This window comes from Aquipseudomonas alcaligenes NBRC 14159, from assembly GCF_000467105.1.
GTDB classification, from domain to species: Bacteria; Pseudomonadota; Gammaproteobacteria; order Pseudomonadales; family Pseudomonadaceae; genus Aquipseudomonas; species Aquipseudomonas alcaligenes.
Genome location: NZ_BATI01000018.1, coordinates 1 through 55,434, shown reverse-complemented (window position 1 = coordinate 55,434; position 55,434 = coordinate 1). Strand labels below are relative to the sequence as shown.

Sequence of the window (55,434 nt, the reverse complement as noted above, 5' to 3'; positions counted from 1 at the left end):
CAGCCGGCCCATCACCCGCGGGTCCGCCCGCATGGAGGCAAGCATGCGTCATCTCGTCAGAGCCTTATCCCTGCTGTCGCTGTTGTGTTTCGCCCACCTGGCCCAGGCGGCCGACGCCAAGGCCATCGTCGACGGCTACATGGCCGCCTGGAATGCCCATGACGCCGACCAGGCTGCCACCTTCCTGGCCGAGGACGCGGTGTATTTCGACGCCACGGTCGGTACGCCGCAGAACGGCAAGGCCGCCGCGCGCGACAACGTGATCAAGGTCTTCGTCGGCGCCGTACCGGACCTGAAGTGGGAGATGACCAGCGCGCCCATCGTCAGCGCCGACGGCATCGCCTTCCAGTGGAAGTTCAGCGGCACCAACAGCGGCGACTGGAGTGCCGAGACCAAGGCCACCGGCAAGCCGCTGTCGTTCGAGGGGGTCAGCTTCATCCGCATCAAGGACGGCAAGATCGCCTACCAGGGCGACTATTACGATGCCCTCGGCTTCAACAAGCAGCTGGGTTGGTAGGCGGAGCGTGAACCAGCGCATGGATTTGCAGCTAAGCCGGCAAATGCACGCGCAAACAGAGTAGGCCGTCACATCCGGCGGCAGGGCGATCTTTCAGGATCGCCCGAATCCCGCCATCCCGGCGGCCGGAACAGCCGCCATGCCACTGCCCTCGCCCATCTGCCGCCCTCCGCGCCGAGCCCTGCTCGGCGCACTGGGGCTATGGGTGGGGCTGATCGGCACCCCGAGCAATGCCGGCAACCCCCAGCCGGCAGCGCTGGCCGAGGCGATCAGCGCCAATCGCCTGGACGCCTGGGAGCAGGTGCTGGCGACGCCCGGCAGCGCCGACGATGCCGCACTGCTGGAACGGGTCAACCGCTTCGTCAACCGCAGCGTGCTGCACGGCGAAGACCGCGATATCTGGGGCGAGGCCGATTACTGGGCCACTCCGCGCGAAACCCTCGGCCGCGGCCGTGGCGACTGCGAGGACATCGCCATCGCCAAGTACTTCGGCCTGCTGCGCCTGGGCGTGGCCAGCGACAAGCTGCGCCTGACCTTCGTCAAATCCCTGGAACTGAAACGAGCACACATGGTGCTGGCCTACTACGCCGACGAGCGCGCCGAACCGCTGATCCTCGACAACCTGCAGACGCAGATCCTGCCCGCCCACCAGCGCCGCGACCTGCTGCCGGTCTATGCCTTCAACAACCACGGCATCTTCCTCGGCAGCGCCCCGCAGCGCCCGTCGACACAGTCGCCGCAGCTGCTGTCACGCTGGCAGGACGTCAGCGCGCGGGCACTGGCCGAAGGCTCGACCGCCCCAGCGCCGCAGAGCTGATTCTCCCCTCGCCCACCGCTGGGAGGAGGTAACTGAAACAGGCCATCTCCCGTAAACGGGAGAGGGAGAACAACCCGCTCAGCGCGGCGCCAGGTGCGCCACCATCAGCTGCACGCTCTCGCGCCCCTGGTACTCGTTGACGTCCAGCTTGTAGGCCAGCTCGACCCAGCGCACGTTGGGGTTGGGCCAGATATCGCGGTCGACGTTGAAGGCGATGCCATCCAGGGTCAGGCTGCCGCATTCGGTCTTCAGCACCAGCTTGAGGTGCTTCTCGCCCACCACTCGCTGGGTGACGATCTGGAACACGCCGTGGAACAGCGGCTCGGGGAAATGCTGGCCCCAGGGCCCGGCATGGCGCAGGGCCTTGGCCAGCTCCAGATGGAACTCCTCGGCCCCCAGCTGGCCATCGGACAGCAGGCGGCCGGTCAGGTCGTCCTCGCTCAGCTGGCGGCGTACTTCGGCATCGAAGGCCGCGGCAAAGGCGCCGAAGTGTTCCTGCGGCAGGGACAGGCCGGCGGCCATGGCATGCCCGCCGAACTTGCTGATCAGCCCCGGATGGCGCGCCGCCACGGCGTCCAGCGCATCGCGGATGTGCAGGCCCGGCACCGAGCGCGCCGAGCCCTTGAGCAGGCCGTCGCCGGCGTCGGCGAAGGCGATGGCCGGGCGGTGGTAGCGCTCCTTCAGGCGCGAGGCGAGGATGCCGATCACGCCCTGGTGCCAGTCCGGCTCGAACAGGCACAGGCCGAACGGCATATCGGCCAGCGGCAGATCCTTGAGCTGGGCCAGCGCCTCGCGCTGCATGCCCTGCTCGATGGCCTTGCGATCCTTGTTCAGCTCGTCGAGCTGCTGCGCCATGTCGCGGGCCAGGGCCTCGTCCTCGCACAGCAGGCACTCGATCCCCAGGCTCATGTCATCCAGGCGCCCGGCCGCGTTGAGGCGCGGCCCGAGAATAAAGCCGAGGTCGGTGGAGGTGATCCGCGCGTGCTGGCGCCCCGCCACCTCCAGCACCGCCCGCAGCCCCGGCCGCGCCCGCCCGGCGCGGATGCGCGCCAGCCCTTGGTGCACCAGGATGCGGTTGTTGGCATCCAGCGGCACCACGTCGGCCACGCTGCCCAGGGCCACCAGGTCGAGCAGCTCGCCTAGGTTCGGTTCAGAGATACCCGCTTTGGCGAACCAGCCCAGCTCGCGCAGCCGCGCACGCAGGGCCAGCAGCACGTAGAACATCACCCCGACCCCGGCCAGTGCCTTGCTGGGGAACGCGCAGCCCGGCTGGTTGGGATTGACGATGGCGTCGGCCGCCGGCAGCTCCGGGCCCGGCAGGTGGTGGTCGGTGACCAGCACCTTGAGCCCGGCCGCCTTGGCCGCGGCCACGCCGTCGACGCTAGAGATGCCGTTGTCGACGGTGACCAGCAGCTCGGGCTGGCGCTGCAGGGCCACGGCGACGATTTCCGGGGTCAGGCCGTAGCCATACTCGAAGCGATTGGGCACCAGATAATCGACATGCGCCGCGCCGAGCATGCGCAGGCCGAGCACGCCGACCGAGCTGGCAGTGGCGCCGTCGGCATCGAAGTCGCCGACGATGAGGATGCGCTGGCGCTGCTGCAGGGCCTGCACCAGCAGGTCCACCGCGGCGTCGATACCCTTCAGTTGCTGATACGGAATCAGCCGCGCCAGGCCCTTGTCCAGCTCGGCGGCGGACTGCACGCCACGCGCCGCGTACAGACGGGTCAGCAGGGGCGGCAAGTCGCCCAGGTCGGGCAGTTGGGCGGGAAGTGGGCGGGGTTCGATGCGCATGGGTAGTCCGGTTGTGTTTCTGGGCGGGCCGGAGTGGCACGTCTTGCTCCCTCTCCCTCCGGGAGAGGGCTGGGGTGAGGGAGATTCCGAGCAGTTGGCAAGACCCTCACCCCTGGCCCCTCTCCCAAGGGGAGAGGGGGAACGATCAGCGTTCGCCAGCCAGCCACTCCAGCGGAATCTCGTGCTGGCCGCGCTCGTCGGTCACATAGAGGTGGCCATCGCTGATCATCACGCTCCAGCTCACCGAGCGCGGCAGATCGCGCGCCAGGTTTTCCAGGGCTTCCTGGTTCACCCCCACCACGTTGATGTTCTTCAGGCTGCGCACGCTGTCGAGCACCTTGTTCTGCCAGACGCGCAGGTTGCCGTAGGCCACCAGGCTGAACTTCTCGGTGCGCCGCGAGCACCAGGTAATGCGTTCGGCGTCCGGCTGGCCGACTTCGATCCAGTGCAGCACGCGATCGTCCAGGCTCTTTTCCCACAGCGCCGGCTCGTCGACATCGGACAGGCCACGGCCGAAGGCCAGCTGCTCGTGGTACCACAGGGCGTAGGCGATCAGGCGCACGCACAGGCGTTCCTCGGTCTCCGATGGATGCTTGGCCACGGTGAAGCGCAGGTTCTCGTAGACGTTGCGATCGATGTCGGTGAGGTTGAGTTCGACTTTGTAGGGCGTGGCTTGCAGAGCCATGGGGCAGTACCGGCTGGGAACGAAGGGCGGCAAGTCTAGCGCGAAACCCCTGGCAGGTGCGGACCGTACGACCGGACCAGGTTGGCAAATAGCGTCCGGCGCGGTTGCCAGGCACAGGCAGGCCCCTTATAAGACCGCGCATCGAAAGCCCTCATGGTCGAGCGGCTTGCCTGGAGAAGGAAATTCCATGGAAATGTTCATCGCACTTCTGGTCATCGCCATCATCGTCGGCGTGGTCATCTTCATCAGCGCTCGCGACCCCGGCGACCTGCACCTGAACATCCAGGGCAGTCCGGCGCGCATCACCCTGGACGAAGCCAAGCAGGTCAACCGCGTCACCTACCTGCAACTGATCAGCCCGGAGCTGGCCCGCGCACTGGCCGGCAAGCTGCAGGGCGATGCCTGGCAGCTCGTCCAGAGCGGCCTGTGCGTCAGCTGGCTGAATGAAGGCCGGCAGGACGCTGCCCTGCAGCTGCTCGGCAAGCTCGACCCGCATCACCGCGGCGTCGCCCTGAGCAACCTGCTCAGGCACCTGATCGAGGCAGGCGAGGAGCGCCAGGCCCTGGAGCTGCTGACGCAGTCCGGCGACGAACTGCCCGCGCAGCCGTTGCTCAGGGTAGCGCTGCTGCGCGCCGAGGGCCGCCTGGACGAGGCGCGCACCGAGCTGAGCGAACTGGACACGTACAAGGGCAACGCCGACGTTCTCCACCTGACCCAGCTGGCCCGCCAGCAACGCGAACTGGAGCAGCGCGACGCCGCGCTGCACAGCCTCGACCTGGCCTGGCAGCTGATGCAGGGCAGCGCCGCGGTCGACGAGTACCTGGGGCTGGACGCGCTGCTCGCGGAACTGGCCGCACTTGGCGAGTTCAGCCGGCTGCAGGCGATTGCCGAACAACTGCCGGTGGCACAGCGCCCGGCGGCCATCGCCGAACTGATCCGGGCCGGCCTGTTCGAGCAGGCCCGCGCCCTGCTCCAGGGCCTGGCGCAGTATCAGAGCGAGTCCCTGCAGGGGCAGATGTTCGGCGCCATGCTGGCCCGCGACCAGCTGATCCAGGCCGAGGAGCTGCTGGGCCAGGTGACGAACGCCCAGCACACCACCCTGCTGGTCCGGCTGGCGCAGTGGCATATCGTCCGCGGTAGCTTCGAAACGGCCGCAGCCGGACTGCAGGCACGCGCACGCAGCCCGCAGGAACGCATCGACCTGTATCTGTCGCTGTGGAAACTGCAGGTCGGTGAACGCCCCGAGCTGGCCGCCAGGCTGCTGGACCAGGCCGAGGGCTGGGTAGCGCAGCTCACCGAGGACGAGCAGGACGACCTGCGCTTCTTCGTGCTCGATGCGCGCCTGTCGACCCAGAGCCTGCTGCCCGAGCGGCAGCGCACCAGCTATGAGATTCGTCGTGGGCTGGAGGAAATGGAGCGCTTGCTGCAGGGCATGGACAGCTACAGCCGCATCGCCAATCTCGGTCTGCTGGCGCGCCTGCTGCACCAGCTCGGCCGCGCCGAAGATGCCCTGGCCAAGCTGGCGCAGGCCCGTGAACTGCTGAGCCGTAGCGGCCCGCAGGACGACCTGGAGGACCTCGACAAGGCCCTGCTGCTGGAGGACATCGCCACCACCTATCTGCAACTGCAGCGCCTGGACCTGGCCCTCGCCGCCCGCGCCGAGATCCCCGAGAGCGAGATATTCGACGAGCGCGACTGGATCGCCGCCCTCATCGAGCACGACCATCTGCAGCAGGCCATCGAGGCGCTGGACCTGCGCACCCTGTTCGCCGTCGCCGCGCCACTCGCCAGCCTGACCGGCAAGCTCGCCGAACTGGCCGAGCAGGGGCAGGCGCTACGCGGCCAGTTGCTGGCCAAGCTGAGCAGCGACGCGTTCTGGGAGCCTGCCGCCAGCGCCGCCTGATCTCAGCGGGCGAAGCGCGCCCAGAGTTCGTCGAACTCGCGCGCGTAGCTGCTCACCAGCTGTGGATGGTCGATCACCAGCAGGTTCTCCTCGTTGCTGGTGCTGGCGCTGCGGGTCCAGTTGAAACTGCCATTGAGCAGCAGGCGACCGTCGAACAGGGCGAACTTGTGGTGCATGTGATAGGGGCTGTCGTCGATGCGCAGCGGCACGCCCTGGGCGATCAGGTGCTGGATGTCGCTGCCCTCGTCGTGCTGTTTCTCGTTGTCGCTGATCACCCGCACCGTCACGCCACGGCGGTGGCAGGCGACGATCTCCTCGCTCAGGCGGTCGTCGGAGATGGTGTAGACGCAAATATCCACCGTCTCGCGAGCCTGGCGGCACAGCTCGCGGATCTTGCGCAGGCAGTCCTCGCCGGGGCTGAAGTGGGCGCTGGCCACGGCCGGGCGCGGCGGCGCGCTGGCGGCATCGAGGGTCTTGATCACCTGCTCCAGCCATTTCAGTGCCGGCAGGGCATTGGCCGCATCGCTCAGGGTCAGGTCGCGCACCAGATCGAAGGCGCGGTTACGCAGGTAGCGCACCTGGTCCGGGCCCAGGTCGCTGCCCAGCTGGCGCAGCTCGTCGCGCTCCTCGTTGCTCAGCTTGAGGTCGACCAGGCTGTCGCGCAGCTGCTGGTCCAGGCGGGTGAAATCCATTCAGTTTCTCCTTGAGGTGCGGGTCAGCGCGGCATACAGCACGCCGCACAGGGCGCCCGCCAGATGGTATTCGAACGAGATGCCCTGGCGCGGCAGCAGGCCGAACCACCAGCCGCCGTAGTAGAACAGCACCAGCACGGCGATCAGCAGGCTGCCCAGGCTGCGCTCGAACCAGGCACGGCCGAGCAGCAGGCCCCAAAGACCGAACACCCAGCCACTGGCGCCCAGGTGCATGCCCGGACGGGCCAGCAACCAAACCAGCAGGCCGCTGCCGAGGATGATGAAGGCGCTGGCAGCGACGAAGCGCCGCGGCGGGCCGAGCAGCGCCAGCCAGCCGAGCAACAGCAGGCCCGGCAGGTTGTTCAGCAGATGCCACCAGCCGGCATGCAGCCAGGGCGCGAAGAGAATGCCGGGCAGGCTACCGAGGTGACGCGGCAGCACGCCCCAGGCGTTGAGGGCATCGCCGCTCAGGCTGTTGATCAGCTGCACCAGCAGCATCAGCCCGGCGATGCCGGCCAGCAGCTGCAGGCGCGGCGCCAGCCAGGCGGTCACGCCTGCTCCGGCCCCGGCTCGGCGGGCGCCTGCGGCGCGCCGAGGAACTGGCCCAGCTCACGCATGCGCTGGGCCATCTCGCCCATGCGGTTGTGGGTGCGCAGGTCGATCTCGATCTTCTTGTCCATCGCGTTCATCAGCGGCAGGAAGCTGTTCTGCAGGGTCTCGGCCAGCCGTTCCAGCAGCACCTGCACGCCCGGCTGCGGCGGTGCCTGCACGGCCACCTCGACCTGCGGCTGCAGGCTGCCGAGGCGCTGCAGACCGGCCAGCAGCTCGTCCCAGGGAATTTCCTGCTGCTTCTGCGGCTCACCGCCCAGAGCACGGATGCCCTCGACCAGGTCGTTGAGCTGGGCCACCACGCGGGAGCCGACATCGCTGTCGCTACCGCCCATGGCCTTGTTGCGCAGGAAGTCGCGCTTGATCTGCGCCCAGCGCTCGCTCTGCTCCGCGGTCATATTGCCGCGCAGCTCGGCCAGCTTGAGCAGGTTCTCCTCGGCGCCGGTGGTGAGCAGCTGCGACTCGCCCTGGTAATGGTCGGCGATCAGCTGCAGCAGCTCGGCGTCGTTCATCACCGCGCTGATCTTCTCGGTCATCTTGTTCATGTTGCGGTAGCTGCCCTGCAACTTGAACGGCGGCTCAGTGCGGTACTGGTCGGCCTGGGCGGCGCTGGCGATGTACTGCTGGTTGACCCGCAGCACCACGTCGCGCACCTGCATCAGGCGCTGCAGGGTGCTGACGATCTCGTTGATCTCGGCACCGCTGTAGCCGTGGCTCAGTTCGTTGGCGGAGAACGGCTTGCCCTCGGCCTTGGCGACGAAGCGGTAGACGTCGGCCATGTCGCGGGTGGCCAGCGGCGCCAGCACCGGGTTGGAGGTCAGGCCGTTCTCGATGTACGAGAGGGCGAAGGCCTCCTGCATGCCGCCCAGGGTGTCGCCGAGGTTGTAGATGTCGGCGCGGTTGGCCAGCATGTCCGGAATCTTGAAGACCTCGCCGGACTCGGTGTACGGGTTGCCGGACATGATCACGCAGAACTTCTTGCCGCGCATGTCGTAGGTCTTGGTCCGGCCCTTCCACACGCCCTCGATGCGCCGGGTGCCGTCGCACAGCGAGATGAACTTCTGCAGGAATTCCGGGTGGGTGTGCTGGATGTCGTCGACATACAGCATCACGTTGTTACCCATCTCCAGCGCCAGGTTGAGCTTCTCCAGCTCCTGGCGCGAGGTGGCGTCCGGCGCCTGGGCCGGGTCGATGGAGCGCACCTCGTGGCCGAGGGCCGGGCCGTTGATCTTCATGAAGATCAGGCCGAGGCGATGGGCCACGTACTCCATCAGCGTGGTCTTGCCGTAGCCGGGCGGCGAGATGAGCATCAGCAGGCCCATCAGGTCGGTGCGCTTGTTCTCGCCGGCGGTGCCCATCTGCTTGGCCAGGTTGTCGCCGATAAAGCCCAGGTACACATCGTTGATCAGCTTGTTGCGCACGAAGGAGCTGAGCGGCTTGGCCTTGAACTCGGACAGGCGCAGCGCCGCGCGCTCGCGGCCGATCACCTCCTGGCGCAGCGCCTGGTAGCGCTGCAGGCCGGGCAGGAAGGTCTCGCGGTGACGGCGCAGGCGGGCAAACAGGTCGTCCACCGCCAGTACCAGCTGGCGCTCCTGGATGCGCGGGTGCTCGCCCATCAGGCCGGTTACGGTGAAGCGCAGGTCCACTTCGGTGACACGACCGGGGAAGCCTTCGGCCAGCAGCGACAGCGCTACCGCCTCGGCAACATAGCCGGCCAGCGGCGCGAACTCGTCCTGGGCGCAGAGGCCGCGCAGCCAGTTGTCGGCCAGCGCCCACTGCGCCGCCGGGCGGCCATCGAGGTTGGCCAGGGCACGCTGGTAGTCGTCCCACATGCGCGCGCCCTGCAGGCGCAGCTTGAGGCCTTCCTGCAACTGCTTGGCGTACTTACTGAAGACGAACTCGATACGCTCGGCGGCCAGCTCCTGCACCAGGTACTCGGCGGCCTCGCTCAGCACCGCCTCGCCCAGGCCCAGCGGCTGCTCGGCGAGGAAGGTCTGCAGCGCCTCGGCGATCTCGCCCTGTAGCTGTTGCAGGCCTTCGCGGCGGCCGAACAGCTGCTGGATATGGCGGCTGGTACGCGCCCGTTCCGGCCACTGGGCAGCGCTCTCGTTGTCGCGTTGCAGGCTCCAGAACAGGCAGGCCAGCGCGCGCGCCTCGGCGCCGTAGCGCAGCAGCCCGGCGCTGCCCCGCAGCGGCAGCAGCTGGGCGAGAATGGCGGCGGCGTCGTGGTCGTGGATGCCCTTCTCGTAGCCTTCCTTGTAGCGCGGCGCGGCGAAATCGCGGATCAGCTTGGCCAGCTCGTCCGGTTGTGCCAGCAGGGATTTCAGGCGCTCCAGGTCGAGGCCCTCGCGCCCCTCGTCGGCGGCCGCCAGCACCTCGCCGGCCAGGTATTCGGCGCGGTACAGCTGCTCGGACTCGGACTCCAGCGCCACCTGCCAGAACGGCTTGAGCGCCTCCAGCTCGGCGTTGGCCAGCGGTTCGAGGAAGTCGGTGCCGGTCAGGTGCAGGTACAGCTGGTCGCCGCGTGGCAGCAGGGTCAGGTCCAGCTCCTGGGTGTTGACGCTGAAGCGGTGGCGCGGGCCGAGCTTGATGACGTTGCCGCCTTCCTCGAATAGCTCGCTCTTGTCGCGCAGCGCGCGCACGGCCTGATCGCGGGCACCCTTGAGGCGCGCCTCGATGTCGTCGGCCTTGACACTGTCCTTCAGCTCGCGCAGGCGCTCGGTCATCTCGCGCAGCTTGAGGATCAGCGGGTCGGCGGCGAAGAAGGCGTTGAGTTCCTCGGCCTGGGTGAACTTGGCGGTGCGCCGGGCCAGGCTGTCGAGGATGCGCTTGGCCGCATCCAGCACGCTCTGCGCCTTGCGCTGGCGCTCGTCGAGCAGCGCCTGCTTATGCGCCTCGAAGGTCTCCAGCAGCTCCTCGCGCTTGGCCAGGATATCGCCGATGAACTGCTCCTGGTCGCCGAACTGGCTCTCCAGTTCCTCCAGCTGCACCAGCAGGCGGGCCAGCTGCTCGTCGCAGCGCTCCGGGTCCTGGGCCTGGCCGAGGGCGTTGGTGATGCCCTGGCTGAACAGTTTGAACTGGGCGCCGAACTGCGCCACCGTCTCGCTCGAACCCAGGCCCTTGCGCCGTTGCTCGGCACGGGCCTTGGCCTGGTTGAGGCGGGCATAGATTTCGGAAATCGATTCGACGATACGGGTGCGCTGGGTGGCGTCGTCGATCTTCAGCGACGCCATCAGGGCGGACAGCATGTCCAGGTCGGCGGCCATGGTCTGCAGCGCCGCCAGTGGCTCATTCAGCTGGGCCACGGTCTCGGCCTTCTGCGCCTGCTCATCCAGGCCCTGCAGGCGCACCACGAACGGCTGCAGCGCGGTCGGCCCGGCGAGGAAGCTGGCGGTAGCGGCCGACACGCGTTCCTGGGCGGCCAGCAGCTCGGCTTCCATGGCGTCCAGGCGCAGCAGGTCGATGTAGCGGTACTCACGGATGGTCAGCAGCAGGCCGCGCTGGGCGGTGATGCCGTTGAGGCCGTCGACGAAGCTCTGCGCCTGGTCCCAGCTGTCCGGCAGCAGGCCGTCGAGCAGGGTCTTGTGGCGACTCTCGGCGTCGACCATGGCTTGGGCCGACTGCTTGCGGATGCTCTCGACCTTCTCGTACTCGTCCAGCACCAGCTCGGCGGTGGCGGCGATCTCGCGCAGCAGCGGCGCCAGCCCGGCCAGTTGCTCGCCGGCCAGCCAGTGGTAGGCGTCGAACAGGCGGCGGGTGTTCTGGCACAGCAGGCTATAGCGCTGCACCGACACCGCCGGCGTGTCGATCTCGCGGCACAGGTCGTAGAGGTCGGAGACGCCGCGCACCAGCTCGGCGTTGCCGATCTTGCCGAGGAAGCCGCTGCGCGCCGGCTGGCGGGCGGCGAACTCGTCGCTGCAGAACGGCGTCTGCCAGATCTGCATCGGGTGGATACGGGTCGGCTCCTCGCCTTCGGCGGCGAAGATCACCGTGCGACCATCCTCCAGGCGCGCATAACCGTGGCCGAACAGCGGATTCTGCAGCTGGCGGTTGATCATGTTGTAGGTCAGCAGTACCGCGCGGCCTTCTTCCGGGTGGTAGAAGATATACTGCACGTCCTCGCCGTTGGGCGAGCGCACGGCGCGCTTGAAGCGCATGCCGGCCATCGATTGCTCGAAGGTCTTGTACTCGCCGCTCTGCAGGTAGTAGCCACCGGGGAAGATGATGCCGTGGTCGTCCGGCAGCTGCACGCAGGCCTGGCCGATGGCGTCGATGCGCTCCACCTTGCCGGTGAGGCCGTTGTACACCAGGTAGCGCCACTGCTCCTCGCGGTACGGCAGTACCTTGAGCAGTACCAGGCTGCCGAGGCGGGCGAACTCGACTTGGGCGTCGTCCAGCGACTGGGTCTTGTCCAGCACCTCCTCGCGGTAGATGCCCAGCCCGGTCTCGGTGTTGTTCTCGACCTTGATGGTGAGGTCGCCGCCGATGGTCTCGACGAACAGGATGTCGAGGATGTTCAGGTGCGGATGGCGGCCTTCCACCACCATCTCGCGGGTGGCCTTGATCCACTCGAAATCGAACGGCGCCGGCAGCGCGATGTCGCGCTCGCCACGGTTGTCGATGTAGCGCACGTCCTGGCCGTCGACCGAGATCGACCAGCGGAACACGCGAATGTCGCTGATCCGCTCACCGATCTGGAAACTCGCCAGCAGCTTGCCGTCGCGCACCATCAGCTGCAGCAGGCGGGTGTTCTTGTAGTAGCTGTACAGCTCGTTGAAGTCGGCGACGAAGCTGGCCTGGGCCAGGAAGCTGCCGTCCAACGGCACCGGCTCGGCCTCGTAGCCTTCGGCCTGCTCGACCAGGCGGTAGAGGGAGAACACGTCCTCGACGCGGGTCTCCTTCTTCAGGCCGAGGAACACGTTGTAGCCGAACAGCAGGCAGTCGCCGACCTGGACGATGTCGCGGGCAATGCAGTTGTTCTCGGTGCGGATGCGTACCCGCCCGATCACCTCCATCTGGCTGCTGCCGAACTCCTCCAGGCGCTGCCGGTTGAGCTGCTCGGTGGTCTGCCGCAGACGCTGGCCCTGGTCCTGCAGGCGCTTGTGCAGCACCTCGTAGGCGCCGCCTTCGGCGACGGCCTTGTCCAGTACATCCTGGGTTTGAGTTGCGGCGGGTGCGTCCGACATCGTGGCCTTCCTGGATCTGCGCTGTCTGCGGGCAAGGGTGCGGGGAGTGAAACTGAGCTGAGCGGGAACGCCTGCAACGCGCGAGCGGACGGCGGAGCATCAGCCGCCGCACCCGCGCGCTGGCGCCGCTCAGGCGCCGATTTTCTTGGCGACCTCGGCGAGCTTGTCGCGCATGGCCTGGTCGATTTCCTCGGGCTTGATCTGCGCGATGATCTTCTTCAGCACACGGATCTCGTTGTCGTCGATCGCCCCGTCGCGCTCGGCGATGTCCAGCAGCGCGCCGAGTTCGTGCACGTCCAGGCGGCCATCATTGGCGAAGCACTGGATCGAGCGGAACGTCATTTCCAGATAATCCCTGGGTTCCAGCATCACATGTCTCCTTGATTCAAGCGGGGTTGGCTAGAGCGCCGACGGCGCTCCAGCCGCTCAGGGGATCAGGCCTCGGCGGCCGGCACTTCCACATCGGCCTTGCGCTCGGCCGGCTTGCCGTTGAGCAGGCGGGCCAGCACGTCCTGCACCACCGGGCTCTTGCCGACCACGCCTTCGATGGCCTTGCCCACCGACAGCGACTTGGCGAAGGAGTTGAAGAAGTCGCCCTCGCCGCCGACGATCTCGATCTTCGCCTTGGCCAGCGCGGTGGCGAGCACCTCGGCCTGGTCCTTGGCGATCTCCTTGTTGGCGGCGATGGCGGCCATGGCCTCCTCGAAGCTCTTCTCCAGCTGCATACGGAACTCTTCGTGCTGGCGTGCGCTGTCGCTGAGGGCGTCGAGGGCACCGAACTTCTTGCCCAGACCTTCCGCTTCGGCGTTCAGGCGCTGCAGCAGCACATCGGCTTCCGACGTACCCAGGTCCTTGGTCGCCTGGGCCTTGGCCGCGCCGAGCTGCTGCTCGCCACGGGCCTGGGCGCCCAGTTTCTCTTCCAGCACCTTGGCCTCGGCCAGGCCATCTTTCTCCTTGGCCGCAGCCTGGGCTTCCAGTACACGGGCCTCGGCCAGACCTTTCTCCTGCTCGCCTTTGGCTTCGGCGATCAACTGCTCGGCCTTGACGCGGGCGGCTGCCAGGCCGTCCTTCTCCTTGGCCGCGGCGGTGACTTCCAGCACGCGGGCGTCGGCCAGACCCGGCGCGGCGCGCTCGGCCTCGATGCCTTCGGCCATGCGCTTCTTGGCCTCGGCCTGCTTGGCCGCGGCTTCCAGCTCGGCCTGGGCCAGGTTGTTGATTTCCACCGCCTTGTGCTTGGAACGGGTCTCGTCGGCCTCGGCCTGCTTGACCTGGCGTACCAGCTCCTGTTCGGCCTGGGCCTGGGCCTGCAGCACGATGACCTGCTTGGCGCGCTCGGCCTCGGAGACTTCACGCACTTCCTTGATGCGTTCTTCTTCCTGGGCCACGGTCTTCTCGACCGCGACGCGCTCGCGGATCACGTTGGCGATGTTCTTACGTTGCTCTTCCAGGGCCTTCTCGGCCTCGATGCGCTGCAGCTCAACCTCGCGCTCGCGAGCCACCACTTCCAGGTCCTTGGCCCGGGTGACTTTCTCCACCTCGATGACCACGGCGCGCTGACGGTTCTGCTGGGCCACTTCGACTTCACGCTGATGGTTCTCGGCGCGCACGTCGATTTCCTGCTGCGACTGGATACGCGCCTGCTCGGCCTTGAGGCGTTCCTCTTCCTTGACCTTGATGGTCTCGGCTTCCTCGCGGGCACGGATGGTTTCGATCTCGCGCTTCTGCCGAGCCTCGGCATCGGCCTGCTGGCGCTCCAGGGCCAGGGTCGCCTCGCGGGTCTCGACGTTCTTCTTCTTGATCGCCAGCTCCTCGTTGCGCTCCAGCTCGTTGGTCACGACGTTCTGCGCGGCGGTCAGCTCGGTGATCTTGCGGATACCGGCGGCGTCGAGGATGTTGCTCGGGTCCAGCGAGGCCTTGGCGGTCTGCTCCAGATAGTCGATGGCGACGTCTTCCAGCACGTAGCCGTTGAGGTCGTTGCCGATGGTCTCGACGATGCGGTCGCGGAAGTCCTGGCGGTTCTCGAACAGCTGAACGAAGTCGAACTGCTTGCCGACGGTCTTCAGCGCCTCGGAGAACTTGGCGTTGAACAGCTCGTTGACCGCTGCGCGATCAGAAGCACGGTCCACGCCGATGGCCTTGGCCACCTTGAGCACGTCTTCCTGGGTCTCGTTGACGCGCAGGTAGAAGGCCACGGTGATGTCGGCACGCATGTTGTCCTTGCAGATCAGGCCGTCCTTGCCACGGCGATCCACTTCAAGGGTGATCAGCGAGATGCGCATGAACTCCTTGAGGTAGATCACCGGGTACACCAGGGCGCCGGTGAAGTGCACCTTGGGCGTGGAAGACATGTCGTTGACGATCAGCGCCGTGCCCTGCGGGACCTTGATATAGAAGGCCTTGAACAGCACGAAGAAGCCGAAGATCAGCAGGAATACGACACCGACGCCGATCAGGAAGGGCATCACCAATTCGAGGCTCATTGCAATCAATCTCCTTTGATTCTGGGGTGAGTCCGAGGGTCAGAAGCCCTTGAACTCGTCCTCGGTAATGACCCGGTAGGCGTGCTCGCCTTCCAGGTACTCGAGCAACACGACACGGTCGCCACGTTTGAAACCACGCGCCTCGTCGGCGCGCACGCGCAGGATCAGGCCCGCGCCACCGTCTTCCAGTACCGCCTCGCCGTGACTCAGGGTCACCCGGCCACTGCGCACCACGGCGGTCTGCCCCAGCACCGACTTGCTGCTGGTCGCTTCCAGCTTGCGGAACAGCGGACGCAGCGGGCGGCACAGGGCAGCCGTCAGCGGCACCGCCAGCAGCAGCGCGCCGAACACCAGCACCAGGCCCAGCGGGTAGCGCAGGATGCCCAGCGGCAGATGACGCAGCAGCAACAGCTCGACGAAGTAGCTGGCGCTCCAGGCGAAGAAGAACAGCAGGGTCAGCACCAGCGTTACCGGCACGCCATTGAGGCCCAGCTTGAGCAGCAGGCCGGCGAGCCCCTCGGGCTGCACCGACTCCAGGGTGGAATCGGCCTCGATGTCGAGCACGTCGACCTCGAGAATGCCCAGCGCGGCGACGCACCAGTAGAGCACCGCCAGGCACAGCAGGAAGCTGAAGATGACGGTGGGGAACGCAAAAGCGCTGTGCAGGAAGTTTTCCATCGAATTCCATCCCTGAATCAGGCGGCGCAGCAGGCTGCGCCGCAACACACGACGATCAGGACTTGGCCTTGTCCTTCAGGCGCGCCAGCACGCTCTCGGCACTGGCGTTGTCGGCCTTGATGCCGGCCGCGCGCAGCTTGGCCTCCAGCGAGTCGTCGACGCTGGCCGCCTCGGCCAGTTCGGCCGCGGCTTCCATCTTCGCCGCACGCTCGGCCTGCTGCTGCTTGATCCGCTCCAGCGACTCGACGGCGGTGTGCAGCCTGGCCTGGGAGCCGCCGTAGCGCTGGGCCACGGCCATCTGCGCCTTCTGCACGCTCTCGGTGGCCTTGACGGTATCCACCTGCTGCTTGAGACGCTTGATGTTGGCCTCGGCCTGGGTCACCGCCTTGCGCAGCTGCGCCACGCTGGCGGCATAGCCGTCGGCCTGCTCGCGCTCGCCGGCAAGCTCGACTTCCAGGTTGGCGATCTTCACCGCCACTTCCTGGGCCAGTGCCTCGTTGCCGGCCTCCAGGGCCTTGAGCGCGTACTGCTCGTATTCGGTGACCTTGGCCGCGCTCTTCTCGGCGCGGTCGGCGGCCAGCTTCTGCTTGGCCATGATCTCGGCCAGCGCTTCCTTAGACTTGCGCAGCTCCAGGTCGGCGTCGCGGATTTCCTGGTCGAGGATGCGCAGGGCCTGGCTGTCCACCATGGCCTCGCCCATTTCGTTGGCACCGCCGCGCAGGGCGGTCAGCAGTTTGCTCCACACGTTCATGGCAATCTCCTTAGGCACCGGCCTTGAGGAAGCCTTCGTAGGCTTCGGTGGCCTTGATCACGTTGTCCGCCAGCATTTCGATTTCCTGCACCACGTTAGACAGCACCGAGGACGCACTCAGTGCGCCGAACATGGTGTAGCAGGCCTGACCATCCGGCAGGGTCTCGAGACCGATGGACGACAGCGGGAACAGCTTGTGGCTGCGCAGTACCTCTTCGTTGAAGGCGACGGCATCGCGCACATCGGCCGCCGGCCAGAGCAGCGCCTCGACGATGATCTGCTCGCCGAACACGGCGATGAACAGCGGCAGGTCGCCGTATTCACGCATGGTCACGTGCAGGCTGGCGTCGGCGCCCTGGATCAGCTCGATGGCCGCGCGACCTTCCTTGAACAGCTCCGTTGCGGACAGCGCATCGAACAAACCTTGTGCAGTCCAAACCTGAGGCATGGCACCTCCCTCCTTCTCCATAGAGGCCCGCCCCACCTGGGGCTGGCGCAGTTTCCGCTCGAATGCCGCGAGCGCTTGCGCATGCTCGGGCAGTATCCACACCTCTTTCTTGATCAACCCCTGCTCGCGCAGGCGCTGACGAAAGAGACGCTGGTAGTGGGCCGATGACTTGTTTTCCATGGACGAGAGATTAGGCACTCACATGTAATGAATCAACTACTCACATGTAATATTTTCAAACGTCTGTATGACAGGCGCGCGAACACGCCGAGGGCTGGCCGACAGACCACCACGAAAAGGTTTTGCGGGAATAGGCAACGGGAGGGAAAAGCCTTCCAGGCCGGAGGGGGGAGCGCGCATCCTTTCGCCCGGCGATTTAACCGCAGATACTGCACCGACGAAAGCCCAGGGCGCGCCGACCAGGTCGCACTTACAGGAGAACGCATGATCCCCAGCAAACCCCTCGCCGGCCTGAAAGTGGTCGAACTCGGCACCCTGATCGCCGGCCCCTTCGCTTCGCGCATCTGTGCCGAGTTCGGCGCCGAAGTGATCAAGGTCGAGTCGCCGGACGGCGGTGACCCGCTGCGCAAGTGGCGCAAGCTGTACGAGGGCACTTCGCTGTGGTGGTTCGTGCAGGCACGCAACAAGCGCTCGATCACCCTCAACCTCAAGCACGAGGAAGGCCGCGAGGTGCTGAAAAAGCTGCTCGCCGAGGCCGACATCCTGATCGAGAACTTCCGCCCTGGCGTGCTGGAGAAACTCGGCCTGGGCTGGGAGGTGCTGCACGCACTCAACCCGAAACTGGTGATGGTGCGCCTGTCCGGCTTCGGCCAGAGCGGACCGATGAAGGACCAGCCGGGCTTCGGCGCGGTCGGCGAATCCATGGGCGGGCTGCGCTACATCACCGGCTTCGAGGATCGCCCGCCGGTGCGCACTGGCATCAGCATCGGCGACTCGATCGCCGCCCTCTGGGGCGTGATTGGCGCGCTGATGGCGCTGCGTCACCGCGAGGTCAACGGCGGCCAGGGCCAGGTGGTGGACGTGGCGCTCTATGAAGCAGTGTTCGCCATGATGGAGTCGATGGTGCCGGAGTTCGACGTGTTCGGTTTCATCAGGGAGAGAACCGGCAACATCATGCCCGGCATCACCCCCTCCTCCATCCATACCTGCGCCGACGGCAAACATATCCAGATCGGCGCCAATGGCGATGCGATCTTCCAGCGCTTTATGCGCGCCATCGACCGTCACGATCTGGCGGATGCGCCGGACCTGGCCGACAACGCCGGCCGCGATGCGCGGCGCGATGAACTCTACGGGGTGATCGACCGCTGGGCCGCCAGCCTGCCGCTGAGCGAGGTGGAGGCGCTCCTGGTCCGCGCCGAAGTGCCAGCCAGCCGCATCTATTCCGCCGAGGACATGTTCGCCGACCCGCAATTCCTCGCCCGCGAAATGTTTCTCTCGGCCAAGCTGCCAGACGGCAAACCGTTCAGGATGCCCGGTATCGTGCCCAAGCTCTCCGACACGCCCGGCGGCGTGGAGTGGACCGGCCCGCAGCTGGGCGAGCACAACGCCAAGGTGCTGGGCGAGCTAGGCTACAGCGCCGAGGACATTGCCGCACTGAAGGCCGGCGGCGCCATCTGAGCCCCTCAGGGGCGCTCCAGGCGACAGCCGCTTGCAGCGAAGCGCCATTCGGCAGAAGGGCGCTTGCCGATAGATACTTTAAAGTCCAACATGGACAAACAAGTATTTACGGAGACAGCCGCATGACCCGGGTAATCGACCAGACCGAAGCCGAACGCCTGCTCGCACGAATCGATGTGCATCAGGCCATGCGTGCCATGTTCGCCAGCCTGGCCGAAGGTCGCGCGGTGCAACCGGCACAGCAGCTGGTGGAATTCCCCGGCGGCGGTGACTTCATCAATTACCTGGGCGTGCTGGCTGACGAAGGGGTCTATGGGATCAAGACCTCGCCCTATATCCCCGGCCCGCAGGGCGCCACCGTGACGGCCTGGACCCTGCTGATGTCGATGCGCAGCGGCCAGCCGCTGCTGCTGTGCGACGCCAAGAGCCTGACCACGGCACGCACCGCCGCCACCACCGCGGTGGCCGTGGAGGAACTGGCGCCGGCACATGCCACGCGCCTGGCCATCATCGGCAGCGGCCCGGTGGCCCGCGCCCACCTGCATTACGTGAAGAACCTGCGCGACTGGCAGGAGATCCGCCTGTACTCGCCGCGCCTGGCCGCCGAGAGCGCCACCCGGCATGCCGAGCTGCGCGCCCTGGACCCGCGCCTGCAGCTGTGCACCAGCCAGGAGGAGGCCGTGGCCACGGCCGACGTCATTCTGCTCTGCACCTCTTCCGCCGGCCCGGTACTCGACCCGCTGCGCCTGGGCAGCAACGTGCTGGTCACCTCGATCAGCACCAACGCGCCCCGCGCCCATGAAGTGCCGCCGGCCAGCCTGGCGGGCATGGACGTGTTCTGCGACTATCGCGCCACCACACCCGGCGCGGCCGGCGAGATGGTGCTGGCGAGCGAGAGCGGCTGGAACCGCCAGCTGATCCGCGGCGACCTGCCCGAGCTGGTCAGCGGACTGGTGGCCAAGCCCACCTACGAGCGTCCGGTCTTCTTCCGCTCCATCGGCCTGGGCCTGGAAGACATGGCGCTGGCCAACGCCCTGCATCAGCTGCTGGAGCAGGGCCAATGAGCGACGTGATCCACACCGACTACCTGATCATCGGCGCCGGCATCGCCGGCGCCAGCACCGGCTACTTCCTCGCCCCGCACGGCAAGACCCTGCTGCTGGAGCGCGAAAGCCAACCCGGCTACCACAGCACCGGACGCTCCGCCGCGCTCTACACCCTGGCCTACGGCACGCCGCAGGTACGCGCCCTGACCGCAGCCAGCCGCGCCTTCTTCGACGCCCCGCCGCGCGGCTTCAGCGAGCATGCGCTGCTCAGCCCGCGCGGCGAAATGGTGGTGGACTTCAGCGGCGACCCGGTGGAACTGCAGCTGCAATACGAAAGCGGCAAGGCCAGCGTGCCGGAGATGCGCCTGCTCAGCGCCGACGAGGCCTGCACGCTGATTCCGGTGCTGCGCCGCGACAAGGTCCACGGCGCCATGCTCGACCCGAGCGCCGCCGACATCGACACCGATGCCCTGCACCAGGGCTACCTGCGCGGCGTCCGCCAGCACGGCGGAGAAATTCACTGCAACCGCGAAGTCACCGACATCAACCGGGTCGAGGGTGGCTGGCAGGTGCACTGTGGCGAGCAGCGCTATCGCTGCCGCGTACTGATCAACGCCGCCGGCGGCTGGTGCGACGAAATCGCCCGCCTGGCCGGTGTCGCGCCGATCGGCCTGACGCCGCGGCGTCGCGCCGCCTTCACCTTCCCGGCGCCGGAGGGCATGGACTGCCACGCCTGGCCCTGCCTGGTGGACCTGCACGAGGCCTTCTACTTCAAGCCGGACGCCGGCCAGCTGCTCGGCTCGCCCGCCAACGCCGACCCGGTAGCGCCGCACGACGTGCAGCCGGAAGAGCTGGATATCGCCATGGGCCTGTACCAGATCGAGGAACACACCAGCCTGCAGGTACGCCGCCCGGCGCACACCTGGGCCGGCCTGCGCAGCTTCGTCGCCGACGGTGATCTGGTCGGCGGCTACGACAGCCAGGCCGATGGCTTCTTCTGGGTCGCCGCCCAGGGCGGCTATGGCATCCAGACCAGCGCAGCGATGGGCGAGGCCTGTGCCGCCCTGATCCGCCGCTTGCCGCTGCCGGCACACATCGCCCGCTTCGGCCTGAGCGAAGCCATGCTCAGCCCCGCGCGCCTGCACCGCGCGAATAGCAGCCGCCACTGAGCCGCCCAGCCAGCCCGGTGTTGCCCCGGGCTGCGCCTGATGACGCCCCCGGCGCTTTGCGGCACACTCGCCGAGCCGATTCTGGAGCCCACCGCATGACGTCCCGCCCCGCCGCCGACCTCGACAACTTCCGCGCCATTGCCGACGCCATCGCCACCCTGTTCTTCCCCCACGCCGAGGTGGTGCTGCACGACCTGCGCACGCAGAAGATCGACCACATCGCCAACAACCTGTCCAAGCGGGCGGTGGGCGATGACGCGGCCCTGGAAGACCTGCTGGAGAACACCCCGGACGAACGCAATATCGGCCCCTACGAGAAGCTCAACTGGGACGGTCAGAAGATCCGCTCGGTCAGCACCGTGCTGCGCGATGCCGAGGGCACGCCGATCGCCGTGCTGTGCCTGAACCTGAATATCTCGCTGTTCGAGACGGCCAAGCAGGCGCTCGACCTGTTCCTCTCCTCCAGCAAGGTGATCCCCCAGCCCGACGCGCTGTTCCGCGACGACTGGCAGGAGCGCATCAATACCTTCCTGCACAGCTGGCTGCGCCAGCGCCAGCTCGGCCTCAACCTGCTGACCCGCGAGCACAAGCGCGAACTGGTGGAGGCGTTGCACGCCGAAGGCGCGTTCAAGGGCAAGAGCGCCGCCAACTACGTGGCCAACGTGCTCAACATGGGCCGCGCCACCGTGTACAAACACCTCAAGGAGATCAAGGGCGAGGCCTGAGGTTCAGGGCAGCGCGTAGGCCTTGAACAACAGCCGCACCTGCTCGCTCGGCTCGCCGAAATAGCGGCGGTACAGCGACTCGATCTCACCGCTGCGATAGATCAGGCTCAGCTCGCTGTCGACCAGCAGACGCAAATCCTCGTCGCCACGCGCCATGCTCAGCGCCGCCGACTCCAGATCGAACAGCCGGTCGAGCACCCGCACCTGGTCGCTCGCACCGCTGGCCGCCACCTGGTTCTGCAAGACCACGCGATCACCGAAGAACGCATCGGCCTTGCCTTCGCGCAACAGCGCCATGCCTTCGTCAAAGCTCTGCACCGGCACCAGAGTCGAGACCACGCCGAACAACCTCAGTTGCTCACGCACCCAGCGCTCGGCGGTGCTGCCGGCGATCACCACGAAGGTACCGCGCGCCAGGCCACGATTGATGCTCGCCCGCCACTGCGGCACGGTGCGCTTCACCTGTCCCTCCAGCACCTGCAGCAGCGCCGGCGAGGCCTCGTTGCGCACCGCCACACCGCGTCCCGAGGGGTAGATCGGCAGCGAGAAACTGACCTCGCGCCGACGCTCCAGCGTTGCTACCAGCGGGCTGCACAGCAGATCCACTTCACCGCTTTGCAGCGCTTCGCTGACACGCTCGCGCTCGACCATTCGATAGCGCAGCTGCAGCTGCGGCAGCGCCTGTTCGCGCTTGAGCCGGTCGGCGATGCGCTGGCACAGCTCGATGGCGTAGCCGACCGGCTGCGTCTCGGGGCCGGAGGAGAAGGGCTGCAGATGGTCGACATAGCCCAGCGTGAGGACGTTGCCGGCACGCACCCGCTCCAGGGTCTGGGCGGACAGCGGCAGGACCAGCAGGGCCAGCAGAGGCAGGCAGACGAGAGGCGACAGCTTCATGGCCGCACCTCCACGCCGGCATCCGGCCGCCTGGTACTGCCCAGGAAGCGCTCGGCGATGTAGCCGAACAGCAGATAGCCCACCGCCGTCACCAGCATGCCGCCGAATACCGCCTCGGTCCCGGAGGCGTACAGGGCGTAGAAGCTGTAGGCCATGGCCACCAACAGCACGGCGCCGTTGCGATACTGCACACGCCTGGCCACCTGCGCCTTTTCCATGATGATCAGCAGGGCCGACAGCGAGGTGATGTAGGGAATGATGTTGGTCACCGCAGCCAGGTTGACCAGCTTGCCAAACTGCTCGGAGGCGTTGGGCGAGATGGTCGACACTGCCATGCCGGTCTGCAGCACGGCGTTGGCGACCAGCCCGGCAATGGGTGCACCGAGCAGGGTGACGCGGGCGAAGAAGCTCGGGAACATGCGCTGTTCGGCGGTGACCTTGGCAGTCTGCGCCAGGGTGAACTGCCAGCCCAGCAACGAGCCGACGCAGGCCATCACCGCCAGGGCCATGATGATGTCACCGACCCAGCCGTTGAACATCTGCGCGTAGACGAAGGCAAAAGGCGCCGTGGAGCTGGCCAGCTCGGCGTTCGGCACGATGCCCATGATCACCGAGGTGGAAGCCACGTAGACCACCGCCGCACCCAGGGTACCGAGCAGGCAGGCCAGCGGCACGTTGCGCTGCGGATTCTCCACCGCATCGGAGTTCTGCGCCGCCGACTCCATGCCGAGGAAGGCCCACAGGGTCAGCGGGATACTCTGCGCGATGGCCTCGCTGGTGGCGATGCCGTTGGGGTTCCAGGCCTGGCGGAAGATCTCGGGATCGAACCAGAACCAGCCGATCAGCGACAACCCGGCGACCGGGATGATCACCCCCCAGACCGTCACCGAGCCGATCTGCCCGGTCACCTTAGGCCCACCAAAATTGGCCAGCGAGGTCAGCCAGATCAGCCCCACCGTGCCGACGAACAGCGGTATGGCGCCACTGCCCAGCCAGGGCAGGAACGGCGTCATGTAGCCCACCGCGGAGATGGCGATAGCCACGTTGCCGATGGCCAGAGAAAGGAAGTACAGGTATGAGCAGAGAAAGAACGCCGACTTGCCGTGCGCCTCCTCGGTGTAGGCCGACATGCCCCCCGGCCGCGTACAGAAAATGCCGCACTGGGCGAAGCAGTAGGCGATGGCCATCGAGCCAATGGCCGTGATCACCCAGGACAGCAACGACACCGCCCCCAGCTGAGCCATGCTCGACGGCAGCATGATGATGCCCGAGCCCATCATGTTCACCGCCACCAGGGTGGTCAGCCCGGTGAGCCCCATTTTCTTGCCAGCCTGTGCCATTTCCGCCCCTCCCCCAAGGCAACGTCTCTGCATACTAGGAGAGGTTGCGCCGCCCTGCCCCGGGCGGGCACAAAAAAGCCGCGCTGAGCGCGGCTTTTTACCAGCGGGCGCGTATTACTCGCCGTAGATGTCGAAGCTGAAGTACTTGCTCTGGATCTTCTGGTACTCGCCATTGGCACGCAGTGCCAGGATGGCGGCGTTGAGCTTGTCCAGCAGCGCCTTGTCGCCCTTGCGCACGGCGATGCCGGCGCCTTCGCCGAAGTAGGCCGGATCGGTGAAGGACGGACCGACGAAGGCGAAGCCCTTGCCCTGCTCGGTCTTGAGGAAGCCTTCATCGACCGGGATGGCGTCGGCCAGGGTGCCGTCGACGCGACCGGCGACCATGTCCAGGTAGATCTCGTTCTGCGAGCTGTAGCGCACCACTTCCACACCCTTGGGCGCCAGCACTTCGCTGGCGAAGCGGTCGGTGGTGGTGGCGCGTTGTACGGCGATGCGCTTGCCGGACAGGCTGCTGAAGTCGTCGCTGACCACGGTGCCTTCCTTCATGGTCAGGCGAGCCGGGCTGTAGTAGTACTTGCCGGTGAAATCCACCGATTTGCGGCGCTCGTCGGTGATGGTCAGCGAAGACAGCACGGCGTCGACCTTCTTCACCTTCAGCGACGGGATCAGGCCATCGAACTCCTGCTCCACCCACTGGCACTCGACCTTCATTTCGGCACACAGGGCCACGCCGATATCCACATCGAAACCGGCGATGGAACCATCGGCCTGCTTGAAGGCGAACGGCGGGTAGGCGGCTTCGATACCCAGGCGCAGCGGCTTGTCGGCAGCGAACAGGCTGGAGGCCATCAGGCTCAGGGCGAGGCCGCCCAGCAATGCGAGTTTCTTCATGGTGTGACTCCCGAATGCATCCGCACCAGGGCGGACAGGTTGGCGATGGGCAGAAGGCAGTGGCACCGGCCGAAGCCGGAACCCAGGGACCGCAGCCTGCCTAACAGGCCACAATTTATACTTATAAGTCCACTCTGGACTTTTATGTATAAATCGTCAACCGCCTGTCACATCGCCCGCGCACGGCGCGCGATCGTCCGAAACGGCCGGGTTCAGGAGCGTGACCAGCGCGCAGCGGCATCCTGGTCGCTGTCGCGGCCTTCGACCCAGCGTGCGCCTTCCGGGGTATCTTCCTTCTTCCAGAACGGCGCGCGGGTCTTCAGGTAGTCCATGATGAAGTTGCAGGCGTCGAACGCCGCCTGACGATGGGCACTGGCAATACCGACGAAAACGATGGGTTCGCCCGGTTGCAGCCGGCCGACCCGATGCAGCACCTCGACCCGCAGCAGCGGCCAGCGCTGCTCGGCCTCGCCGATGATGCCGGCCAGGGCCTTCTCGGTCATGCCCGGGTAGTGTTCGAGGAACATGCCACGCACGTCCTGGCCGTCGTTGTAATCGCGCACGTAGCCGATGAAGGTGGCCACCGCGCCGATGCCCAGGTTGGCGGCGTGCAGCGCATTGACTTCGACGCCCGGATCGAAGGCCTCGACCTGTACCCGGACGGCCACCCTAGCCTCCCGTCACGGTCGGGAAGAAAGCGATCTCGTCACCGTCGGCAATTTCGGTGTCCAGGCTGCACAGTTCCTGGTTGCGCGCACACATCAGGTTCTGCTCGGCCAGCACCTGCCACACGCCGCCACGGCTCTGCAGATGCTCGCGCAGCTGTTCCAGGTTGCTCAGCGCGGCACGCTGCAATTGCTCGCCGTCGATGCCCAGCACCTCTCGGTAGCGGGCGAAATACTGTACGCGGATCATGTCAGGCTCCCTGCCTCGTGATAGTCCAGATGGTAATCGCCGCTCTTGCCGCCGGACTTCTCCAGCAGGCGCACGGCCTCGATGCAGATGCCGCGGTCCACGGCCTTGCACATGTCGTAGATGGTCAGCGCGGCGACGCTGGCGGCGGTCAGCGCCTCCATCTCCACGCCGGTCTGCCCGGCCAGTTTGCAGCGCGCGACGATGCGCACGCAGTCGATGCCCTCGGCCTGCAGCTCGACCTTGACGCTGGTGAGCATCAGCGGATGGCACAGCGGGATCAGATCGGAGGTCTTCTTCGCCGCCTGGATGCCGGCGATGCGCGCCACGGCGAACACATCGCCCTTGGGATGGCTGCCGTCGGCGATCATCGCCAAGGTGGCAGGCAGCATGCGCACGCGAGCTTCGGCCACGGCCTCGCGGGAGGTCACCGCCTTGTCGGTGACATCCACCATGTTGGCGCGGCCTTGGGAATCGAGATGGGTCAGCACGGTCTGGCTCCGGGGGTAGATGCGCGCATTGTAACGCCGCCACCACGCCGCGCGCGCCCCCGCACCGCTCCTCCGGTCGGAGGAACGGGCGGCTGCAGCGGTTACATGTGCGCTTCGGCGTACTCGGCCAGCACCGAGCGCGGCACCCCTTGCAGGGTGATGTGCACGCCGTGCTCGAAGTCCTTGAAGCGCTCGGTGAGGTAGGTGAGACCCGAGCTGGTGGCGGACAGGTAGGGCGTGTCGATCTGCGCCAGGTTGCCCAGGCAGATCACCTTGGAGCCGCTGCCGGCGCGGGTGATGATGGTTTTCATCTGGTGCGGGGTGAGGTTCTGGCACTCGTCGATCAGGATCAGACTGTGCTGGAAGCTGCGTCCGCGGATGTAGTTGAGCGACTTAAACTGCAGCGGCACCTTCTGCAGGATGTAGTCGACGCTACCGTGGGTGCTCTCGTCGTCCGAATGCAGCGCCTCCAGGTTGTCGGTGATGGCGCCGAGCCAGGGTTCCATCTTCTCCGCCTCGGTGCCGGGCAGAAAGCCGATGTCCTCGTCCAGGCCCTGCACGCTGCGGGTGGCGATGATGCGCCGGTAGCGTTTGCTGACCATGGTCTGCTCGATGGCCGCGGCCAGCGCCAGGATGGTCTTGCCCGAGCCGGCGGCGCCGGACAGGTTGACCAGGTGGATGTCCGGATCGAGCAGCGCGTACAGCGCCAGCGACTGGTACAGGTCGCGCGGGCGCAGGCCCCAGGCTTCCTGATGCAGCAAGGGTTCCTGGTGCAGGTCGAGGATGGTCAGGCTGCTGCCCTGGATGCCCTTGACCCAGCCGACGAAGCCCTGCTCATCGACGATGAACTCGTTGATGTGCACCGCCGGCAGGTTGTCGGTGAGCTGCACCTGGTGCCAGGTGCGACCGTGGCCCTGGCGCGTCTCGACCTTGGCGACGCGGTCCCAGAAGGAGCCGGAGAGGTTGTGGTAGCCACGCGACAGCAGGTTGACGTCGTCTACCAGCTGATCGGTGTGGTAGTCCTCGGCGGAGATGCCGCAGGCGCGCGCCTTCAGGCGCATGTTGATGTCCTTGGTCACCAGCACCACGGGCGAGCCGCTGCGCCGGCTCTGCAGTTCCACCAGCTGGTTGATGATCTTGTTGTCGTTGAGGTGCTCGGGCAGCCAGGTGATGGGCTCCGCGCGCTTGCTCATGAGAATCGACAGGGTGCCCTTGGGCTCGTTCTTGCCGCGGCGGATCGGCACCCCCTGCTCCACCTCCTCGGGGCTGGCCTCGCCCAGCGTCTGGTCGATCAGGCGGATGGCCTGGCGGCATTCGGCGGCGACCGTGTGCTTGCCGGTCTTGAGCTTGTCCAGCTCCTCCAGCACGGTCATGGGAATGGCGACGTGATGTTCCTGGAAATTCAGCAGCGCGTTGGGATCGTGGATCAGGACGTTGGTGTCGAGGACGTAGAGGGTGGGCTGGGTGGAGCGGGTGCGTCCGTGATCATCCATACTCGGTCACCTTATCGAGGGGCCTGGACGACGGAGTCTCTACAGCGCTCCGCCGCGGAGGACCGCCCACCTCCCGAACGGTGCGGGATTCGCCAGCAAAGGTGATGGCCGATGGCCGCCACCTGTGCTGCAGGGTTCGGCGGTCTGCTTTTTTAATACCCCAATCTGGATGACAGAAAAAAGAACTTTTTCTGCCTCACAGCGCTTTTTTATCGGCTCGACGAATAACGCTTGGCGCCCTCAACCTGCACCGTTACAGTCGGAAGTCCTGCCTCCTGGCGATGTGCTCCGCAACGCCACCACGACTCCCCCATAGTCACCCTTCCCCCGTTCGGCAAAGCCCACCACAAGCGCCTTTAGCGATAGCTGCGACAGTCCTGCCACTGCAACGGCACGCCGTGGGTCGCCTGCAGCAACCAAGGTAGGCCACCTTCGGCCTTGCGATGCACATCGTGGAACAGCAACACTCCGCGCCGCCACAACAACATCAGGGTCAGCACCCGCTGCCCGGAGGCCTCAGCGCCAACCTTGTTGCTCCAGTCCTGCGAGTCGATCTGCCACAGCGCTACCTGCTGCCCCTGAGCGGCGAAGAAAGTCTCGCTGTCCATGCGGCGCTGCCCGTACGGTGGCCGGAATAGCGGCACATAGAGTTCCGGCACGGTCTTCTGCAGCAGCTCGCGGGTACGGATCACCGAGCCCTGCCAGTCACTCCAGTTGGCGTGGGACTTGTGCTCCCAGCCATGCGAGGCCACACACTGCCCTTCATAGAGTTGGCGCACGGCCTCGGCTGAAGTCTTCTGCCGGCGCTGCTGCAGATTGCTGCCGAGCACGTAGAAGGTGGCGCTGAGCCGCTGCTGGCGCAGCCAGGCCGCCAGCCTGTCGCTACTGCCACCCACGGCGCTGGGGCCGTCGTCGAAGGTCAGTAGGAACTGCATGTCACCCAGCTCGTCGCCATTGCGCTCCTGCTTGGAGAACAGCTCGATCTCGCTGCTGACGCGCGGGAACAGTGCGGCCAGACGCATCTGCTCGTTCAGGTAGTTGAGATGGAAGCGACGACTGGCCTCGGCCCAGGCGAAATAGCGCGAATCGGACGCGACCACCAGTTGGCGGGCCTGCTCCTGCAGCCCGACAAGAGCGGCGACTGGCGGACAGAAATCGTCGGTCGGCGCGCAGTCGCGGCTGGCCAGACGATAGTTTTCCAGCAGGCGCCGCCAGAAGCGCTCACGCACCTGCGCGATGGAATGGCGGTCGACCGACTTGAGACCAAGGCGCTGTATCCAGGCCGATTCGGTCAGCCCCTCGCTGGCCTGCAGGGCCTGGGCGAAGGTGAGTATCTCCGCCCGTGAAGCTTTATCGAAAGAGGCCTGGCTGTTCAATGGCTCAGGCCAGGTGGAGCGGTCCAGAGTGGCGAAGCTGGCGGGACCGGCGGCCTGAACAGTGCCGACGAACAGGGCGAATACCACCGGCAGATAACGAATCAGCATCTTTTCGTTCCTTGAATGAAAACGCGCCCCCGAAGGAGCGCGTCGACACAGGTCGGCGCTTACAGCGCCCTTACCCGCTGGATGGCCTTGTCGTACACCGGGTTGGCCTTCTGCTCCTTGGCCAGTTGGTAGTGACGCAGGGCATCATCATACTGGCGGGCGCTCTCGTAGATGCGCGCGATGTTGTAGTAGGAACTGGCGCGCACAGTGGCGGCGCTGCCGCCATGAGCCAGGGCTATGGCCTTGCGGTTGGCCCAGATGGCCTCGGCGGTGCGCCCGGCCTTCTGGTAGGCGAGCCCCAGATTGCTGTAGGCCTGGCCGTAGTTGCCATCGATCTCGATGGCCTGGCGGTACAGATCGATGGCCTGGTCCAGCTGGCTGGCGTGGTAGGCCATCTCGCCTTGTTTGTTCAACTCCACTGCATTGCCAGCCTGGGCTACCGCTGCTGGTTGGCTCACAGCCTGAGCCGGCGCGACTGCGCCTCCCTCGACCAAGCCCAGCAGAACGTCGGAAAGCGGTTCGTGGTCGCCAGCCAAGCCTTGCATGCGGTTGATGTCCTGGAAGTCGCCATCACCGGTGATGCGGAACACCGTCCAAAAGTTGCCGACCTGCCCCTTTGGCACATAGTAGGTGCGCACCAGTGACTGGCCGATATAGACGAAGACTTTGGCCTGGCTGTTACCCAGCTCGGAGGAGTTCGGCGCAGAGCGATTGAGGTAGTCGTGAACCGCATAGACATAGGCATCACCAAATGCCTTCTTCTGCAGGGTGATGGTTTCAGGCCCGTAGCTGTCGGTGTCGTCCACGTCCAGAAGGGCATCACGACCTTGCTTGGCACTGAAATGGATGTGGTTGTTCGGGTAGGCGATATGCGAATCCAGATCACGCGGCGCAGCCCCCCAGCTCAACACCACACGCAATCCATCGAGACTGGCCATGACCGGGCTGATGGCATAGGTCATGCCCTTGCACGGACACTTGGCTACCAGGTTGGAGTAGCCGGACTTCTTGACGATCAGCAGGCTGGCACCGTCATCGGCGAAGCTGGTGCTGAGGTTGACCCGACCATTGCCATCGGTGCGACCCACAGCAGTCTGGGCTCCGTTCTTCTGCACCAGCACTTCGGCGTCGGCGATGCGCTGATCCTTGACCACGGCGCTCAGCACGTCGATGGAGAGTTGTTCGGCCTGGGCCGAGAGGATGGTGCAACCGAACAGCAGAGGAGCAACGGCGCGCGCGAGGATTCTCACTGCGACCTCCTTGTCAGAGTGATGAATGGATGGCGCGCCTGCGGCGCGCGCGGCGAACTATAGCCGCGCAAGTCGTCGCCGTCTGTGATCAATCGCTCCGATAGCTGGAGCCGAACTCGGCATCCGGCCTAGAATCGCGCCACGCTTTCTGGAGACGATTCGATGCTGTTGGTGATTTCCCCCGCCAAGACCCTGGACTACGACACCCCGCCGGCCACCGCGCGCTTTACCCAGCCGCAACATCTGGACCATGCCCAGGAGTTGATCGGCCAGCTGCGCCAGATGAGCCCGCAGCAGATCGGCGAGCTGATGCATCTGTCGGACAAGCTCGCCGCGCTCAATGTGGCGCGATACGGCAGCTGGCAGCCGGACTTCACGCCGGCCAACGCCAAGCAGGCGCTGCTGGCGTTCAAGGGCGACGTCTACACCGGCCTGGCCGCCGAGGACTTCAGCGAAGAGGACTTCGACTTCGCCCAGGCGCACCTGCGCATGCTCTCCGGCCTGTATGGCGTGCTGCGCCCGCTGGACCTGATGCAGCCCTACCGCCTGGAGATGGGCACCAAGCTGGCCAATGCCCGCGGCGCCAACCTCTACGAATTCTGGGGCGAACGCATCAGCGGCTGGCTGAACGAGGCGCTAGCCGCCCAGGGCGACGACATCCTGCTCAACCTGGCGTCCAACGAATACTTCGGCGCGGTCAAGCGCAAGGCCCTGAACGCGCGGATCATCGACACCGAGTTCAAGGACCTGAAGAACGGCCAGTACAAGATCATCAGCTTCTACGCCAAGAAGGCCCGCGGCCTGATGGCGCGCTACGTGATCAAGGAGCGCATCCGCGATCCCGAGCAGCTCAAGGCCTTCGACTACCAGGGCTACCGCTACAGTGCCGAACAGTCGAAGCCGGACAGCCTGGTGTTCCTGCGCGATCATTCAGAAGACTGATCAGCCGGCACGCCGGCGCCGCGACTGGTTATGATCGGCACTCTCCTTCACGCGCCAGACAAGGAACGCCCATGACCCAGCCCGTCGTCCTGATCACCGGTTGCTCCAGCGGCATCGGCCGCGCCCTCGCCGATGCATTCAAGGGCGCCGGCTACCGGGTGTTCGCCGCCGCGCGCAAGGGTGCCGACCTGGAGGCCCTGAACGCCGCCGGCTTCACCGCCGTGAAGCTGGACGTCAACGATGCCGAGGATATCGCCCGCGCCAGCGAGCGGGTGAAGGCCGAGGCCGGGCGCCTCGACGTGCTGATCAACAATGCCGGTTACGGTGCCATGGGCCCGCTGCTCGACGGCGGCGCAGCGGGCATGCGCCAACAGTTCGAGACCAACGTGTTCAGCCTGGTCGAGCTGACCCGCGCCTGCTTCCCGCTGCTGCGCGCCAGCCGTGGCCTGGTGATCAACATCGGCAGCATCTCCAGCGTCCTGATCACCCCCTTCGCCGGCGCCTACTGCGCCTCCAAGGCCGCCGTACACGCGCTGTCCGGCGCCCTGCGCATGGAGCTGGCGCCCTTCGGCATCCAGGTGATGGAAGTGCAACCGGGAGCCATCGAGTCCAGCTTCGGCGCCAATGCCAGCCACAGCGCCGAGCAGCTGGTCAGCGAGCAGTCGCCCTGGTGGCCGGTGCGCGAAGGCATTCGCGCCCGCGCCAATGCCTCGCAGGAGAACCCTACCCCGGCCAGCCAGTTCGCCGCCACCCTGCTGGCCGCCGTGGCCCGAGACGAGCGCCCGGCCCTGCTGCGCATCGGCAACGGCTGCCGCCGCCTGCCGCTGCTCCAGCAGCTGCTGCCGCGCCGGCTGATGGAGCGCATGCTGAGCAAGCGCTTCGGCCTCGACACCCCTCTGTGAGCGGACGGCCATGACACGTCGCTTTCCCCTCTACGGCTACGTGCTCGCCACGGTCGCCATCGCCTTCGCCAGCAACGTGCTGCTGCGCGTGCCGCTGAAGATCGGCGGCCTGCCGGCCACACTGATCGCCGCCACCCTGAGCGCCTTCGCCCTGCGCGGCCTGTTCGTCTGGCTGGAACGGCGCCCGCTGCAGATCGCCGAGCGCTGGGCGCTGGCGGGTCTGTACGGCGCCGCGCTGGGGGCGATCTACCTGCTGATCTTCGCCCTGATGTGGCTGAAGGACGAGCCGGGCGACATGGGCCAGCTGCTGTTCTTCTTCCACTACCTCTGCTACCCGACGGCCCTGGCGCTGGTCCTGCACCTGGGGCGCCGCGGCGGCTGATGCGCTTCTCCGACGGCGCGCGGGCGCCCGCCGCCACCCAGCCCTGCACGCTGCGCGACCACCCGGACTGGCACCGCGGCCGCGCGCGCTACTGGCTGTGGTCGATCCCGGTGGACTGCCCGGCGGTACTGCAGCGCCTGCAGGCGGCGCGCACCTGTCTGGGCGACTGGCTGCATGCGCCCGGCGCGCGCCAGGCGCACATCACCCTGTTCGTCTGCGGCTTCGCCAGCCCGCAGCCCGTGCACAACGACGATATCGCGCCCGCGATGCTGGAGGCCCAATGCCACGCCCTGGCGGCGCTGCGCCAGCCGGCATTCGAGCTACACATCGGCGACCTCGACAGCTTCACCAGCGCGGCCTTCCTCGCGGTGCAGGAACACGGCCACCTCGACCGACTGCGCGACACGCTGGCCGGGCTCGCGCCGGAAGTGCGCCAGGCCCCCTATGCGCCGCACCTGACCGTGGGCCTGTACCGCCGCGCGGTGGCACGCGCAACCTGGCAGCAGCACACCCGCGCGCTGCGCGACTGCCCGCCGCTGACGCTGCCGGTGCGCGAGCTGCAGCTGCTCAGCTACGCCGCCAGCGAACCCCAGGGGGCGCTGCGTATCGAGGCACGAGTCGCGCTAGCATAGGCCGCCTCAGGTCAGGACGACTCCCATGCTGCATACCCTCGCCGTCGGCAACTACCGCTCCATCAACAACCTGGTGATGCCGCTCGGCCGGCTGAACCTGATCACCGGCGCCAACGGCAGCGGCAAGTCCAACCTGTACCGCGCCCTACGCCTGCTGGCCGAGACGGCGCGTGGCGGGGTGATCAACGCACTGGCCCGCGACGGCGGCCTGGAGTCGACCATCTGGGCCGGACCGGAGCGGATCAGCCGGCGTATGCAGAGCGGCGAGGTGCCCATCCAGGGCGGCCCGCGCAGCGAGGTGGTGCGCCTGCGCCTGGGCTTCGCCGGCGAGGACTTCGGCTACGCCATCTCCCTGGGCCTGCCGACACCCTCGCACTCGGCCTTCGCCCTCGACCCGGAGATCAAGCGCGAATGCATCTGGGCCGGGCCCTGCTACCGCCCGGCAGCGCTGCTGGTGGACCGCGAAGGCCCCATGGTGCGCCAGCGCGAGGGGCGCAGCTGGCAAGTGCTGGCCCAGCACCTGCCGAGCTACGACAGCCTGTTCGACCAGATCGGCAACGACCCCGGCTGTCCCGAAGTGTTCCAGCTACGCGAGACCATCCGCCGCTGGCGCTTCTACGACCACTTCCGTACCGACGCCGAGGCGCCGGCACGCCAGCCACAGCTCGGCACCCGCACGCCGGTGCTGCACCACGATGGCCGCGACCTGGCGGCCGCGCTGCAGACCATCCGCGAGATCGGCGACCGCCAGGCGCTGGAGCGTGCCATCGCCGATGCCTTCCCCGGCTCGGAGCTGGGCATCGACTGCCAGCCCGGCGGGCGCTTCAGCGTTGCCCTGCGCCAGGAGGGACTGCTGCGCCCGCTGTCGGCCGCCGAGCTGTCCGACGGCACCCTGCGCTACCTGCTGCTGGTCGCCGCCCTGCTCACCCCGCGGCCACCGTCACTGATGGTGCTCAACGAACCCGAGACCAGCCTGCACCCCGACCTGCTGCCGGCGCTGGCCCGGCTGATCATCGAGGCCTCGCGGCATACCCAGGTGTGGGTGGTGTCGCACGCCAGCCGACTGATCGCCGCGCTGGAGCAGCACCCGGAGTGCCACTCCGTCATCCTCGACAAGAGCCTGGGACAGACCGCCATCCAGGGCCAGGGTATGCTCGACGCGCCGCTCTGGCACTGGCCGGACTAGGCGCGCCCCGACGCGGCGACAGGCGCCAGCGGTTTCGGCTGGCGGAATACCAGTACGTTGCCGAGCATCACCAGGCCCAGGCCGAGCAGCGCCGGCAGCGTCCACTGGTAGCCCTCGACGAACACCGAGATGTTCAGCGCCACCACCGGGAACAGCACGGTGCAGTAGGCCGCGCGCTCCGGCCCCATGCGCCCGACCAGCGTCAGGTAGGCGGTGAAGCCGATCACCGAGCCGGGGATCGCCAGGTACAGCAGCGAGCCGATATAGCGCGTGTTGGCCTCGAACGTGAACGGCACGCCGCTGACCAGGCAGTACGCCAGCAGCAGTAAGGCGCCGTAGAACATGCCCCAGGCGTTGGTGGTCACCGGCCTGAGGCCGGCCTGCTGCTGCAGGCTGGACAGCAGGTTGCCGACGGAGAAGCACAGGGTGCCGAGCACGGCCAGGCCGATTCCCAGCAGGGTCTCGCGGCTGGCCTCGTGGTGCGCCAGTTCCGGCCAGAACAGCAGGCCCAGGCCGAGCAACCCCAGGGCGCCGCCGGCCAGCACGTTGGCGGCGATCCGCCGGCCCATGAAGACGCGCGCATTGAGCGCATTCCACAGCGTGGCGGTGGAGAAGATCACCGCCACCAGGCCGCTGGGGATCCACTGGCTGGCCGTGTAGAAGCACATGAAGTTGAGGCAGAACAGGCACAGCCCCTGCGCCAGGCACAGCAGCTGGCCGCGCCGGTCGAGCGGCTGCAGACGGCGGCTGAGCAGGAGGATGGCGAACAGCACGGCGGCGGCCAGGCTGAAGCGGTAGGCGATCGACAGCGGGATGGCTACCTCGCCCAGTTGCAACTTGAGGGCGATCCAGGTGGTGCCCCAGATCAGGACAGTGAGCAGGTACAGCGACAGGTTCATGGCAGGGCTCCTTGACCCGGCCAGTCTCCGCCCCGGCCACGCCCGCGCGCTTGCACAAACTTGCGCTTATCTGTAGCCGCCCCCTGGCAGGCCGGTGTAGCAGGAGTAGGATGACAGCCATCCCCTTCCGTCGATGTCCGTTCCATGGCCGCACTCGAACACAACCTGGTCTTCCAGTCGCTCAGCAGCTCGCCCCATGCGCGCCTGCTGCGCGATGCCGAGCTGGGCGACGAGCTGGCCGCGGCGCTGTGGAGCAACCACCACGACGCCCGCGACTACCAGGGCCCTAGCCACCACACGCTGTCCTGCTACCTGGCCGGCGGCACCGGCACCTTCCGCCGCGAGCGCCCCGGCGCCAAGGGTGCGCCGGATAAGCTGTGCGTGCTGCCGGCCGGGCACGAGTCATCCTGGGTGATCAACGGCGACATCCGCCTGGCGCACCTGTATGTCAGCCCCGAGCGCTTCGCTGCCAGCGCCGTCGCCCTGCTCGACCGCGAGCCGCGCGAGCTGCAGCTGCGCGAAAGCACCTTCCTCGAAGACCCGCAGCTGGCCGCGCAATTCCGCCAGTTGGTGACGCTGGACTGGAACGAACCGGGCGAACGCCTGCTGACCAGCAGCCTGGCCCACGAAATGATCGACCATGTGCTGCTGACCCAGGTCGGCCAGCGCCAGGGCCTGAAACTCAAGGGCGGCCTGGCACCGCACCTGCGCCGGCGCCTGGTGGACTACATCGAGCAGCACCTGGACCAGCCGCTGGCGCTCGGCGAGCTGGCACAGTTGGCGGCGCTGTCGGAATACCACTTCGCACGCATGTTCAGCACCAGCTTCGGCCTGCCGCCGCACCGCTACGTGCTGCAACGCCGTCTGCTGCGGGCGCGTGAACTGCTGCAGCACAGCGCCCTGCCACTGGGCGAGATCGCCCTGGCCTGCGGCTTCGCCAGCGCCAGCCACTTCAGCAATCGTTTCCGCCAGGCCTTCGGTGCGGCGCCAGGCTTGCTGCGCGCGGCGCGCCAGTCCTAGAGCAGCGCGCCCAGGCCTGCGGCCAGGGGCAGCGCCGCGGCCAGCGGCAATACCCAGCGCGCACGCCAGGCCAGCAGGGCGACCAGCAGCAGGCCGGCCAGCATCAGCTGGCACAGCCACAGCACCGCACCGATCTCCCCGCCTTCGGCCCACCAGCAGGCTGCCAGGGCCAGGCCCAGGGCCAGGCCGGCCAGCGGGCGCAGCAGGCGCTGACGCGCCGGGCTGGCGGCGACAGTGAAAAGCGCCTTGTGGTGGCGCGACATGGCCATGCTCAGGGCCAGCATGGCCAGGTAGCTCAACGCGAAAGCCAGCAACAGCATCAGACGGCCTCCTCGAGCAGATGACGGCGCCCGCGCGGCACCAAGGCCTGCGGCGGTTGGGCGAAACGCCAGGCGCACAGGGCGCTGATCACCCCGGCGGCGAGCAGACCGAGGTCGACCCCGGCCAGCGCCCAGTCGCCACGCGCCAGGGTCGCCAGCAGATGGCCGTGCTCGCTGCTCAGGCCATTGAGCAGCGGCAGCCCCAGCGCCAGCAGCGCAGCGAGCGCCAGCTGCCGGCTGAGCAGGCGGCGCGGCTGACGCCGGCCGAGCACTGCCCACAGCGCCACCAGCAGCCAGCTGGCGACGAAGACCCCTGCTTCATAACTGGCCCGTTCGGCCAGCGTGGCCGGGATCAGCCGATTACCCCAGAGCAGCGCCAGGCTGGCCAGCGGCAGGCCGACGAACACCGCGCCATTGAGTGCGCGCACCAGCGCGACGCCCGCACCACCGCGAGCCTCGCGCTTGGCGATCCAGACCTGCAGGCCACCGACCAGCATGGCGCAGCCGGCCAGGCCCATCAGCAGATACAGCAGGCGTACCAGGCTGCCGCCGAACTGCGCCATGTGCAGGCCCGCCAGCCAGTTGTAGGTGTGGTAGCCCGCCGGGGCCTGCTGCTCGTGCAGCAGCGCGCCAGTCGCCGCGTCATAGGTCAGGGTGTCCTGCGGCGTGCCGATCCGCGATGTGGAATAGCGCCGAATATCCACCACCGCCGAGGCATCCCCCGGGTGATGCACGCTGATCCAGCCCGGTTCGCCGCCCTGCCAGCGCTGGCGCGACTCGGCAATCAGCGCGTCGAGCGACTGGGGCGCCGGCGCCGGCTGGTGCATCTCCTCGCGGTGGTAGGCGCCCATCACTTCGCTGAAGAAGTGCTCCACATCGTTCTTGTAGGCCACCTGCATGCCCGCCGGCATGTAGTTGACCATGAAGATGACGATGCCGGTGTAGGCCAGCACCAGATGGAAGGGCAAACCCAGCACGCCGAACAGGTTGTGCGCATCCAGCCAGGCACGCTGGCCGTTGGCCGCCGGGCGCAGGGTGAAGAAATCCTTGAAGATGCGTCGGTGGATGATCACCCCGGAGACCAGCGCCACCAGCATGAACATGCCGGCCAGGCCAACGATGTAGATCCCCGGCATGCCGGCATGCAGGCTGTAGTGCAGCTCGAAGAAGAAGTTGCCGCCCAGGGTCTCGGGCAGTGGCTGGCCGCTGGCCGGATCGAAGGCGATGTCATGCATCTGCTGCGTTCCGTCCACTTCCCAGCCCAGCCGCCAGTAGGGCTCGCGCTCGGTCGGCCCGTGCATCCAGAAGGCGTGCAGCTCGTCCTTGACGTTGCGCTGCAGCCAGTCGCGCACCTGGTCGGCAGTCATGCTGGCGGGGGCGGCCTCGTGCAGCGCCGGACGCATCCAGCGCTCCAGCTCCTTGTCGAAACAGGCGATGGTGCCGGCGAGAATGATCACGTAGAGCAGCCAGCTGGGCAGCAGACCGCCCCAGGTATGCAGGCCCGCCATGGATTGACGCAGACTCATGGCCGCACTCCCAGATCGCTCGGCAGGAAGGCTGCCAGACCCAGCGCCAGCGTCAGGCCACCCAGCCACAGCCAGGCACGGGTCGCACTACGCGCGGCGAACACGTAGATCACCACCGCCGTCCACACGGCGAAGCTGAACAGGCCGGCGAACGCCACCCGGTCCGGGCGCGCCAGGGGCAGGTAGACGGAAAGGAAGGCAGCGAAGCCATAGGCCAGCGCATACCCTCCGACAAGGGCGGCCAGCACGCGGGAGGCGATGCTCCCGGGCGACAGGGTGGATTGCTTGCTCACGGTCGACTCATCTCGAGGGCGTGGCCGGCGACGGCGGTGCGGCGCGCCGGCCCACGGGAAAGACAAGCCTCACATGTTATTAATAAATATTCGCAAATAAAAGCAATTAACTTTCATCACCATCCCGCCCACCGCGCGCAGAGGGCTGCACCGACGGGAAGCGCGACGAGGCGAAGCGCACGACCAGGATGGCCACCGCCAGCAGCAGAATGGCGCCGGACACGTAGACCACGCCCATGTCCGGGCGATGGTGGTGCGACACGTCGGAGATCAGCAGGCGGGTCAGCGCGGTGATGGCCACATAGATCAGGAAGCGCACCGGCATGTGGTTGGTCTTGAAGTAGATGCCGACCATGGCACCCAGCTCCAGGTAGATGAACAGCAGCAGGATGTCGTCCACCGTGACATGGCCCTTCTCTAGCATGCCGAGAAAGGCCACCACCGAGGCCCAGGCGGTGATGCCGCCGATGGCGAACAGCGCCAGGTAGTGGAAGGATTCGACCAGCAGGTTGCCAAAGGACTGCGCCAGGGCATGCATGCCTATGCGCATGGCTTCGATACGGGGGTAACTCACGGTGTTCTCCTGAAGTTCGGCTGCGGTCATGCTGGACCACTGGGATGACAACGGCTATGCAGGATAGGGGCCAGCACATTGCAATCAGAACGCCCGCCAGGCTTGCCAGGCTACAGGCAGACCAATTACTGTATATCCATACACGTTAACCAGATATGGGAATGAGGTGATGAATGGCCGTCGAAGTGGTGTACCGCAGCAGTCGCGATCCGGAGCGCCTGTTCATGGATAAGGCCGAAGCCGATCGTTACGACAAGATGCTGGAGCTGGCCGAGGCGCTGTCCGAGGCCCTGCACAAGGCGGTGCCTTCGCTCAGCGAGGAGCAGGTGGAGGAACTCGGCATCTTCATGGCCAAGAACCGCGACACCTTCGCCAAGGCATTCAAGAACCAGCCCGACGCCCTGGCCGAACTGGAGCAGAGCGAAAACGCCTGAAAGTGTTGACCGAATGGCCAGCCCGGTTTAGCGTCGGTTGGTCATTTCGAGACTTACTCATGCCGCATACCGCGCACATCGCCTTCCCCGCCCTCGCCGCCTGCCGCGGCGAGCGTCCGTGCGCGCCCCCACCTGTCGCCCTGCGCGCCGCTACGCCTCCGCCACCGCCGCGCGCCTGATCGCTCGCCCCGCGACGATCACCCCAGCCTCCCCGGTTCCGTCCTCTCTGCGCCAATGCCGGCGACGGAGCCTGTTGCCATTTTCGACAGGTGATTCTTCATGCGTTTCGACAAGACTTTCTGGGGCGCCTGCGCCTCCACCACCCTGTTCGTCCTGCTCTGGGGCAGCGGCGCGATCTTCGCCCGCCTGGGCCTGGACCACGCCTCGGCCTTCGCCTTCCTGACCCTGCGCTTCATTCTCGCCCTCGGCGTACTGCTGCTGATCGGCACCCTCGCCGGCCACTGGCTGCCGGCACGCGGCCAGCGCCTGCACACGGCCGGCAGCGGCCTGCTGATGATCGGCGGCTACTCGATCTGCTACCTGCTGGCGCTGGACCACGGCATCACCCCCGGGGTGCTGGCGACCCTGCTCGGTGTGCAACCGATCCTCACCCTGATGCTGCTGGAACGGCGCTTCGCCGCCCTGCGCCTGGCCGGTCTCGCGCTGGCGCTCGGCGGCCTGGTGCTGGTGGTGTGGCAGAGCATCGGCCTGGCACGGTTCTCCCTGGCCGGTACCGGTTACGCACTCGGAGCGTTGCTGTGCATGACCCTCGGCGCCATCGCGCAGAAGGGCCTGAGCCAGTCGCCGCTGCAGGCGCTGCCATTGCAGTACGCGGTCAGCCTGCTGCTGTGCGGGTTGTTCCTGCCGTTCCAGCGCATCGAGGTGGATTGGTCGCTGGACTTCCTGGTGCCCTTGCTGTGGCTGGGCATCGTCATCTCGGTGGTGGCGCAGCTGTTGCTGTACCGACTGATCCGCGCCGGCAACCTGGTCAACGTCACCAGCCTGTTCTACCTGGTGCCGGGGGTGACGGCGGCGATGGACTACCTGTTCCTCGGCAACGCCATGAGCGACCTCAGCCTGGCCGGCATGGCCGCCATCCTGCTCGGCCTGGTGCTGGTGTTCCGCCGCGGCTAGCGACCACCGTAGAGCAGGCGCTCGGCCAGCGCATCGGCCACCCGGGCCGGCGAACGCTTGTCGGCCTGGGCATGCGCATAGACCTCGGTCAGGCGCCGGCCGATCTGCGTCAGGTGGGCGGTGATGGCCGGCAGCTCCTCGCCGCGATGCTTGAGGGCGACATAGATGAGGCCGCCGGAGTTGATCACGTAGTCCGGGGCGTAGAGGATGCCGCGCGCCTCCAGGGCATCGGCGATCTCGCTGCCGGCCAGCTGGTTGTTGGCCGAGCCGGCCACCGCCGCGCAGTGCAGCGCGCCCACCGTCTGCGCATTGAGCACGCCGCCCAGACCGCAGGGCGCGAGGATGTCGCAGGGCGTGAGCAGCAGCTCCTCGCTGCTCACCGGGTGGGCCCCCAGCTGTTCGACCGCCAGCTGCACGCGCCCGGGGTCGAGGTCGCTGACGAACAGCTCGACGCCGGCGGCGGCCAGCTGCTCGGCCAGGGCGAAACCGACATTGCCCAGACCCTGCACCGCCACCCGCAGGCCCTGCAGGTCGTCACTGCCGAGCCGCGCCAGGGCGGTGGCGCGGATGCCGGCGAACACGCCCATGGCCGTGTGCGGCGAGGGATCGCCAGCCGCCGTGGTGCTGGTCACATGCTGGGTCTGCTGGGCGATGCAGTCCATGTCGGCGCTGGAGGTGCCGCTGTCGACGGCAGTGATGTAGCGGCCGTTGAACGACTCGATCATGCGCCCGAAGGCCTCGAACAGGGCACCGCGGTTGTCCACGTGCGACGGGCGGATGATCACGGCCTTGCCGCCGCCCTGCGCCAGGCCGGCCAGCGCGGCCTTGTAGCTCATGCCCTGGGCCAGGCGGATGGCGTCGCGGATGGCACTGTCGTCATCCGGGTAGGCCAGGTAGCGACAGCCACCCAGCGCCGGGCCGAGGCGGGTGCTGTGGATGGCGATGATCGCCTTCAGGCCGCTGACAGGATCCTGGGCAAGGTGAAGCGCTTCGAGCCGGGCGCTCTCCATCACGGCGAACATGGCGGACTTCCTCGCTGGCTTTACCGGCCAGTATAGGTCGCCGTTGCGGGCCGGCTCAGCGCCCCTGCACTTTCCACCAGGTACAGAACTCTTCCAGCGCGGTCCAGATCGGCACCTGCGGGTCGTAGTCCAGGTACTGGCGGGCGCGCGAGATGTCGAGGGAGAAGTCGCGCCCCATCACCGCCACGCCGAGGCGGAACAGCGCCGGCTCCGGACGCCCCGGCAGCAGCTTGCACACCGTCTCGTTGAGGGTCGCCGCGGCATAGGCCAGGCCGAAGGGCATGTGTTTGCTCACCGGCGGCAGACCGAACTGGCGCAACACGAAGTTGACCACATCCCACAGCGGCACCGGCGCGCCATTGCTGATGTTGTATACCTTGCCCAGTGCCGGACCGGCCGCCAGCAGGCTGCTGAACAGGGCATCGTTGAGGTTCTGCATGCTGGTGAAGTCGACCTTGTTGAGGCCGTCGCCGATCACCATCAGGCGGCCCTTCCTGTGCATCTCGATCAGCCGCGGAAAGATGCTGGTGTCGCCGGCGCCGGTGACGAAGCGCGGGCGCAGGGCGATCACCTCCAGGCCGAACTCCTGGGCCTCCATGACCTTCTGCTCGGCCAGGTACTTGGTGGCGCCGTAGTGATCGACGAAGCGCTTCGGCACCTGCTCTTCGCGCAGACCGACGTGGGCCTTGCCATCGAAGTACACCGACGGCGAGGACAGATGCACCAGACGCCGCACCTGCTGCCCGAGGCAGCCCTCGATGACATTCTGGGTCACCACCACATTGGCCTGGTGAAAGTGCTGGTAAGTGCCCCAGGTGCCGACGGCACCGGCGCAGTGCACCACCATTTCCACATCACGGCAGAGCCTGTGCACCAGGTCCGGGTCGCTCAGGTCGCCCTGGACGAATTCGGCACCGCGCTTGGTCAGGTGCTGCACCGCTTCCGGGCGGCGCCCGTTGACCCGCACCGTCAGGCCCTGTTCCAGGGCAAAACGGGCGAAGCGGCCGCCGATGAAACCACTCGCCCCCGTTACCAGAATCTTCATGACTGCCATCCCCCAGCGTTCTTGTTATGCCTGCGACTCTAGCAGCAGGCAGCCCTCATGCCGCTTGCCGCAGCGGCCAAATGCACGTCCTTGCGGGCCCGCGCGGTCGATTTTCTTGACGCCCGTAAAGCAATTTGCACGCTTCTTGCAGAATTTTTTACGCCTTTTGAACCCTGTCACCCATCTACACGCGGAGTCCCAGGACATGCCGTTGCGCGTAAAACTTGCCATCAGTTTTCTGCTGATCGGCCTAATACCGGTGCTGGCCATGGCGGTCACGGTCTATCGCCAGGCCAGCCAGGCCCTCCAGGAACAGGCCCTGAATGCCCTGGAAGCCGTAGCAAATATCAAACAGCAACAATTGCAGGACAGTTGGCAAGCCCGCCACAACCAGCTCAGCACCCTGGCCAGCAACCTCGGCACCAGCTACGCCGGGCTCGACGGCACGGCCCTGGTCAGCACCGCCAACTATGACCGGCCGATCTTCGAAAATTTCGCCAAGACCTTCGGTTACAGCGAACTGAAGCTGGTGAGCAAGGACGGTCAGGTGCTGTTCAGCCTGCAGCGCGGCAGCGACTACCAGCAGAACCTGGGCGAGGCCGCCTGGCGTGATACCCCGCTCGGCCGCGTGGCGCGCGCCGGCCTGGACAGCGGCCGGGCGCAGATCGGCGACCTCGCGGTGAACCGGGCCGGGGCCGAGCCCAGCCAGTTTCTCGTCGCGCCCATCCTCGACGAAGGCGAGCTGCAGTTGCTGCTGGTCCTGGAGCTGCCGCTGGCCGAGCTGAACCGGGTGATGCAGGCCCGCCAGGGCCTGGGCGAAGCCGGCGAGACCTACCTGGTCGGCCCCGACGGCCGCCTGCGTTCGGACTCGATACGCTTCGCCGATCTCAAGGTGGCGCGCGACGACCGCCAACCGGAGCGCCTGCCCGGTGCAGCCATCAGCCAGGCCCTGGAGGGGCAGCAGGGACGTCTGGCCGAAGCGGGCCTGAACGGCCAGGCTGCGCTCAAGGCCTTCGTGCCGCTGCAGCTGGATGACCAGCGCTGGGCATTGGTCGCGGAAATGGATCAGGAGCAGGCCTTTGCCCCGGTGCGCGCGCTGATGTGGCAGGTCCTGCTGCTGGTCGCCCTGACCATCGCCGGCGTGGCCGTGGCTACCTGGCGAGTCAGCCACAGCGTGATGCGCCCGCTGGGCGGCGAGCCGCGGCACATGGCGGAGCTGGCCCGGCGCCTGGCCGCCGGCGAGTTGCGGGTGAGCGGCGACGGCAACGCCCAGGATGGCCTGATGCAGGCCCTGCACGAGATGGCCCGTGCCTGGCGCGAGGTGGTCGAGCGCCTGCGCCAGGCCAGCCAGGCGGTGGGCCATGCCAGCGGCGACATCCTTGGCGCCGCCGGCCAGACCAGCAGCAGCCTCGACCAGCAGCAGGAGGCGCTGGAGCTGGTGGTCAGCGCCGTCGACCAGATGGCCGCCACCGTGCAGGAGATCGCCAGCAGCGCCAGCCACAGCGCCGACGGCAGCGCCGCCGCGCGCGAGGCCTTCGCCACCGTGCAGGACAGCCTGCAGCGCATGATCGGTCAGCAGGATCAGTTGCTCGCTGGCCTGCGCGAGGCCGACCGGGTGGTCCAGCATCTGGCCGGCGACAGCCAGCAGATCGGCAGCGTGCTGGCGGTGATCCGCGCCATCGCCGAGCAGACCAACCTGCTCGCGCTCAACGCCGCCATCGAGGCAGCGCGCGCTGGCGAGGCCGGACGGGGCTTCGCCGTGGTCGCCGACGAGGTGCGCAACCTGGCGCAGAAGACCCGCCAGGCCACCGAGGAAATCGTCGCCATCGTCGCAGCCCTCGGCCAATCCTCCGGCGAGGCGCAGGCGCGCATGCAGGGCTCCAGCGAACAGGCCCGCGCCCTAGAGCAGGAAACCCAGGCCGTGCTGGGCAACCTCAGGCAGCTCGACGACTCGCTACAGGACGTCCACGCCCTGGCCTTCCAGATCGCTGCGGCAGCCGAGCAGCAGGCGGCCACCACCCAGGAGGTCAACCAGCACATGCACCGGCTCAACGACATGACCGGCGAGAACCGCCGCACCGCCGCGCACACCCGCGACTGCGGCGAACACCTGCGCAAGGTCGCCGGCAGCCAGGAGCGGCTGGTGGCGCAGTTCCAGCTCTAGGCAGCTCGGCCAACCCTGCCGATGTAGCCGGATGCAATCCGGGAAAAGCAGGAAGCTCCGCACCCGGACTTCATCCGGGCTACGACCTGACCTCCCCTCTCCCCCAGGGAGAGAGTCCGGGGCGGCCCGCGTAGGGGTGAGGGGTTTCCAGGCTGCACCGAGCCGCTTATAGCTCCCTCACCCCAACCCTCTCCCCAACCCTCTCCCACAGGGAGAGGGAGTAGGCCATCCGCCGCCCTATACCAGCCAGTCCCCCACGCCACGCTCCAGGTGGCGGGTCAGGCTGGCCAGCAGCTCACCGCCGTTGCGCCAGTGGTGCCAGTACAGCGGCACGTCCAGCGGCCGCTCCGGCAGCAGCTCGACCAGTTCGCCACTGGCCAGCTGCTGGCGCACCTGCAGCTCCGGCACCATGCCCCAGCCGAGCCCGGCACAGGCCAGGCGTACGAAGCCTTCCGAGGAAGGGCACAGGTGGTGAGCGAAGCCGCCGCCGACACCGAGACCAGCGAGGAAGCGGTGCTGCAGCTGGTCGTCGGCACCGAACACGATGGACGGCATCCGCGCCAGCGCCGCGCCGTCGACACCCGCGGCGAAATGCCGGGCAACGAAGGCCGGGCTGGCCAGGGCGCGATAGCGCATCGCCCCCAAAGGCAGGGCACGGGCACCGGCCACCGGACGCTCGGCGGCGCACACGCAGCCGGCCACCTCGCCGGCGCGCATGCGCTTGAGGCCGACGTCCTGGTCATCCACCACATGATCCAGCAGCAGACGGTGTTCGGCGACGAATTCGCCCATCAGCGGCGCCCACCAGGTGGCCAGGCTGTCGGCATTCAGGGCGATGCGCAGGCGCTCGGCCGGCTGGTCCTCGGCCAGGGTCGGCACCTGGCCCTGCAGGTCGCGCTCCAGCAGGCGCACCTGCTGCACGTGGTTGAGCAGGCGCCGGCCGACCTCGGTGGGCGCCGGCGGCGCGGCGCGCAGCAGCACCGGCTGGCCGACGCGCGCCTCGAGCAGCTTGATCCGCTGCGACACCGCCGACTGCGACAAACCAAGCAGCTGCGCCGCACGCTCGAAGCCGCCCTGCTCCACAACCGCAGCCAGGGCGGCCAGCAGCTTGTAGTCGAACATAAGAGTTCCTAATGAGAGATCAGCATGATTTGTTTTTCTTATACACACGCAATCCCCAGACTGGCCAGCATTGCAACCCCAACAAGGACTCCGCCATGACCGGCGAAACCAATCTGAGCCGCCTGCTCGCCAGCCTCTCGCCACGCCTCAACCCTGGCCGCTTCGTCTTCTGCAGCGTGCCGCAGCCTACCGTGGTGCAGGTCGCCGCTGCCCTCGGCAGCTTCCGCGAGGCCGAGGGCACCACCCTGATCCTGGCCCGCGAGGAGGCCGAGCGCCTGGGCCTGGCCTACGACTACCTGGCCGCCTGGATCACCCTCGAGGTGCATTCGTCGCTGGCCGCCGTCGGCCTCACCGCCGCCTTCGCCGAGGCCCTGGCCGGCGAAGGCATCAGCTGCAACGTGATCGCCGGCTTCCACCACGACCACCTCTTCGTCGCCGAGGCCGATGCCGAACGCGCCCTGGCCAGGCTGCAGCGCCTGGCCGCGGAGGGCTGCTGAGATGTGGCAGAGCTACCTCAACGGCCTACTGGTGGCGGCCGGCCTGATCATCGCCATCGGCGCGCAGAATGCCTTCGTCCTGGCCCAGAGCCTGCGCCGCGAGCATCACCTACCGGTGGCGGCACTGTGCGTACTGTGCGACGCGCTGCTGGTCGCCGCCGGCGTGTTCGGTCTGGCCGCCGTGCTGGCGCAGAGTCCGACGCTGCTGGCGGTAGCGCGCTGGGGTGGCGCCGCCTTCCTGCTCTGGCTGGGCGCGCAGGCGTTGCGCCGGGCCATCCAGCCACAGGCCCTGCAGCAACAGGACAGCGGCCCGCGCTCGCGGCGTGCGGTGCTGCTGGCGGCGCTGGCGGTGACCCTGCTCAACCCGCACGTCTATCTGGATACCGTGCTGCTGATCGGCTCCCTCGGCGCCCAGCAGCCGGTGCCCGGCGCCTACGCCCTGGGCGCGGCCAGCGCCTCACTGATCTGGTTCTTCACCCTGGCCCTGGGCGCCGCCTGGCTCGCCCCCTGGCTGGCGCGCCCGACCACCTGGCGCCTGCTCGACCTGGCGGTGGCGGCGATGATGTTCGCGGTGGCGGTGCAACTGCTGCTGCACGCACCCGGCGCATGACCGCGCCGGTGCCGCGGCGCTATGCTGCGGCGCTCTGGACGGGGAGAGGGAGCGGCGCGTGGATTCGACGGTATTTGTCCTGGTACTGGCCGCCGCCGCGCTGCATGCGGGCTGGAACGCCCTGCTGAAGATCGGCCTGGACCGCTACCTGACCGCCTCGCTGATCCAGATCGGCGCCGCCTGCGTGGCCCTGCCCGCCCTGCCTTTCTTCAGCCTGCCGCAGCCCGTCGCCTGGCCTTTCATCGCCTTCTCCGCGCTGCTCCACGTCGGCTACAACCTGTTCCTCTCACGCGCCTACCAGCACGGCGACCTGTCGCAGGTCTATCCCATCGCCCGCGGCAGCTCGCCGCTGCTGGTCGCCCTGCTGGCGCTGCTGGCCGGCGACCTGCTGCAACCAGCCCAGTGGGCGGCGCTGCTGGTGCTGGTCGCCGGCATCTGGCTGATGGCCTGGCGCGGCGGCCACGCCCATGCCTCGCTCAACGGCCCGCTGCTGCTGAATGCCCTCGCCACCGCCGCCTGCATCGCCGGCTACACCCTGGCCGATGCCCTCGGCGCGCGCAGCAATGGCGATGCGATCGGCTATGCGCTGTGGCTGTTCGTGGTCAACGGCCTGGTGGCGACGCTGCTGATCACCCTGCGCAGCGGCCCGCGCATCTTCCTCCGGCTCGGTCCGCACTGGCGCGGCGGCCTGGGTGGCGGCGCCATGTCGATGCTGGCCTACAGCCTGGTGATCTGGGCCACCACCCAGGCGCCGGTGGCCATGGTCTCGGCGCTGCGCGAGAGCAGCGTGCTGTTCGCCCTGCTGATCGGCTGGCTGCTGCTCAAGGAGCCGATGCCGCCCATGCGCCTGCTCGCCTGTGCCGTGATCGCCCTCGGCGTGGTCCTCCTCAAGCTCGCCTGAGGCCTGCTGGCATCGGCTTTCCCACACAGTTGCTGCGTGGATAAGGCCGGGGTCGGGTGCTATGATCCCGGCCTCGCGGCAGACTTAAAGAGTACAAGCTCGTCGCCGCCCGTATTCCGGCCGCCCCGTGAACGGCCTGCGCTAGTCGCACATATCCCGACCTGATGAGGAGATAGACCATGGCTTTCGAATTGCCGCCGCTGCCGTACGAGAAGAACGCCCTCGAGCCGCACCTGTCCGCCGAGACCCTGGAATTCCACCACGGCAAGCATCACAACGCCTACGTGGTGAACCTGAACAACCTGGTGCCGGGCACCGAGTTCGAAGGCAAGAGCCTGGAAGAGATCATCAAGACTTCCTCCGGTGGCGTGTTCAACAACGCCGCGCAGATCTGGAACCACACCTTCTACTGGAACTGCCTGTCGCCGAACGGCGGTGGCCAGCCGACCGGCGCTCTGGCTGACGCGATCAACGCCACCTTCGGTTCCTTCGACAAGTTCAAGGAAGAGTTCAGCAAGGTCTCCATCGGCACCTTCGGCTCCGGCTGGGGCTGGCTGGTGAAGAAGGCCGACGGTTCCCTGGCCCTGGCCAGCACCATCGGCGCCGGCTGCCCGCTGACCAGCGGCGACACCCCGCTGCTGACCTGCGACGTGTGGGAACACGCCTACTACATCGACTACCGCAACCTGCGTCCGAAGTACGTCGAGGCGTTCTGGAACCTGGTCAACTGGGACTTCGTGGCGAAGAACTTCGCTGCCTGAGTCGCCTGACCGTCCACGCAAAAGCCCGGCCCCGTGCCGGGCTTTTTCGTTTGTGTGGCCGCCGGTCAGCTATCGTGCAAAGAGGCCAGGTCGCAGACTCAAGGAATGCCCACCCGTGCCCGAAAAATATGCATGGATGACGTAATGGCCCTTTGACGGCTCACGCGCATTTGCCAATACTCACAGCGGTCATGTGTCTCCGGCGGCGAACAAGGAATACGCATTTGAAGCTGGACCTGAAAAACAGCCTGTCGCTAAAACTGCTACGTGTTGTCCTGCTGTCGGCATTGGTGGTCGGGGTAGTGCTGAGTTGCGGGCAGATCGTCTTCGACATCTACAAGACACGTCAGGCCGTCGCCAACGACGCCCAGCGCATCCTCGGCATGTTCCGCGACCCCTCCACCCAGGCCGTGTACAGCCTGGACCGCGAGATGGGCATGCAGGTCATCGAGGGCCTGTTCCAGCATGAAGCCGTGCGCTACGCCGCCATCGGCCACCCGAACGAGCCGATGCTCGCCGAACGCTCGCGCGAACTGACGCCCTCCTCCAGCCGCTGGATCACCGACCCGATTCTCGGCAAGGAACAGACCTTCACCACCCAGCTGGTCGGCAAGGGTCCGTACAGCGAGTACTACGGCGACCTGACCATCACCCTGGACACCGCCAGCTACGGCGAGAACTTCATCACCACCTCGGTGATCATCTTCGTCTCCGGGGTGCTGCGCGCCCTGGCCATGGCCCTGGTGCTGTACATGGTCTACCACTGGCTTCTGACCAAGCCGCTGTCGAAGATCATCGAGTACCTGAGCAACATCAACCCGGACCGCCCCAGCGAGCACAAGCTGCCGATGCTCAAGGGCAACGAGAAGAACGAGCTGGGGCTGTGGATCAACACCGCCAACGACCTGCTCGCCTCCATCGAACGCAACACCCACCTGCGCCGCGAGGCCGAGAACAGCCTGCTGCGCATGTCGCAGTACGACTTCCTCACCGGCCTGCCCAACCGCATGCAGCTGCAGCAGCAGCTCGACCAGATCCTCGAGGACGCCGGCCGCCTGCAGCGCCGCGTGGCCGTGCTGTGCGTCGGCCTGGACGACTTCAAGGGCATCAATGAGCAGTTCAGCTACCAGACCGGCGACCAGCTGCTGCTGGCCCTGTCCGATCGTCTGCGCAGCCATAGCGGCCGCCTCGGCGCCCTGGCCCGCCTCGGCGGCGACCAGTTCGCCCTGGTCCAGGCCGACATCGAGCAGCCCTACGAAGCCGCCGAGCTGGCGCAGAGCATCCTCGACAGCCTCGAAGCGCCCTTCGCCCTGGAGCAGCAGGAGGTGCGCCTGCGTGTCACCATCGGCATCACCCTGTTCCCGGAAGACGGCGACAGCACCGAGAAGCTGCTGCAGAAAGCCGAACAGACCATGACCCTGGCCAAGAGCCGCTCGCGCAACCGCTACCAGTTCTACATCGCCAGCGTCGACAGCGAGATGCGTCGCCGTCGCGAGCTGGAGAAGGAGCTGCGCGAGGCCCTCAACCGCAACGAGATGCACCTGGTGTTCCAGCCGCAGATCGACTACACCGACCACCGCGTGGTCGGCGTCGAAGCGCTGATTCGCTGGCAGCACCCGCAACACGGCTTCGTCCCGCCAGACCTGTTCATCCCGCTGGCCGAGCAGAACGGCACCATCATCGCCATCGGCGAGTGGGTGCTCGACCAGGCCCTGCGCCAGCTGCGCGAATGGCACGACCAGGGTTTCAGCGACCTGCGCATGGCGGTCAACCTGTCCACCGTGCAGCTGCACCACGCCGAGCTGCCGCGCATGGTCAGCAACCTACTGCAGGTTCACCGCCTGCCGTCGCGCAGCCTGGAGCTGGAAGTCACCGAAACCGGCCTGATGGAAGACATCAGCACCGCCGCCCAGCACCTGCTCAGCCTGCGCCGCGCAGGCGCCTTGATCGCCATCGACGACTTCGGTACCGGCTACTCCTCGCTCAGCTACCTGAAGAGCCTGCCGCTGGACAAGATCAAGATCGACAAGAGCTTCGTCCAGGACCTGCTCGACGACGAGGACGATGCGACCATCGTTCGCGCCATCATCCAGCTGGGCAAGAGCCTGGGCATGCAGGTCATCGCCGAGGGCGTGGAGACCGCCGAACAGGAGGCCTACATCATCGCCCAGGGCTGCAACGAGGGTCAGGGCTACCTGTACAGCAAGCCGCTGCCCGCCTGCGAGCTGACCCTCTACCTCAAGCAGGCCCGCCGTCTGAGCAACGCCGACAACCCCGCCACCCTCTGAACGGCGGGGCCGGCCTGCTCGGCCGCGTGGCCGGAGCCACGCCATGCTGCCCCGCCTAGCCCTTGCCCTGCTGCTGACCCTCGGCCTTTGCGGCTGCACCCTGCTCGCCCCGCGCGACCCGCTGCAGATCGACCTGGCCGGTCTCGAGCCGCTGCCCGCGCAGGGCATGGAGATGCGTTTCGCCGTCCTGCTGCGGGTGCAGAACCCCAATGCCACGCCCATCGACTATGACGGCATCGCCCTGCAGCTGGAGGTCAACCGCCAGCCTCTGGCCAGTGGCGTGAGCGACCAGAGCGGCCAGGTACCGCGTTACGGTGAGTCGCTGTTGCGCATACCGGTGAGCGTGTCGGCCCTGTCGATGATGCGGCAGGCCTGGGCCGCTGCCGGCTATCGGGACGCTCGCGGACTGCCCTACGAACTGCGCGGCAAACTCGGCGGCGGCCTGTTCGGCAGCGCCCGTTTTCACGACAGCGGCACCCTCGACTGGCCTGCGCCCTAGACAGGGACGACGCAGAAGACGCCCCGCCGGCGGAAAAACCCTCTACAATGTGCGCCTTTTCCGCTCCGACCGAGGTACCGCCATGAGCACCCTGCCCCCCTGCCCGAAGTGCAACTCCGAATACACCTACGAGGACGGCACCCAGCTGGTCTGCCCGGAGTGCGCCCACGAGTGGTCTCCGGGCGCGGCTGCCGAAGCTGGCGACAGCGAGCGGGTGATCAAGGATTCGGTGGGCAACGTGCTGCAGGACGGCGACAGCGTCAGCGTGATCAAGGACCTCAAGGTCAAGGGCTCGTCGCTGGTGGTCAAGGTCGGCACCAAGGTGAAGAACATTCGCCTGTGCGACGGCGACCACGACATCGACTGCAAGATCGACGGCATCGGCGCGATGAAGCTGAAATCCGAGTTCGTCCGCAAGGTCTGACACTCCGCGCTTCCCGCACTGAGCTAGTCTCAGAAGACAGGGGCATCCGCCCCGTGCGGGAGGTCTCATGCGCATCCTGACGCTTGTCCTGCTGCTGGTGTGCAGCCCGCTCCACGCCGGGGAAACCTGGCGCGTGGTCGGCGACGAACAGTTCGCCCCCTACAGCTTCGTGACCATGGAGGACGACACCCCGCACGGGGTGGATGTCGAACTGATCCGGGCGATCATGCAAGCGGGCGCCATCGACTACCAGCTGCGCCTCTACCCCTGGGAGCGGGTCAAGCGCATGCTCGATCGCAGCGAGGTGGATATGGCCTTCCAGTTCGCCGGCACGCCCGAGCGCATGGCCCAGTACGAGCTGGTCGGCCCACTGCGCACCGGCTCCACGGTGTTCATGACCACCAATAAGATCGCCCTGCAGGACTGGACCAGCCTCGACGACTTCGCCCCCTTCGTCATCGGCCAGGTGCGCGGCTACGCCTACCAGTCCGACTTCGACAAGGCCGACCTGGCCCGCGACACCAGCGCCCAGAACCCGCGCCAACTGGTATCCATGCTGCTGGCCGGGCGCATCGACATCATCGTCGGCGACCGTACCCAGCTGCTCTACTTCGCCCAGGAGCAGCGCGCCCAGCACAACGTGCGCATCCTGCCCAGGCCGCTGGTGCAGATGCCGCGCTATGTGGCCTTCGCCAAGGGTGACAAGGTGCGCGCCGAGCGCTTCGCCGAGGCGCTGGAGCGCGTGCGGGCCAGTGGTGAGCTGGACCGCATCCTGCAGCAGTGGGAGCAGTAGCGCGCCTACTGCACCGGCAGGAAGTTGAGGAACAGCAGGCCGTGGGCGTAGTTCACACCGATGCGCCGGTAGCGCTCCTCCAGCACGTGGGCGAGCAGGTCCAGGCGCGCGGTGATCTTGCCGAACTCCACCGCGTAGCTGAGGTTGCCGCCCTCGTTGGACAGCAGCAGCGGCTGCCCCTCGGCATCGCGGCGCTGGGCCAGCATCCAGGCCGCCTTCTCGACATTGCGCGAAGCGTTGAAGACGAACTGCGGGTCGAGCGAATCGCTCAGGTAGAACTCGGTGCGCCCGCCATGCGCGGTCACCAGCATGCTGCCCAGGGCATAGACGAAGGCGCCGACCCGGTCCCCCTGGAAATCCGCGCTCAAGGCATAGCTCAGGGCCGCCACGTCGCGCCGTCCGCCCAGCTGCGGCAGCGGCTGGTCCAGCTCGATGGCCTGGTGGATCGCCTGTTCCGCCGCCTCCCGGCTGGGCAGGCCGGTCTTGCGCCATTCGCGGGGGTTGCGCTGGTAGAGCTTGCCCATCAGCTGGTACAGGCTGGACAGGTTATCGCGCATGGCCAGGGTGGCCATGCGGTCGACATTGCTCTGCAACAGCTCGCCGGCCTGCGGATCGCTGTTCTTGCTGACGATGGCCTCATGCTCCAGCCGCCCGGAGCAGCCACCCAGCCCCAGCGCCATGAGCACCAGAGCCAGCGCGGCCGCCTGCGAGACTCTGTTCATCGGCTTGCCCCCGCACCAGTGAAGTCCCTTGGCAAGCAGTAAAGCCTAAAAGCTGCACATGCGCCGTGCGCCACGCCTCCATCAGGGAACGACTTCCGCCTGATGCCCCGGACAGCCGCCGGCCAGGATTGGCCCACCCCACTCATCGGGGCCAACCCAGGAGAACACCATGTCCACCACCCTGATCTGCTGGTGCCGCAACGACGACGAAGTCAGCGGCGCCGCCCTCAAGTTCCCGTGCGACTACCGCTACAGCGGCTGCCGCATCGCCGCCCTGCCGCAAACCCTGAAGCGTCTGAACGGCGATGACATCCTGATCATCACCGCGCACGGCAACGCCTCGAGCATCGGCGAAGACGTCGACAGCTTCAGCGACCTCACCCTGGACCGCCTAGCCAAGGTGCTCAACGAGAACACCTCGTCCGACTGGAGCGGCAGCCTGTACTTCGACACCTGCTCCGGCTACGACTTCGCGCGCCAGCTCAAGCCGAAGATCGCGGCGCACCTGCCTCACCTCAAGCTGTTCGGCTGCGTCGGTGCGACCGACATGGACGTCGACCTGAACAAGCACCGCCAGGCCTGACGCGGAGGGCGGGAGCCCGGCTCCCGCCCCTGCCCGGTAGCCGCAGCGTTTACACAGGATTTACACAAGCGCCGGGAAAATATCGCGGCGCCGGCAGTCGAAGCCTGTAACCGGAAACCTCCGGTTTCACAGGAGTCTCGACCATGCATTCGCGTATTCCCCTCATCACCGGACTGATCGCCAGCCTGGCTCTCGCAGGCGAGCAGCAGGCCATCGCGGCGGACGGCGGCGACGTGGCCGCGGGTGTCGCCGTCGGCGCTATCATCGGCGGCGTGCTGGCTAGCCAGCGCCCCGTCAGGGTCTACCAGCCGGAACCCGTCTACGCCCCGCCCCCCGTGGTCTATTACGAGCCGCGCCCGGTCTACTACGAGGCCCGCCCGGTCTATTACACACCGGGGCCGGTGTACTACGTGCCCGAGCCGCGTCATCGCCACAAGCATTGGCGCAAGCACCACCGCCGCCATCACCACGATCACGGCTATCGCTGGTAAACGAAAAGCCCCGCTCATGCGGGGCTTGTTCTTTTCTCCGCCCGAATGAGCTAGGTTCGCTTCCCCGCCGATCCAATGGATGGATGCCCATGCTCACCCTGAAGAACCTGTTCTATGTGCTGGTGTTTGGCGGGGTGATGTACGTCGGCATCCAGCAGGCGCTGGAGATGGGCGACTCGCGGGAATGGCCGACCACCGAAGGCGTGATCACCGCGTCGCACATCACCAGCAGCCACAAGACCTCGACCGAGAAAGGCTGGCACGGCAACCGCTACCAGTACGAGGTGCGGGTGCAGTATGCGTACGAGGTGGATGGGGTCAGCTACAGCGGTAATCGCCTGCGCATTCGACCGAAAAATCACAGCTCGGAGAAGAATGCCCAGCGGGAGCTGGCCGAGTATCCGCTGGGGCAGCGGGTGCGGGTGTACTACAACCCGAAAGAGCCCGAGCGGAGCCTGTTGAAACATATTTGACCAGCGGCACCCAAGGCCTACCTTTGCCATGGCGACCCAGGCGCCGCCGCGCAGCCATTCCCCTCCTGCAAGGACAGAACATGAGCGACGAAGAGCTATCCGTTGAATGTGGCGAACACGGAAAAAGCCCCGCCACATTCGTCTGCCAGCACCTGCCGGCCGGCGAGAACCAGGGATTCAATGTCGGCTACGACCCGGAACACCCCGACGACGCCTATCCGGACGCCTGGTGCGACCAGTGCGACGCCGTGCTGGAACAGGAAGGCGAATGGAACGAGCGGGCCGAGGCGTTCGCCGACATCAAGATGGTCTGTGCCGGTTGCTACTGCGAGATCCGCGCGCGCAACTGGCGGCAGGACGAGGACGCCCTGATCGAGCTGATCAGCGACAGCTTCGACTACCTGCAGGCGCGCCAGGCCAGCTTTATGGAAACCTACGGCATCGACGACTACCAGCGCTGGGACTGGTACCAGGAGAACGCCACGCTGGTGTTCTCCAACGGCGGCAAGCCGGTGGTGGAATGCGATATCGATTTCGTCGGCAGTTTTTCCAGTCGTTCCAATACCTGGATGTGGGCCTGGGCCAACGATTCGCTGCTAGAGCCGGTGCGGGTCGGTTCGAGAGGCGTTCGAGACCTGGGCGATTCGCTCGGCCTGCTCAAGCTGGCCTGTGCCACCTGGGAGGCGGAGCCGGTCGATGGTTGGGAGATGACGGCGGTGATGGCCAAGCACCTGGGCGCCATCGGTGCCTATCGTGCGCCTAGCGATAATGGGTTTCTGCATATGGTGGTGAAGCAGGCGCGCTGGGTGAGCTGAGGGGCATTTGCTGGCCGGGTTGTCAGCTATAGCGTTGGGCCAGCATTTCGCAGTATGGTCGGAGTCATCGAACTGCAAGGATGG

At 67.0% G+C, this 55,434-nt stretch carries 56 protein-coding genes; 28 read left to right on the top strand and 28 right to left on the bottom strand.

From position 1 onward, the window contains the following. Positions 1-43 precede the first annotated feature (43 nt). Both PA6_RS11870 and PA6_RS11865 read left to right on the top strand, forming a co-directional pair. Entirely contained in the window at positions 44-517 is a 474-nt protein-coding gene (locus PA6_RS11870) for an ester cyclase (RefSeq protein ID WP_021701165.1), read from the top strand. Between the two features lie 139 nt (positions 518-656). Next, positions 657-1,334, top strand: coding sequence for a transglutaminase-like cysteine peptidase (locus PA6_RS11865; RefSeq protein ID WP_052520159.1), 678 nt, complete (start codon positions 657-659; stop codon positions 1,332-1,334). A 78-nt stretch (positions 1,335-1,412) separates the two neighbouring features. On the opposite strand, the gene recJ is transcribed toward PA6_RS11865, so the two are convergent. Next, a complete protein-coding gene (gene recJ, locus PA6_RS11860) occupies positions 1,413-3,128 on the bottom strand; it encodes a single-stranded-DNA-specific exonuclease RecJ (protein ID WP_021701163.1) in 1,716 nt (571 codons plus the stop codon). Between the two features lie 145 nt (positions 3,129-3,273). Beyond that, complete coding sequence (locus PA6_RS11855) at positions 3,274-3,813, bottom strand: YaeQ family protein (protein ID WP_021701162.1); 540 nt, start codon at positions 3,811-3,813, stop codon at positions 3,274-3,276. Positions 3,814-4,006: 193 nt separating this feature from the next. On the opposite strand from PA6_RS11855, the gene PA6_RS11850 reads away from it, so the two are divergent. Next, positions 4,007-5,716, top strand: coding sequence for an ATP-binding protein (locus PA6_RS11850; RefSeq protein WP_147289523.1), 1,710 nt, complete (start codon positions 4,007-4,009; stop codon positions 5,714-5,716). 2 nt (positions 5,717-5,718) lie between these two features. Here PA6_RS11850 and PA6_RS11845 read toward each other — a convergent pair whose 3' ends face one another. From PA6_RS11845 to bacA, 8 genes are all read right to left on the bottom strand, one after another. Then, positions 5,719-6,408, bottom strand: a complete 690-nt coding sequence (locus tag PA6_RS11845; protein ID WP_021701160.1) for a phospholipase D-like domain-containing protein — start codon at positions 6,406-6,408, stop codon at positions 5,719-5,721. Next, positions 6,409-6,906, bottom strand: coding sequence for a rhomboid family intramembrane serine protease (locus PA6_RS11840; RefSeq protein WP_052520161.1), 498 nt, complete (start codon positions 6,904-6,906; stop codon positions 6,409-6,411). A 50-nt stretch (positions 6,907-6,956) separates the two neighbouring features. Continuing rightward, positions 6,957-12,203, bottom strand: coding sequence for a DNA repair ATPase (locus PA6_RS11835; RefSeq protein WP_021701158.1), 5,247 nt, complete (start codon positions 12,201-12,203; stop codon positions 6,957-6,959). Positions 12,204-12,332: 129 nt separating this feature from the next. Next, complete coding sequence (locus tag PA6_RS11830) at positions 12,333-12,572, bottom strand: hypothetical protein (RefSeq protein ID WP_021701157.1); 240 nt, start codon at positions 12,570-12,572, stop codon at positions 12,333-12,335. 65 nt (positions 12,573-12,637) lie between these two features. After that, positions 12,638-14,683 (bottom strand): flotillin family protein, encoded by a 2,046-nt coding sequence (locus PA6_RS11825; protein ID WP_021701156.1) that lies wholly within the window; start codon positions 14,681-14,683, stop codon positions 12,638-12,640. Positions 14,684-14,722: 39 nt separating this feature from the next. After that, positions 14,723-15,361 (bottom strand): OB-fold-containig protein, encoded by a 639-nt coding sequence (locus PA6_RS11820; protein WP_021701155.1) that lies wholly within the window; start codon positions 15,359-15,361, stop codon positions 14,723-14,725. 55 nt (positions 15,362-15,416) lie between these two features. Continuing rightward, positions 15,417-16,112 (bottom strand): PspA/IM30 family protein, encoded by a 696-nt coding sequence (locus PA6_RS11815; protein ID WP_021701154.1) that lies wholly within the window; start codon positions 16,110-16,112, stop codon positions 15,417-15,419. A 10-nt stretch (positions 16,113-16,122) separates the two neighbouring features. Continuing rightward, positions 16,123-16,740: a biofilm formation regulator BacA gene (gene bacA, locus PA6_RS11810; RefSeq protein ID WP_021701153.1), complete on the bottom strand. Its 618-nt coding sequence runs from the start codon at positions 16,738-16,740 to the stop codon at positions 16,123-16,125. A gap of 264 nt (positions 16,741-17,004) precedes the next feature. Here bacA and PA6_RS11805 point away from each other — a divergent pair, with 264 nt between their 5' ends. From PA6_RS11805 to PA6_RS11790, 4 genes are all read left to right on the top strand, one after another. Beyond that, entirely contained in the window at positions 17,005-18,201 is a 1,197-nt protein-coding gene (locus PA6_RS11805; RefSeq protein ID WP_021701152.1) for a CaiB/BaiF CoA transferase family protein, read from the top strand. A 122-nt stretch (positions 18,202-18,323) separates the two neighbouring features. Beyond that, positions 18,324-19,265 carry an ornithine cyclodeaminase family protein gene (locus tag PA6_RS11800; protein ID WP_021701151.1) on the top strand — a complete coding sequence of 314 codons (942 nt, stop codon included), beginning with the start codon at positions 18,324-18,326 and terminating at the stop codon, positions 19,263-19,265. 5 nt (positions 19,266-19,270) lie between these two features. Beyond that, positions 19,271-20,416 (top strand): NAD(P)/FAD-dependent oxidoreductase, encoded by a 1,146-nt coding sequence (locus PA6_RS11795; RefSeq protein WP_043216628.1) that lies wholly within the window; start codon positions 19,271-19,273, stop codon positions 20,414-20,416. Positions 20,417-20,511: 95 nt separating this feature from the next. Then, positions 20,512-21,141, top strand: a complete 630-nt coding sequence (locus PA6_RS11790; RefSeq protein WP_021701149.1) for a helix-turn-helix transcriptional regulator — start codon at positions 20,512-20,514, stop codon at positions 21,139-21,141. A 3-nt stretch (positions 21,142-21,144) separates the two neighbouring features. Here PA6_RS11790 and PA6_RS11785 read toward each other — a convergent pair whose 3' ends face one another. The 9 genes from PA6_RS11785 to PA6_RS11745 all read right to left on the bottom strand — a co-directional run bounded on the left by PA6_RS11785 (position 21,145) and on the right by PA6_RS11745 (position 29,890). Next, complete coding sequence (locus PA6_RS11785; RefSeq protein WP_021701148.1) at positions 21,145-22,035, bottom strand: amino acid ABC transporter substrate-binding protein; 891 nt, start codon at positions 22,033-22,035, stop codon at positions 21,145-21,147. Then, positions 22,032-23,375, bottom strand: a complete 1,344-nt coding sequence (potE, locus tag PA6_RS11780; protein WP_021701147.1) for a putrescine-ornithine antiporter — start codon at positions 23,373-23,375, stop codon at positions 22,032-22,034. The genes PA6_RS11785 and potE overlap by 4 nt, the downstream gene beginning before the upstream one ends. Positions 23,376-23,489: 114 nt before the next feature. After that, positions 23,490-24,266: an ABC transporter substrate-binding protein gene (locus tag PA6_RS11775; protein WP_021701146.1), complete on the bottom strand. Its 777-nt coding sequence runs from the start codon at positions 24,264-24,266 to the stop codon at positions 23,490-23,492. Between the two features lie 212 nt (positions 24,267-24,478). Further along, positions 24,479-24,934: a molybdopterin synthase catalytic subunit MoaE gene (gene moaE, locus PA6_RS11770; RefSeq protein ID WP_021701145.1), complete on the bottom strand. Its 456-nt coding sequence runs from the start codon at positions 24,932-24,934 to the stop codon at positions 24,479-24,481. A 1-nt stretch (position 24,935) separates the two neighbouring features. Next, a complete protein-coding gene (locus PA6_RS11765; RefSeq protein ID WP_021701144.1) occupies positions 24,936-25,181 on the bottom strand; it encodes a MoaD/ThiS family protein in 246 nt (81 codons plus the stop codon). After that, on the bottom strand, positions 25,178-25,669 hold the full coding sequence (gene moaC / locus PA6_RS11760; RefSeq protein WP_021701143.1) for a cyclic pyranopterin monophosphate synthase MoaC: 492 nt from the start codon (positions 25,667-25,669) through the stop codon (positions 25,178-25,180). The genes PA6_RS11765 and moaC overlap by 4 nt, the downstream gene beginning before the upstream one ends. A gap of 101 nt (positions 25,670-25,770) precedes the next feature. Continuing rightward, positions 25,771-27,162 (bottom strand): PhoH family protein, encoded by a 1,392-nt coding sequence (locus PA6_RS11755; protein WP_021701142.1) that lies wholly within the window; start codon positions 27,160-27,162, stop codon positions 25,771-25,773. Positions 27,163-27,518: 356 nt separating this feature from the next. Continuing rightward, positions 27,519-28,646: a polysaccharide deacetylase family protein gene (locus PA6_RS11750; RefSeq protein WP_021701141.1), complete on the bottom strand. Its 1,128-nt coding sequence runs from the start codon at positions 28,644-28,646 to the stop codon at positions 27,519-27,521. Between the two features lie 59 nt (positions 28,647-28,705). Beyond that, entirely contained in the window at positions 28,706-29,890 is a 1,185-nt protein-coding gene (locus PA6_RS11745) for a tetratricopeptide repeat protein (protein WP_052520160.1), read from the bottom strand. 168 nt (positions 29,891-30,058) lie between these two features. Between PA6_RS11745 and yaaA the strand changes: the two genes are divergently transcribed. From yaaA to PA6_RS11720, 5 genes are all read left to right on the top strand, one after another. Continuing rightward, the gene (gene yaaA / locus PA6_RS11740) at positions 30,059-30,838 is read left to right on the top strand and encodes a peroxide stress protein YaaA (protein ID WP_021701139.1); all 780 of its coding nucleotides are present in this window, start codon (positions 30,059-30,061) and stop codon (positions 30,836-30,838) included. A gap of 71 nt (positions 30,839-30,909) precedes the next feature. Next, complete coding sequence (locus tag PA6_RS11735) at positions 30,910-31,740, top strand: SDR family oxidoreductase (protein WP_021701138.1); 831 nt, start codon at positions 30,910-30,912, stop codon at positions 31,738-31,740. Positions 31,741-31,750: 10 nt separating this feature from the next. Beyond that, positions 31,751-32,122, top strand: coding sequence for a hypothetical protein (locus PA6_RS11730; RefSeq protein WP_021701137.1), 372 nt, complete (start codon positions 31,751-31,753; stop codon positions 32,120-32,122). Continuing rightward, entirely contained in the window at positions 32,122-32,754 is a 633-nt protein-coding gene (locus tag PA6_RS11725; protein ID WP_021701136.1) for a 2'-5' RNA ligase family protein, read from the top strand. Before PA6_RS11730 ends, PA6_RS11725 begins: the two co-directional genes overlap by 1 nt. 25 nt (positions 32,755-32,779) lie before the next feature. Next, positions 32,780-33,940 carry an AAA family ATPase gene (locus PA6_RS11720; RefSeq protein WP_021701135.1) on the top strand — a complete coding sequence of 387 codons (1,161 nt, stop codon included), beginning with the start codon at positions 32,780-32,782 and terminating at the stop codon, positions 33,938-33,940. Here the strand turns inward: PA6_RS11720 and PA6_RS11715 are convergent. Beyond that, positions 33,937-34,839 carry a DMT family transporter gene (locus tag PA6_RS11715; protein WP_021701134.1) on the bottom strand — a complete coding sequence of 301 codons (903 nt, stop codon included), beginning with the start codon at positions 34,837-34,839 and terminating at the stop codon, positions 33,937-33,939. The genes PA6_RS11720 and PA6_RS11715 overlap by 4 nt on opposite strands. Before the next feature lie 144 nt (positions 34,840-34,983). On the opposite strand from PA6_RS11715, the gene PA6_RS11710 reads away from it, so the two are divergent. Further along, positions 34,984-35,859, top strand: a complete 876-nt coding sequence (locus tag PA6_RS11710) for a helix-turn-helix domain-containing protein (RefSeq protein WP_021701133.1) — start codon at positions 34,984-34,986, stop codon at positions 35,857-35,859. Here PA6_RS11710 and PA6_RS11705 read toward each other — a convergent pair. The 4 genes from PA6_RS11705 to PA6_RS11690 all read right to left on the bottom strand — a co-directional run bounded on the left by PA6_RS11705 (position 35,856) and on the right by PA6_RS11690 (position 38,548). Continuing rightward, positions 35,856-36,179: a DUF3325 domain-containing protein gene (locus tag PA6_RS11705; RefSeq protein WP_021701132.1), complete on the bottom strand. Its 324-nt coding sequence runs from the start codon at positions 36,177-36,179 to the stop codon at positions 35,856-35,858. The genes PA6_RS11710 and PA6_RS11705 overlap by 4 nt on opposite strands. Further along, positions 36,179-37,705 (bottom strand): PepSY-associated TM helix domain-containing protein, encoded by a 1,527-nt coding sequence (locus PA6_RS11700; RefSeq protein ID WP_021701131.1) that lies wholly within the window; start codon positions 37,703-37,705, stop codon positions 36,179-36,181. The genes PA6_RS11705 and PA6_RS11700 overlap by 1 nt, the downstream gene beginning before the upstream one ends. Then, entirely contained in the window at positions 37,702-37,998 is a 297-nt protein-coding gene (locus PA6_RS11695) for a DUF3649 domain-containing protein (RefSeq protein ID WP_021701130.1), read from the bottom strand. The genes PA6_RS11700 and PA6_RS11695 overlap by 4 nt, the downstream gene beginning before the upstream one ends. Before the next feature lie 106 nt (positions 37,999-38,104). Then, positions 38,105-38,548: a phosphate-starvation-inducible protein PsiE gene (locus PA6_RS11690; RefSeq protein ID WP_043216607.1), complete on the bottom strand. Its 444-nt coding sequence runs from the start codon at positions 38,546-38,548 to the stop codon at positions 38,105-38,107. Between the two features lie 197 nt (positions 38,549-38,745). Here PA6_RS11690 and PA6_RS11685 point away from each other — a divergent pair, with 197 nt between their 5' ends. Then, positions 38,746-39,006, top strand: coding sequence for a YebG family protein (locus PA6_RS11685; protein WP_021701128.1), 261 nt, complete (start codon positions 38,746-38,748; stop codon positions 39,004-39,006). Between the two features lie 279 nt (positions 39,007-39,285). After that, positions 39,286-40,140: a DMT family transporter gene (locus PA6_RS11680; protein WP_021701127.1), complete on the top strand. Its 855-nt coding sequence runs from the start codon at positions 39,286-39,288 to the stop codon at positions 40,138-40,140. On the opposite strand, the gene PA6_RS11675 is transcribed toward PA6_RS11680, so the two are convergent. After that, complete coding sequence (locus PA6_RS11675) at positions 40,137-41,162, bottom strand: Leu/Phe/Val dehydrogenase (protein WP_021701126.1); 1,026 nt, start codon at positions 41,160-41,162, stop codon at positions 40,137-40,139. The two genes, PA6_RS11680 and PA6_RS11675, sit on opposite strands and share 4 nt — an antisense overlap. Before the next feature lie 55 nt (positions 41,163-41,217). After that, entirely contained in the window at positions 41,218-42,207 is a 990-nt protein-coding gene (locus PA6_RS11670; protein WP_043216624.1) for an NAD-dependent epimerase/dehydratase family protein, read from the bottom strand. Between the two features lie 205 nt (positions 42,208-42,412). Here PA6_RS11670 and PA6_RS24790 point away from each other — a divergent pair, with 205 nt between their 5' ends. Next, positions 42,413-44,371, top strand: coding sequence for a methyl-accepting chemotaxis protein (locus tag PA6_RS24790; protein WP_021701124.1), 1,959 nt, complete (start codon positions 42,413-42,415; stop codon positions 44,369-44,371). A gap of 237 nt (positions 44,372-44,608) precedes the next feature. On the opposite strand, the gene PA6_RS11660 is transcribed toward PA6_RS24790, so the two are convergent. Further along, positions 44,609-45,493, bottom strand: a complete 885-nt coding sequence (locus PA6_RS11660; RefSeq protein WP_021701123.1) for a LysR family transcriptional regulator ArgP — start codon at positions 45,491-45,493, stop codon at positions 44,609-44,611. Between the two features lie 95 nt (positions 45,494-45,588). Between PA6_RS11660 and PA6_RS11655 the strand changes: the two genes are divergently transcribed. The 8 genes from PA6_RS11655 (at position 45,589) to PA6_RS11620 (ending at position 52,266) form a co-directional block, all read left to right on the top strand. Further along, positions 45,589-45,990 (top strand): ACT domain-containing protein, encoded by a 402-nt coding sequence (locus PA6_RS11655; protein WP_021701122.1) that lies wholly within the window; start codon positions 45,589-45,591, stop codon positions 45,988-45,990. A 1-nt stretch (position 45,991) separates the two neighbouring features. Further along, positions 45,992-46,600, top strand: coding sequence for a LysE/ArgO family amino acid transporter (locus PA6_RS11650; RefSeq protein WP_021701121.1), 609 nt, complete (start codon positions 45,992-45,994; stop codon positions 46,598-46,600). 58 nt (positions 46,601-46,658) lie between these two features. Next, positions 46,659-47,501, top strand: a complete 843-nt coding sequence (locus PA6_RS11645; RefSeq protein WP_021701120.1) for an EamA family transporter — start codon at positions 46,659-46,661, stop codon at positions 47,499-47,501. A 179-nt stretch (positions 47,502-47,680) separates the two neighbouring features. Beyond that, on the top strand, positions 47,681-48,262 hold the full coding sequence (gene sodB, locus PA6_RS11640; protein WP_021701119.1) for a superoxide dismutase [Fe]: 582 nt from the start codon (positions 47,681-47,683) through the stop codon (positions 48,260-48,262). Between the two features lie 224 nt (positions 48,263-48,486). After that, positions 48,487-50,550: a putative bifunctional diguanylate cyclase/phosphodiesterase gene (locus tag PA6_RS11635; protein ID WP_021701118.1), complete on the top strand. Its 2,064-nt coding sequence runs from the start codon at positions 48,487-48,489 to the stop codon at positions 50,548-50,550. A 43-nt stretch (positions 50,551-50,593) separates the two neighbouring features. Next, entirely contained in the window at positions 50,594-51,049 is a 456-nt protein-coding gene (locus PA6_RS11630; RefSeq protein WP_021701117.1) for an LEA type 2 family protein, read from the top strand. Positions 51,050-51,131: 82 nt separating this feature from the next. Further along, on the top strand, positions 51,132-51,473 hold the full coding sequence (locus PA6_RS11625) for a zinc ribbon domain-containing protein YjdM (protein WP_021701116.1): 342 nt from the start codon (positions 51,132-51,134) through the stop codon (positions 51,471-51,473). Between the two features lie 67 nt (positions 51,474-51,540). Next, positions 51,541-52,266, top strand: a complete 726-nt coding sequence (locus PA6_RS11620) for a substrate-binding periplasmic protein (protein ID WP_021701115.1) — start codon at positions 51,541-51,543, stop codon at positions 52,264-52,266. Positions 52,267-52,271: 5 nt separating this feature from the next. Here PA6_RS11620 and PA6_RS11615 read toward each other — a convergent pair whose 3' ends face one another. Then, complete coding sequence (locus tag PA6_RS11615) at positions 52,272-52,988, bottom strand: hypothetical protein (RefSeq protein WP_021701114.1); 717 nt, start codon at positions 52,986-52,988, stop codon at positions 52,272-52,274. 169 nt (positions 52,989-53,157) lie between these two features. Here PA6_RS11615 and PA6_RS11610 point away from each other — a divergent pair, with 169 nt between their 5' ends. The 4 genes from PA6_RS11610 to PA6_RS22495 all read left to right on the top strand — a co-directional run bounded on the left by PA6_RS11610 (position 53,158) and on the right by PA6_RS22495 (position 55,350). Continuing rightward, entirely contained in the window at positions 53,158-53,571 is a 414-nt protein-coding gene (locus PA6_RS11610) for a hypothetical protein (protein WP_021701113.1), read from the top strand. Between the two features lie 143 nt (positions 53,572-53,714). Continuing rightward, positions 53,715-54,062: a hypothetical protein gene (locus PA6_RS11605; protein WP_021701112.1), complete on the top strand. Its 348-nt coding sequence runs from the start codon at positions 53,715-53,717 to the stop codon at positions 54,060-54,062. Positions 54,063-54,151: 89 nt separating this feature from the next. Continuing rightward, complete coding sequence (locus tag PA6_RS22500) at positions 54,152-54,535, top strand: DUF3592 domain-containing protein (protein ID WP_021701111.1); 384 nt, start codon at positions 54,152-54,154, stop codon at positions 54,533-54,535. A gap of 80 nt (positions 54,536-54,615) precedes the next feature. Continuing rightward, positions 54,616-55,350: a DUF6882 domain-containing protein gene (locus tag PA6_RS22495; protein ID WP_021701110.1), complete on the top strand. Its 735-nt coding sequence runs from the start codon at positions 54,616-54,618 to the stop codon at positions 55,348-55,350. Positions 55,351-55,434 lie beyond the last annotated feature (84 nt).

Bases quoted from the DNA above. Each gene is read 5' to 3' on its own strand.
- PA6_RS11720 (WP_021701135.1), top strand. From the start codon at position 32,780: ATGCTGCATACCCTCGCCGTCGGCAACTACCGCTCCATCAACAACCTG.
- PA6_RS24790 (WP_021701124.1), top strand. From the start codon at position 42,413: ATGCCGTTGCGCGTAAAACTTGCCATCAGTTTTCTGCTGATCGGCCTA.
- PA6_RS11710 (WP_021701133.1), top strand. From the start codon at position 34,984: ATGGCCGCACTCGAACACAACCTGGTCTTCCAGTCGCTCAGCAGCTCG.
- PA6_RS11620 (WP_021701115.1), top strand. From the start codon at position 51,541: ATGCGCATCCTGACGCTTGTCCTGCTGCTGGTGTGCAGCCCGCTCCAC.
- PA6_RS11660 (WP_021701123.1), bottom strand. From the start codon at position 45,493: ATGTTCGACTACAAGCTGCTGGCCGCCCTGGCTGCGGTTGTGGAGCAG.
- PA6_RS11675 (WP_021701126.1), bottom strand. From the start codon at position 41,162: ATGTTCGCCGTGATGGAGAGCGCCCGGCTCGAAGCGCTTCACCTTGCC.
- PA6_RS11650 (WP_021701121.1), top strand. From the start codon at position 45,992: ATGTGGCAGAGCTACCTCAACGGCCTACTGGTGGCGGCCGGCCTGATC.
- PA6_RS11820 (WP_021701155.1), bottom strand. From the start codon at position 15,361: ATGGAAAACTTCCTGCACAGCGCTTTTGCGTTCCCCACCGTCATCTTC.
- PA6_RS11855 (WP_021701162.1), bottom strand. From the start codon at position 3,813: ATGGCTCTGCAAGCCACGCCCTACAAAGTCGAACTCAACCTCACCGAC.
- PA6_RS11785 (WP_021701148.1), bottom strand. From the start codon at position 22,035: ATGAAGCTGTCGCCTCTCGTCTGCCTGCCTCTGCTGGCCCTGCTGGTC.
- PA6_RS11680 (WP_021701127.1), top strand. From the start codon at position 39,286: ATGCGTTTCGACAAGACTTTCTGGGGCGCCTGCGCCTCCACCACCCTG.
- PA6_RS11685 (WP_021701128.1), top strand. From the start codon at position 38,746: ATGGCCGTCGAAGTGGTGTACCGCAGCAGTCGCGATCCGGAGCGCCTG.
- PA6_RS11605 (WP_021701112.1), top strand. From the start codon at position 53,715: ATGCATTCGCGTATTCCCCTCATCACCGGACTGATCGCCAGCCTGGCT.
- PA6_RS11825 (WP_021701156.1), bottom strand. From the start codon at position 14,683: ATGAGCCTCGAATTGGTGATGCCCTTCCTGATCGGCGTCGGTGTCGTA.
- PA6_RS11630 (WP_021701117.1), top strand. From the start codon at position 50,594: ATGCTGCCCCGCCTAGCCCTTGCCCTGCTGCTGACCCTCGGCCTTTGC.
- PA6_RS11705 (WP_021701132.1), bottom strand. From the start codon at position 36,179: ATGCTGTTGCTGGCTTTCGCGTTGAGCTACCTGGCCATGCTGGCCCTG.
- PA6_RS11850 (WP_147289523.1), top strand. From the start codon at position 4,007: ATGTTCATCGCACTTCTGGTCATCGCCATCATCGTCGGCGTGGTCATC.
- PA6_RS11655 (WP_021701122.1), top strand. From the start codon at position 45,589: ATGACCGGCGAAACCAATCTGAGCCGCCTGCTCGCCAGCCTCTCGCCA.
- PA6_RS11805 (WP_021701152.1), top strand. From the start codon at position 17,005: ATGATCCCCAGCAAACCCCTCGCCGGCCTGAAAGTGGTCGAACTCGGC.
- PA6_RS11750 (WP_021701141.1), bottom strand. From the start codon at position 28,646: ATGCTGATTCGTTATCTGCCGGTGGTATTCGCCCTGTTCGTCGGCACT.
- PA6_RS11800 (WP_021701151.1), top strand. From the start codon at position 18,324: ATGACCCGGGTAATCGACCAGACCGAAGCCGAACGCCTGCTCGCACGA.
- PA6_RS22495 (WP_021701110.1), top strand. From the start codon at position 54,616: ATGAGCGACGAAGAGCTATCCGTTGAATGTGGCGAACACGGAAAAAGC.
- PA6_RS11610 (WP_021701113.1), top strand. From the start codon at position 53,158: ATGTCCACCACCCTGATCTGCTGGTGCCGCAACGACGACGAAGTCAGC.
- PA6_RS11755 (WP_021701142.1), bottom strand. From the start codon at position 27,162: ATGGATGATCACGGACGCACCCGCTCCACCCAGCCCACCCTCTACGTC.
- PA6_RS11870 (WP_021701165.1), top strand. From the start codon at position 44: ATGCGTCATCTCGTCAGAGCCTTATCCCTGCTGTCGCTGTTGTGTTTC.
- PA6_RS22500 (WP_021701111.1), top strand. From the start codon at position 54,152: ATGCTCACCCTGAAGAACCTGTTCTATGTGCTGGTGTTTGGCGGGGTG.
- PA6_RS11765 (WP_021701144.1), bottom strand. From the start codon at position 25,181: ATGATCCGCGTACAGTATTTCGCCCGCTACCGAGAGGTGCTGGGCATC.
- PA6_RS11815 (WP_021701154.1), bottom strand. From the start codon at position 16,112: ATGAACGTGTGGAGCAAACTGCTGACCGCCCTGCGCGGCGGTGCCAAC.
- bacA (WP_021701153.1), bottom strand. From the start codon at position 16,740: ATGGAAAACAAGTCATCGGCCCACTACCAGCGTCTCTTTCGTCAGCGC.
- PA6_RS11830 (WP_021701157.1), bottom strand. From the start codon at position 12,572: ATGCTGGAACCCAGGGATTATCTGGAAATGACGTTCCGCTCGATCCAG.
- PA6_RS11735 (WP_021701138.1), top strand. From the start codon at position 30,910: ATGACCCAGCCCGTCGTCCTGATCACCGGTTGCTCCAGCGGCATCGGC.
- PA6_RS11790 (WP_021701149.1), top strand. From the start codon at position 20,512: ATGACGTCCCGCCCCGCCGCCGACCTCGACAACTTCCGCGCCATTGCC.
- PA6_RS11840 (WP_052520161.1), bottom strand. From the start codon at position 6,906: ATGCTGCTGGTGCAGCTGATCAACAGCCTGAGCGGCGATGCCCTCAAC.
- yaaA (WP_021701139.1), top strand. From the start codon at position 30,059: ATGCTGTTGGTGATTTCCCCCGCCAAGACCCTGGACTACGACACCCCG.
- PA6_RS11775 (WP_021701146.1), bottom strand. From the start codon at position 24,266: ATGAAGAAACTCGCATTGCTGGGCGGCCTCGCCCTGAGCCTGATGGCC.
- recJ (WP_021701163.1), bottom strand. From the start codon at position 3,128: ATGCGCATCGAACCCCGCCCACTTCCCGCCCAACTGCCCGACCTGGGC.
- PA6_RS11715 (WP_021701134.1), bottom strand. From the start codon at position 34,839: ATGAACCTGTCGCTGTACCTGCTCACTGTCCTGATCTGGGGCACCACC.
- PA6_RS11725 (WP_021701136.1), top strand. From the start codon at position 32,122: ATGCGCTTCTCCGACGGCGCGCGGGCGCCCGCCGCCACCCAGCCCTGC.
- PA6_RS11835 (WP_021701158.1), bottom strand. From the start codon at position 12,203: ATGTCGGACGCACCCGCCGCAACTCAAACCCAGGATGTACTGGACAAG.
- PA6_RS11615 (WP_021701114.1), bottom strand. From the start codon at position 52,988: ATGAACAGAGTCTCGCAGGCGGCCGCGCTGGCTCTGGTGCTCATGGCG.
- potE (WP_021701147.1), bottom strand. From the start codon at position 23,375: ATGGCACAGGCTGGCAAGAAAATGGGGCTCACCGGGCTGACCACCCTG.
- PA6_RS11690 (WP_043216607.1), bottom strand. From the start codon at position 38,548: ATGCGCATAGGCATGCATGCCCTGGCGCAGTCCTTTGGCAACCTGCTG.
- PA6_RS11700 (WP_021701131.1), bottom strand. From the start codon at position 37,705: ATGAGTCTGCGTCAATCCATGGCGGGCCTGCATACCTGGGGCGGTCTG.
- PA6_RS11730 (WP_021701137.1), top strand. From the start codon at position 31,751: ATGACACGTCGCTTTCCCCTCTACGGCTACGTGCTCGCCACGGTCGCC.
- PA6_RS11845 (WP_021701160.1), bottom strand. From the start codon at position 6,408: ATGGATTTCACCCGCCTGGACCAGCAGCTGCGCGACAGCCTGGTCGAC.
- sodB (WP_021701119.1), top strand. From the start codon at position 47,681: ATGGCTTTCGAATTGCCGCCGCTGCCGTACGAGAAGAACGCCCTCGAG.
- PA6_RS11625 (WP_021701116.1), top strand. From the start codon at position 51,132: ATGAGCACCCTGCCCCCCTGCCCGAAGTGCAACTCCGAATACACCTAC.
- PA6_RS11865 (WP_052520159.1), top strand. From the start codon at position 657: ATGCCACTGCCCTCGCCCATCTGCCGCCCTCCGCGCCGAGCCCTGCTC.
- PA6_RS11670 (WP_043216624.1), bottom strand. From the start codon at position 42,207: ATGAAGATTCTGGTAACGGGGGCGAGTGGTTTCATCGGCGGCCGCTTC.